The following is a 51,182-nucleotide window of genomic DNA, read 5'->3' on the forward strand; positions in this document are numbered from 1 at the left end:
CGCTGGAACAGGCCCCAGGTGAACTCGGCGACGTGACTGGCGCCGGTCGCCGGGTCGGTGAAGGCCAGCGCCCAGCGGGTCGGCGCGCTGCCCTCCATCGGGCGGACCGGTGCGAAGGCCCGCGCCACCTCGTCCACGGTGCAGGACCACGGGGTGAGGTCGGCGGCGGTCCGCAGCTCGGGACCCGGGGTCCCGGGCGCGCGGACCAGCCAGGCGTTCCACACGGCTCCGCCCGGCGCCGCCATCACCTCGAACCGCAGGCCGGGCCAGAGCGGCAGCGCCCACGTCAGCGCGTCGCACTCCAGATCGCCGACCTTCCGCCGGACGGACCGCTCGGGCTCGCCGAGCACCGAGCGGTACCGGCGGAGGACTCCCCGCCCGCCCGGTCCGCGCACCATGGCCTGCCAGCGGCGGTTCGCCTCGCGCGCCTCGGCGAGGGTGGCGCTCAGCTCGTGCCGGGCGTCCTCGGCCAGGTCCGGCTGGTGGTCGGCCATCCGGCGGAGCAGGACGAGCTGGAACTGGAGCGGTCCGAAGGGGGTGGCGGCGGTCATGCCGTCCATCCTGCCCCGCGCCCCGTCGGGGCCGCTCGGCTCTCGTCGCTCAGCCGCCGGTGGCCCCGGCGACGAGGTTCTCCAGGGCGGTGCGGTCCCCCTGGGGCCCGGCGCCGAGCATCCGGCGCAGCAGGTCCCGCAGCACCGTGCGCTCCGCCTCCGACAAGCCGGCCAGCGGCTCACGGGCGAAGTCCAGCGCCTCGCGCAGCCGCAGCGCGGTCACGCGCCCCTTCTCGGTCGGGGCGGCGAGCTTCACCCGCCGGTCGTGCGGGTCCGGACGGCGTTCGACCAGGTCACGAGCCTCCAGCCGGTCCACGATGCCGGTCACGTTCGACGGCTCGCACTTCAGCTTCTGCGCGATCCGGCGCATGGGCATCGGCTCCAGGGACAGCAGACCCAGCACCCGTGCCTGGGCGCCGGTGAGTGAGAAGGAGGCGGCGGCCCGGTCGTACTCCTCGTAGTAGCGCGCCACGACAGTGCCGATCAGCTCGACGACTTCGAGGGTCAGAGGATCTGTACGCGGGGTGGTCATGACACACAGGATACCCAGTTGCTTGACAAGATGAAATATTCAGGAGCATGGTTGTTTCATGTGGTGAAGCTTTACATGATGAAGCTTCTCGCCGCGCCGTGCGCCCCACCGCGTACGCATCCCCTGCCCCCGCACCCCGCACCGAGGAGAACCCGAGCCCATGTCTGCTGCACTTCCCGCGTCCAGCCGCGAATGGCACCTCGTCGCCCGCCCGCACGGCTGGCCGAAGCCCGAGGACTTCGCGCTGCGTGAGGCGCCGGTGTCGGCTCCCGCCGAGGGCCACGTCCTCGTCCGCAACCTCCACTTCTCCGTCGACCCGTACATGCGCGGCCGGATGAACGACGTGAAGTCGTACACCCCGCCCTTCCGGCTCGACGAGCCGATGGACGGCGGCGCGGTCGGCGAGGTCGTCGCCTCGAACGCCGAGGGCATCGCGGTCGGCGACCACGTCCTGCACGGCCTCGGCTGGCGCGAGTACGCCGAGGTCCCGGCGAACCGCGTGGCCAAGGTGGACCCGGACGTCGCCCCGCTCTCCGCCTACCTCGGCGTGCTCGGCATGACCGGTCTCACCGCCTACGCCGGCCTCTTCGAGGTCGCCTCCTTCAAGGAGGGCGACGCGGTCTTCGTCTCCGGCGCCGCCGGAGCCGTGGGCAGCCAGGTCGGCCAGATGGCCAGGCTCAAGGGCGCCTCCCGTGTCATCGGATCGGCCGGATCCGACGAGAAGGTCAAGCTCCTGGTCGAGGAGTACGGCTTCGACGCCGCGTTCAACTACAAGAACGGCCCGGTCCGCGACCAGCTCCGCGAGGCCGCCCCGGACGGCATCGACGTCTACTTCGACAACGTCGGCGGTGAACACCTGGAGGCCGCGATCTCGTCGTTCAACGTCCACGGCCGCGCCGCCATCTGCGGCATGATCGCGCAGTACAACAGCACCGAGCCGACGCCGGCTCCGCGCAACCTCGCGCTGGTCATCGGCAAGCGGCTCCGCCTGGAGGGCCTGCTCGTCGGCGACCACACCGCGCTCCGGCCGAAGTTCGTCGAAGACGCGGCCGGCTGGTTGGCCTCGGGCGAGCTGAAGTACCGCGAGACCACCGTCGAGGGCATCGAGAACGGCTTCAGCGCCTTCGACGGCCTGATGCGCGGCGAGAACACCGGCAAGATGATCGTTTCGCTCGTCTGACCGCAGGCTCGTCCGTCAAGGACAGCTCCGTCACGGACAACGTCCGTACCCACAGGAGGAGTACCCCGCATGAGCATCCCGAACATAACCGTCGCCTACACCGCCGTCGCCACCGCCGAGAACGGCCGTGACGGCCGGGTGTACTCCGACGACGGAAACCTCGACGTCGTCGTCAACCCGCCGAAGGCGATGGGCGGCAGCGGCAACGGCACCAACCCCGAGCAGCTCTTCGCGGCCGGCTACAGCGCCTGCTTCCAGAGCGCCCTCGGCGTCGTGGCCCGGCAGAAGAAGATCAGCATCGCCGGGTCCACCGTGACCGCGTCGGTCGGTATCGGCCAGGCGGACACCGGTGGCTTCGGCCTGGAGGTCGCGCTCACCGTCTCCATCCCGGACGTCGGCACGGAGACCGCGCGTGAACTCGTGGAGCAGGCCCACCAGGTCTGCCCGTACTCCAACGCCACCCGCGGCAACATCAAGGTCGACCTCGTCGTCGCCTGACCCCGCGCACCACGGCAGGCCGCACCCCCCGGACACCCACTGGCGGCGTCCAGGGGGTGCGCACGTACCCTGGCGCCATGAGCGATCTCGCGGCCGGATTCGGCTACTTGCTGAAGGGACAGCGCTGGGTCGTCCGGCACGGCCGCTGGTTCGGGTTCGGACTGCTGCCGGGGCTGATCACCCTCGTCCTGTACCTCGGTGCACTCGTCGGACTCGCCTACGGCGCCGACGACTTGGCCGACTGGTCCACCCCGTTCGCCGACGACTGGTCGCAGCCCTGGCTCGGCCTGCTCCGCAACACGCTGACCGTACTGGTCTTCGTCTTCGGGCTGTTCCTCGCCGTCATCACCTTCACCGCCGTCACCCTCCTGGTCGGCCAGCCGTTCTACGAGTCGCTCTCCGAGGAGGTCGACCGCAGCGAAGGCGGCGAGGTCCCCGAGTCCGGGCTCCCGCTCTGGCGCGAACTCTGGGTGTCCGCCCGGGACTCCGTCCGCATCCTGGTGCGGGTCTCCCTCTACGGCATCCTCCTCTTCGCCCTGGGATTCATCCCGGTGGCCGGACAGACCGTCGTGCCCGCCCTCGGCTTCTGCGTCTCCGGCTACTTCCTCGCCGAGGAACTCACCTCCGTCGCCCTCCAGCGCCGGGGACGCGACCTGCGCGCCCGTCTGGCGCTGCTGCGCGGCCGGCGGGCGCTGGTGCTGGGCTTCGGCGTCCCTCTGACGCTCGCCTTCCTGATCCCGGTCGTCGCGGTGTTCCTGATGCCGGGCGCCGTGGCCGGGGCGACCCTGCTGGTGCGCGACCTCGTCGGCGCGCAGGACGCGCAGGGTCCGCAGGGCGCGGAGGCCAACCCTGGCGCACCGGTCACCTCGCTCCTGAAGCCCGAGGGCGACTGAGGGGCTGACGGGGCCTCTGGTGCCCGGCCCCGGGCAGCAGCCCACGCTCCGCGCGTGGCCCGGTCCGCGCTCGTTGCGCGACTGAATGCGCTGATGTGGGACGTAGTTGGCGCGGTGGTCGCCTCGGCGCCTCCTGGCGGACGGAGAGTACGAAGCCGCCCCGTCCCACCGCACGCGTTCCGGGGCCGGGCGGTCGCGCCAGTCGGCACAGGCTCCGCCAGGAGCCGCCCCATGACCAGCGCGACCCCCGTCGGTATGCGTTCCCGTCCCGTGGGCGGCACCGCGATACCCGCGTCTCCGCCCTCCTCGACACCCCGTGGCCCAAGGGCGACCCGGTGGACTGCCCCGCGGACAACTCACCGGCTGCGGGCCTGCGGTACCACCCTCTCCGCCGCGATCCACGACCCGGTGCGCTCCCAGGCCGTGCGCGCCGCCGCCGCGGCGGCCGGCGCCACCCTCGTCGACCTGCGGGCCTGGATCTGCGACACCCGCGCAGCCCGCTGCCCCGTCGCCGTCGGCAACGTCTCCGTCCACCGCGACACCAGCCACCTCTCGGACGGGCTGCACGACCGCGCCGGCCCCGGTGCTGGAGCCGGTGATCGAGGGCCTGAGGGGAACAGCACAGGCCCTGAAACCCCCGCCCCGGCCCGGCATCCCCTCAGGCTCCGACGTACGCCGCCAGATGCTCGCCCGTGAGGGTGGAGCGGGCGGCGACCAGATCGGCCGGGGTGCCCTCGAAGACGATCCGCCCGCCGTCGTGGCCCGCCCCGGGGCCGAGGTCGACGATCCAGTCGGCATGCGCCATGACCGCCTGGTGGTGCTCCACCACGATCACCGACTTGCCGGAGTCCACGAGCCGGTCGAGCAGCCCGAGCAACTGCTCGACATCGGCGAGGTGCAGACCCGTGGTCGGCTCGTCGAGCAGATAGATCCCGCCCTTCTCGCCCATGTGCGTGGCCAGCTTGAGGCGTTGGCGCTCACCGCCGGAGAGCGTGGTCAACGGCTGCCCCAGGGTGAGGTATCCGAGCCCGACGTCCACCAGCCGGCCGAGGATCCGCTCCGCGGCCGGGGTCGCGGCCTCACCCTCGGCGAAGAACTCCCGCGCCTCGGCCGCCGACATGGCGAGCACCTCGCTGATGTCCCGCCCGCCGAGCCGGTATTCCAGCACCGAATCCTGGTACCGCCGGCCCTCGCATTCCTCGCAGACGGAGGCGACCCCCGCCATCATCGCCAGATCGGTGTAGACGACGCCGATGCCGTTGCAACCGGGGCACGCACCTTCGGAGTTGGCGCTGAAGAGCGCCGGCTTCACCCCGTTGGCCTTCGCGAACGCCTTGCGGACCGGGTCCAGCAGTCCGGTGTACGTCGCCGGATTGCTGCGCCGCGAACCCCGGATCGGGCTCTGGTCCACCGACACCACCTCCCCGCCCCCCGCCTGCCGGGGCAGCGCACCGTGCACCAGCGAGCTCTTGCCGGAACCGGCGACCCCGGTGACGACCGTGAGCACCCCGAGCGGGAGGTCCACGTCCACGTCGCGCAGGTTGTGCGTGGAGGCGCCCCGGATCTCCAGGGCCCCGGTGGGCTTGCGCACCTCGTCCTTCAGCTTCGCCCGGTCGTCGAAGTGGCGGCCGGTGACCGTGTCGCTCTTCCGCAGTCCCTCCACGGTCCCCTCGAAGCAGACCGTGCCGCCGGCCGCACCGGCGCCGGGACCCAGGTCCACCACATGGTCGGCGATGGAGATCGTCTCCGGCTTGTGCTCCACCACGAGCACGGTGTTGCCCTTGTCCCGCAGCCGCAGCAGCAGGTCGTTCATCCGCTGGATGTCGTGCGGGTGCAGCCCGACGGTCGGCTCGTCGAAGACGTACGTGACGTCGGTGAGCGAGGAGCCGAGGTGGCGGACCATCTTCACGCGCTGCGCCTCGCCGCCCGAGAGCGTGCCGGCCGGGCGGTCGAGCGAGAGGTAGCCGAGGCCGATCTCCACGAACGAGTCGAGCGTCCGCCCCAGCGCGGTGAGCAGCGGCGCCACCGAGGGCTCGTCCAGAGCGGCCAGCCACGCGGCGAGATCGCTGATCTGCATCGTGCAGGCGTCGGCGATGGAGACGCGCGCGATCTTCGAGGACCGCGCACCCTCGCTGAGCCTGGTGCCCTCGCACTCGGGGCAGGTGGTGAAGGCGACCGCGCGCTCCACGAAGGCCCGGATGTGCGGCTGGAGCGTCTCCTTGTCCTTGGAGAGGAAGGACTTCTGGATCTTGGGGATCAGCCCCTCGTAGGTGAGGTTGACGCCCTCGACCTTCACCTTGGTGGGCTCCCGGTGCAGGAAGTCCTGCATCTCCCTCTCGGTGAAGTCGCGGATCGGCTTGTCCGGGTCGAGGAAGCCGGACTCCGCGTAGACCCGCACGGTCCAGAAGCTGTCGGACTTCCAGCCGGGGATGGTGAACGCGCCCTCGGCCAGCGACTTGGAGTCGTCGTAGAGCTGGGCGAGGTCGATGTCGGAGACGGTGCCCCGGCCCTCGCAGTTCGGGCACATCCCGCCGGTCCGGTTGAACGTGGCCTTCACGGCCTTCTTGTTGCCGCGTTCGACGGTGATGGCGCCGCTCGCCCGTACCGAGGGGACGTTGAACGCGTAGGCGCCCGGCGGGCCGATGTGCGGCTCGCCGAGGCGGCTGAAGAGGATGCGCAGCATGGCGTTGGCGTCGGTGGCGGTCCCGACGGTGGAGCGGGTGTCGCCGCCGAGGCGCTGCTGGTCGACGAGGATCGCGGTGGTCAGGCCGTCGAGCACGTCCACCTCGGGCCGTGCCAGCGTGGGCATGAAGCCCTGCACGAAGGCGCTGTACGTCTCGTTGATCAGCCGTTGCGACTCGGCGGCGACGGTGCCGAACACCAGAGAGCTCTTGCCCGAGCCGGAGACGCCGGTGAACACCGTCAGCCGGCGCTTCGGGAGCTCGACATGGACGTCCCTGAGGTTGTTCACCCGCGCGCCGTGCACCCGGATCAGATCGTGGCCGTCCGCACCGCGCTCCGCCGCCGTCCGGCGATCCGTCCCCTGGGCCCTGCTCATGCTGTCTCCTCCTGCGGTGGCGTCCTGGCGCGTACGGGTGTGCCGGCGGTGCGGCGGTCTACGGTGCCACGTTCCGCGGCGTGGCGGGTGTGCGCGTCACTTCTTGTTCTGGGTGAAGCGCAGCATGTTGCCGGACGGGTCGCGGAAGGCGCAGTCGCGGACGCCGTAGGGCTGGTCGAGCGGCTCCTGGATCACTTCGCCGCCTCCTTCGCGGATGCGCTCGAAGGTGGCGTCGACGTCGTCGGTCGAGAAGATGACCCCGCGCAGCAGGCCCTTCGCGAGGAGCTCCGCCACGGCCTGCCGGTCGGCGGCCGAGGCGCCCGGGTCCGCCAGCGGCGGCTCCAGGACGATGTTCACGTCGGGCTGCGAGGGGGAGCCGACGGTCACCCATCGCATCCCCTCGAACCCCACGTCGTTGCGGACTTCGAGTCCGAGCACGTCACGGTAGAAGGGGAGCGCCTTGTCGTGGTCGTCGACGGCGATGAAGGTCTGGGAAAGGTTGATGTCCATGCGTTTCACGCTACGGGCGGGGTCATCGTTTCGCTTCTCCATTCCTGACCGGTCGCGTGTGGATCTTCGCGACGCAGGCGGGGACGGCCGCGCCCGCCTCGTGGGAGCGCGCCCGGTAGGCGCTCGGGCTCTCGCCGACCAGTTCGGTGAAGCGCGAGCTGAAGGACCCCAGCGAGGTACAGCCGACCTCGAAGCAGACCTCGGTGACCGACAGGTCGCCCCGCCGCAGCAGCGCTTTCGCCCGCTCGATCCGGCGGGTCATGAGGTAGTTGTACGGGGTCTCCCCGTAAGCCGTCTTGAAGCTGCGGGAGAAGTGGCCCGCCGACATCAGGGCGGTACGGGCCAGCGCGGGGACGTCGAGCGGCTCGGCGTACTCGCGGTCCATCCGGTCGCGGGCCCGGCGCAGTCTGCGGAGGTCTTCCAACGACGTCATCCGGCCACCTTCGCACGGGCCCACCGGCCGCGCCCGGCACTTCGGGGGATCAGGGGCAGTCGTCATGTGCATGGTCGCGCTGTTCCCGGGTACGTACCGGGTCCGGGACGGTCCACGCGACCGAGGAGCCCCGCAGCGGACCTGACACCGCTGCGGGGCTCCTCCCCGTCCCCGCCCCGCCTCCGCCCCGGCGGGGGTCAGCGCACGGAGAAGCCGTACTCCGTCGTCGAGACGTACTCCTCGCCCGGCCTCAGTACCGTGCTCGGGAAGTGGGGCCGGTTCGGCGAGTCCGGGAAGTGCTGGGTCTCCAGCGCGATCCCGGCCGACGGCACGAAGGGGCCGCCGCCGAGGTGGTCGGCGGTGTAGAGCTGGATGCCCGGCTCGGTCGTACGCACCGTCAGCGCCCGCCCGGAGCCCGCGTCGTACAGCTCGGCGGAGACCTCCGCGAGCTCGCCCGGAGCGTCCAGGACGTAGTTGTGGTCGTAGCCCGGGCCCACCGGCTTCGGCCGGCGGAAGTCGAACCGGGTGCCGTCCACCGGGGCGAGTTCGCCGGTCGGCAGGGAGGCGGCGTCCACCGGGGTGATCCGCCCGGCCGCGATCCGCAGCTCGTGCCCGAGCGCGCTGCCGGTGCCCGCGCCGGCCAGGTTCCAGTACGTGTGGTTGGTGAGGTTCACGACGGTCGGCGCGTCGGTCGTCGCCCGGTAGCCGATCCGCAGCGACCCGCCCGGCTCCAGCGTGTACGTCACCGAGACCGCGAGCCGCCCGGGGAAACCCTCCTCGCCGTCCTCGGCGACGAGGTGCAGCTCCACCCCGCCGTCCACCTCGCGGGCCGCCCAGACCCGCTTGTCGAAGCCTCGCGCCCCGCCGTGCAGCTGGTTGGGGCCCTCGTTGGCGGTGAGCCGGTGGGTGCGGCCGTCGAGCTCGAAGGAGGCGCCGCCGATGCGGTTCGCGTACCGCCCGCAGACCGCGCCGAAGAAGGGCGAGGCGTGGGTGAGGTACCCGGCGAGGTCCGGCAGTCCGAGGACGATCTCCCCGGCCGTCCCGTCCCGGTCCGGCACCTCGACGGACTGCTGAATCGCGCCGTACGTCAGCAGACGTACCCGGGTCCCGTCGCGCTCCAGGGTCCAGCGCTCCACGGACGTACCGTCCGGGAGAGTGCCGAACGGGTCGCTGCTGATCGTCGTCACCGTACTCATGATCGGACTTTACGCTGGTGGGGCGGCTGCCGTGACATTGCGGTAGGCGATCTCCGCCAGCCGGGCCTGCCCGTCGCGCCCCGGGTGGAACCAGTCCCACGGGCTGAGTTGGGCGCCGGTGAACGGATAGTCGTAGACCGCGTCGCCGTCGTACCGGCAGAGCTCGTCCCCTGCGCACACCTCCCGCAGCACCTCGTTGTACTCCACCACCCGCTCGCGCACGGCGGCACGCCGGGCGGTGGCGGCGGCCCCCATGTTGTCGGCGTCGGCCAGCATCGACTTGCAGATCCCGAGCTTCCAGACCTGCTTGCCCAGCGGGTTGCGGCGCCCGGTCGACCAGAGCCGCCACAGGTCCGGCACGCTCGACACGTACACCTGCGCCTTCGGGACGGCGGCCCGCAACTGCCGCAGCGACAGATCGAAGGAGAACCGGAAGTCCTCCACGGGTGTCATGGATGCCACCGAGCCCCGGCAGGCGTCGTTGGCCCCGATCATCACCGTCACCAGCTCCGGCCGCTCCCGCGCCGCCTCGGCCATCTGCTCCGGCAACTGGGCGATCCTCGCGCCCGACACGGCGTGGTTCCAGCTGTGCGACGCCACCTCGGACGGGCCGAGGAGCCGGGCGGCGAGACTGTGCACCGCACTGTCCGTCCCGGTGGCCCAGGAGACCTCGGGGCAGTCGGCCAGTACCGAGCAGGCGTCGAACCCCCGGGTCATCGAATCGCCGACCGCCGCGACCGAGCCCGGACGGCGGTTCCACACCGGACCGGCGGGCGCCGCGGCCGTGGCGCGACCGGCGCCCTTCGGTGCGCTCTTCGCGCCCCCGTCCGCCCCGCCGGAACACCCCGTCAGCACGAGTGCGCCGGCGCACGCCCATGCCGCCATACCGGTGACGGCGGTCCGCGGGCGGTGACCCTGCCGTGTGTGCTCCGGCATCTTCAACCTCCGGTCGTTCCTGGCCTATGCCGCTGGTCATGGCCCCCGGCACACCTCGTACGCGCAGGCGTGCGCCGGGCGTGCTCCGCCGGGTGAAAGCGGGCGAATGAGGGGCTCGGGACCGACCGTACGTCACACGTCCGGCCCCGGCGCACGGTAGCTTTTTCCCGGAGAGCCAGTGAGGCCCGCCCGCCCGTGCCCCGCACGGGAGGTCCGGTAAGTTACCTCACGTCACATACTGTCCGTTTTCTGGAGATTATCTCCCGATGCTGTTTACTGATGACAACCTCGGGAGCCGGCCGGGAACAGGCGGTACGGGCGCGAGGCCGCTGGGTAAGGCGTACCTCGTCCCACACGGGAGGTTCCGGTGACGACACGTGGAGTCCTGTACGTACACTCCGCACCGCGCGCGCTCTGTCCGCACATCGAATGGGCGGTGGCAGGCGTACTCGGGGTGCGGGTCCAGTTGGACTGGATCAGACAGCCGGCCGCGCCCGGCACCTGGCGGTCCGAGTTCTCCTGGCGGGGCCGCGCCGGCACCGCCTCGGAACTGGCCTCCGCCCTGCGCGGCTGGGACCTCCTGCGCTTCGAGGTGACCGCCGAACCGTGTGCCACGGCCGAGGGCGAGCGCTACAGCTCCACCCCCACGCTCGGCATCTTCCATGCCGTCACCGGCATGAACGGCGACATCCTCGTCCCCGAGGACCGGCTGCGGGCCGCCCTGACGCGCTCCGTGCGCGGGGAGTCGGACCTGGAGTCGGAGGTCGCCGGGCTCATCGGCAAACCCTGGGACGACGAGCTGGAGTCCTTCCGGCACGCCGGCGAGGGCGCCCCGGTCCGCTGGCTGCACCAGGTGGTCTGAAGCCCGCGCGCGCCGCCGGGACCACGGGCCACCGGAAGATCGCGGGGTGTCAGGAGCCGCGTTCCGCATGGTGAATCACCGGCGACCGAGGAGCGCGGCCTCACTACGCTGCGCACGCATGACCTTCCACGAGGTGCGCGGCACCACCCTCCGCCACGACGACACCGGCCCCCGCGACGGAACACCCGTCGTCCTGATCCACGGCCACCCCTTCGACCGCACGCTCTGGGCTCCGCAGGTCCGGGCGCTGGCGGCGGCCGGATACCGGGTGATCACCCCGGACCTGCGCGGTTACGGCGCGAGCGGGGTGACGGAGGGGACGGTGTACCTCTCCGACTTCGCCGACGACCTCGCCGCCCTCCTCGACCACCTCGGCCTCGCGGACGCGGTCGTCGGAGGTGTCTCGATGGGCGGTCAGATCGCCCTGGAATTCCGGCGGCTCCACCCCGGGCGGGTACGCGCGCTGGTCCTCTCCGACACCTCGGCGCCGCCGGAGACGGAGGACGGCAAGGCGTACCGCAACGAGCTCGCCGACCGGCTGCTCGCCGAGGGCATGGGCGGGTACGCCGCCGAGGTCATCGACAAGATGCTCGCCGCCTACAACGTGACCGCCCTGCCCGAGGTGGCCGACCGGGTGCTCGCGATGATGCGGTCCACCGACCCGCGCGGTGCCGCCGCCGCGCTCCGGGGCCGCGCCGAACGCCCCGACCTGCGGCCCGTGCTGGCCGCCGCCGACATCCCCGTACTCGTCGTCGTCGGCGCCGACGACGTGTACACCCCGCTCGCCGACGCCGAGGAGATACGCCGCCACGCCCCGCACGCACGGCTCGAAGTGATCGAAGGCGCCGGCCACCTGCCGGGCGCGGAGCAGCCCGAGCGGTTCAACGCGGTCCTGCTCGACTTCCTCACCCGGCAGGTGACGGGAGCCCGATGACCGGACCGCACCCGCTGCTCGCGCTCTTCCTCGACGCCGCCGAGGGACGCTTCCCGCCCGTCGACGGCTCGGTGACGCTGCTACCGCCCCTGCCCGGCGGGCTGGAGTGCTCCGTCGCGTTCACCGGCCACGCCGTCGTCGCCACCGCACTCCCCGCCGAGGAGGTCCTCGGGGCCGGCCCGGACGGCTTCGGAGCCTCGCTCGCACCGGACTTCCTGCGCCTGCTGTGCGGCCCGCACGGCACGGTCGGCGTCACCGACGCGACCCTCACCGCACGGGGCACCGGCGGCCCGCCCCGCCTCGGCCCGCTGGACGGCCACGACGAGCACCCGCGCGTCCGGCACGCCCGCCGCCTGCGCCGGAACGTCCGGGTGTACGGCGACGAGCGAGGCATGATCACCCTCGCCGAAGGGCTCGCGGGGCGCCCGGAGCTCAGCATCGAACTCCACGATCCCGGGGCCCGCGCTCCCGGGCGGGGGCGCGGGCTGCTCGCCGACGCCCTCACCCTCGTACCGTCCGCCAGCCCCGTCTTCGCGGCCGTCTCCCCGGGCAACGCCCGCTCCCTGCGCGGCTTCCTCGCCGCCGGGTTCGTACCGGTCGGCAGTGAGGTGATCGTCGAACCCGGCCGGGCGTGAGGCTCCCGGGAACGACGATGCCCGCCTCTCCGGAGAACCGGGGGGCGGGCATCGTCGTGGCGAACCGAGCAGAAACGATCAGACGCTGCGGAAGGCCAGGACCACGTTGTGGCCGCCGAAGCCGAACGAGTTGTTGATCGCGGCGATCGAACCCTCGGGCAGCGGCTGCGGCTTGTCGCGGACGATGTTCGCCGTCACGTCGTCGTCGAGGTTCTCGATGTTGGTGGTCGGCGGGGCCATCCGGTGGTGCAGCGCGAGGACCGTGGCCACGGTCTCGATGCCGCCCGCACCACCCAGCAGGTGGCCCGTCATCGACTTGGTCGCGGAGATCGCGACGTGGTCGAGGTCGTCGCCCAGGACCGAGCTGAGCGCCTTCAGCTCGGCCACGTCGCCCTGCGGCGTGGACGTGGCGTGCGCGTTGAGGTGGACGATCTCGGACGGCTTGAGGTCCGTGGTGTCCAGCAGGTTGCGCATGGCCGCGGCGATGCCCCGGCCGGTCGGCTCGGGCTGCGCGATGTGGTGGGCGTCGGCGGACAGGCCCTGGCCCAGCACCTCGCAGTAGACCTTGGCGCCGCGCGCGGCGGCGTGCTCGGCCGACTCCAGGATCACGACGCCCGCGCCCTCGCCGAGGACGAAGCCGTCACGGCCCGTGTCGTACGGCCGCGAGGCCTTCTGGGGCTCGTCGTTGTTCTTGGACATCGCCATCATGTTGGCGAAGGCAGCGATCGGCAGCGGGTGGATGGCCGCCTCGGTACCACCGGCGACGACCACGTCGGCACGGCCGGTACGGATCATCTCGACGGCGTACCCGATGGCCTCGGCCCCCGACGCACAGGCGGAGACCGGGGTGTGGACACCGGCCTGGGCGTTGACCTCCAGGCCGACGTTGGCCGCCGGGCCGTTCGGCATGAGCATGGGGACGGTGTGCGGGGAGACGCGGCGTACGCCCTTCTCCTTCAGCACGTCGTACTGGTCGAGCAGTGTGATCACGCCACCGATGCCGGAGGCGATGACCGTGCCCAGCCGCTCGGGCTCGATCGTGTCGTCCTCACCGGCCTTGCCGGTGAAGCCGGCGTCCGCCCACGCCTCGCGAGCCGCGATCAGCGCGAACTGCGCTGAGCGGTCCAGCTTGCGGGCGAGCGGGCGGGGCAGAACGTCGCCCGGGTCAACCGCCGCCAACGCGGCGATCCGGACGGGCAGTTCGGCGAAACGCTCGCCTTCGAGGGGCTTGATGCCGGAACGGCCGGCCATCAACCCCTCCCAGGTCGATGCGGAGTCGCCACCCAGCGGAGTGGTTGCGCCGATACCGGTGACGACCACGGTGCGATTGGTCGAGTTCACTGGAAAATCTTCTCCACGTGTAGAGGGTCGTGAATCAGCGGCGCCACCGCCGGGTGGCGACACACGAACAGGCCTGGGATCAGGCCTGGTTCTTCAGGATGTAGTCGGCAGCGTCGCCGACCGTCTTGAGGTTCTTGACGGACTCGTCGGGGATCTTGACGTCGAAGCGCTCCTCGGCGGCGACGACGACCTCGACCATGGACAGCGAGTCGACGTCCAGGTCGTCGGTGAAGGACTTGTCCAGCTGGACGTCCTCGACCGGGATACCGGCGATCTCGTTGACGATCTCGGCGAGACCGGTGACGATCTCTTCCTGGGTGGCGGCCATGTTGGCGCTCCTTCGATAAGTGTCTACTGGGTTCTGACGTCCGGACCGAGAACCCCGATGGTGCTGGATCTTCTCGTTCGGACCGGCGAAAAGCCTTAGGGGAGAGTAACGACCGTCGCGGCGAAGACGAGACCCGCCCCGAAGCCGATGACGAGGGCGGTATCGCCGCTCTTCGCCTGCCCGGTCGCCAGGAGCCGCTCCATAGCGAGCGGGATCGAGGCGGCGGAGGTGTTGCCGGTCGTCTCCACGTCGCGGGCGACGATGACGTTCTCCGGCAGTTTGAGGGTCTTCACCATCGAGTCGATGATCCGCATGTTGGCCTGGTGCGGAATGAAGACGTCCAGGTCTTCCGGAGCGACCCCGGCGGCTTCCAGCGCCTGCTGGGCCACCTTCGCCATCTCGTAGACGGCCCAGCGGAAGACCGCCTGGCCCTCCTGCGTGATGGCCGGGAACTTCTCCGGGCGCTCGGCGTGGAACTGGTCCCACGACACGGTCTGCTTGATGGTGTCCGACTTGTCGCCCTCGGAGCCCCAGACGGTCGGGCCCATGGCCGGTACCTTCGACGGGCCGACGACGACCGCGCCCGCTCCGTCACCGAAGAGGAAGGCCGTGGCACGGTCGGACAGGTCGGTGAGGTCGCTGAGCCGCTCCACACCGATGACGAGGACGTACTTCGCGGAACCGTCGACGACCATGCCCTTGGCGAGCGTCAGGCCGTAACCGAAGCCCGCGCAGCCGGCCGAGATGTCGAAGGCCGCGGGCTTGCCCGCGCCGATCTTGTGCGCGATCTCGGTGGCGACGGCCGGGGTCTGCTTGAAGTGCGAGACGGTGGAGACGATCACACCGCCGATCTGCTCCGGGGTGATCCCCGCGTCGGCGATGGCCTTGCCGGCGGCCTCCACGGACATCGCGGACACGGTCTCCTCGTCGGAGGCCCAGTGCCGGGTGGCGATGCCGGAGCGTGAGCGGATCCACTCGTCGGACGAGTCGATCGTTTCGAGGATCACCTCGTTCGGCACCACGCGGGTCGGGCGGTAACCGCCGACACCCATGATGCGTGCGTACGGGGCGCCCTGGCTGGGCTTGATCTTCGACATGCTCGTGCTCCTTAGGCGGACGCGTGCTCGGAGATGAGCGCGCGGGCCGCGTCGAGGTCGTCGGGGGTCTTGAGCGCGAGGGTCTGGACGCCGGGCAGCGCACGCTTGGCGAGCCCGGTGAGGGTGCCCCCGGGGCACACCTCGATGAGCGCGGTCACACCGAGCTGCTTGAACGTCTCCATGCACAGGTCCCAGCGGACCGGGTTCGCGACCTGCCCGACCAGGCGCTCGACGACCTCGGCGCCCGTCGCGACCGTCTTGCCGTCCGCGTTCGACACGTACGTCACGGTGGGATCGGCGATCTCCAGCCCCCGGGCCGCTTCGCGCAGCCGCTCGACAGCCGGCGCCATGTGGTGCGTGTGGAACGCCCCGGCGACCTTGAGCGGCACCACGCGGCGCACACCCTCCGGCTTGTTCTCGGTCAGCGCGGCGATCTGGGCGGCCGTGCCCGCGGCGACGATCTGACCGCCACCGTTCACGTTGGCCGGCGTCAGCCCGAGGCTCTCCAGGTGCGGGACCGTGACGTCCGGGTCGCCGCCGAGCAGCGCGGCCATGCCGGTCTCGGTGACCGCGGCGGCGTCGGCCATCGCGAGCCCGCGGGCCCGGACCAGACGGAGCGCGGCCTCGTCGCCGAGCACACCGGCGTACGCGGCGGCGGTGATCTCGCCGACGCTGTGCCCGGCGACGACGGCGGGCGACGCGTTCAGCGCGGACGCGGAGAGGAGACCCGCGGCCACCAGCAGGGGCTGAGCCACCGCCGTGTCACGGATCTCGTCGGCGTCGGCCTTCGTGCCGTAGTGGGCGAGGTCGAGCCCGATGGCGTCGGACCAGGCCGCGATGCGGTCGGTGGCACCGGGAAGGTCGAGCCAGGGAGTCAGGAAGCCGGGCGTCTGAGCGCCTTGGCCGGGAGCGACGAGTACGAGCACCCTCACACTCTCTCTTGCGGACGGTCCCGTACGCCCGTGGGGACAGGGACGAAGAACCGTCAGGGGAATTGTTGAAGTCCGACAAAAGTCTAGGACTGGCCGTCTCTCGCGGCCAAGCGCCCCAGGATCAGCGCGATCCGGAGCGTGAACGCGGACCGTACGTCGGACGGCGACCAGCCGGTGACGTCCGTCACACGTCGTAGCCGGTAGCGCACGGTGTTGGGGTGCACGAACAGCATTCGGGCGGCACCTTCCAGGCTGCTCGCCTGTTCCAGGTAGACACTCAGAGTCTCCAGGAGCGCGGACCCGGCCTCCTCCAGAGGGCTGTAGATCTCCTCCACCAACTGATCCCGCGCGGCAGGGTCTCCGGCCATCGCGCGCTCCGGCAGGAGGTCGTCGGCCAGGACCGGACGCGGGGCGTCCTGCCAGGCGATGCACGCCTTCAGCCCGGCAGCCGCCGCCTGCGCGGACCGGGTCGCCGCCAGCAGGTCGGGCACCACCGGTCCGGCGACGACCGGACCGGCCGCGTACGGGCCGATCAGGCCCCGCGCGACCTGGAGCGGGTTGTCGCTGCCGCCCGCGATGACCACCAGCCGATTGCCCAGCACCCCGGTCAGTACCTGCACCTTGGAGCCGCGCGCCGCACGCCGGATGGCCTCGACCGTCAGTTCGCTGTCCCCGTCCGGGGCGGTACCGAGGATCACGCAGACGTGCTCGGGGGAGTTCCAGCCGAGCGCGGCGGCCCGGGAGATCGCCCCCTCGTCCGCCTCGCCGGACAGGACCGCGTTGACCACGAGCGATTCGAGCCGGGCGTCCCACGCGCCGCGCGCCTCGGCCGCCTGCGCGTAGACCTGGGCGGTCGCGAAGGCGATCTCCCGGGCGTAGACGAGCAGGGCCTCACGCAGTACCGACTCGTCGCCCGGTGCGGCGACCTCCTCGATCGCCGCTTCCATGACCTCGATCGTCGTACGGACCATCTCGACCGTCTGCCGCAGGGTGATCGCCCTGGTCAGCTCGCGCGGGGCCGTACCGAAAACATCGGTGGAGATCGCCTGCGGGGTCTCCGGATGCCGGAACCACTCGGTGAACGCGGCGATGCCCGCCTGCGCCACCAGGCCGATCCAGGACCGGTTCTCCGGGGGCATCGCCCGGTACCACGGCAGCGTCTCGTCCATGCGGGCGATGGCGTTCGCCGACAGCCGGCCGGAGGACTGCTCCAGCCGTTTCAGGGTCGCGGCATGCAGATGGGCGTCATGGGCGGCGCGCTGCGCGGGATCGGGTCGGGGCACGGAGACAAGACTGCCTTATCCGGGCAGAGGGACGGAGGGGCGGGGCGGGTGAGGGGCGCGGAGACGTCGTCGTACGGGCCGGGCCGGCTCCGGCCGTTCCGGGGCGGGGCGGCTGCCCCGGCGCCCGGCTACGGTGGGGGCGTGATGTCCGTACACCGCGCGCAGAGCCGGTACGAGGGCGGGGACCGGGCGGCGGGGATCGAATCCCGGCACGCCTTCTCCTTCGGTTCCTTCTACGACCCCGACAACCTCCGCTTCGGCGCGATCCTCGCCTGCAACGAGGAGCGGCTCGCCCCCGGCGCGGGCTTCGACGAGCATCCGCACAGCCACACCGAGATCGTCACGTGGGTGGTGGAGGGCGAGCTCACCCACCGCGATTCGGCCGGTCACACCCGGGTGGTGCGCGCCGGTGACGTACAGCACCTCAGTGCGGCGGCCGGGGTCCGGCACGTCGAACGCAACGACGGCGACGCGCCTTTGGTGTTCCTCCAGATGTGGCTGGCGCCGCTGGAGGCCGGGGGCGAGCCCGCCTACGCCGTCGTCCCCGGCATCGCCGACTCCACCCCGTACGCCCTGCCCGCCGCCGGGGCGATGCTGCACGTGCGACGGCTCGCACCGGGCGAGCGCGCGGCGGTCCCGGACGCGGTGCGGGCGTACGTGCACGTGGTGGTCGGCGAGGTGGACCTCGGCGGCGAACGCCTCGGGCCGGGGGACTCCGCCCGGATCACCGGGGCCGAGGGACTGGAACTGCGGGCGCGGGGCCCGGCCCAGGTGCTGGTCTGGGAGCTGGCGGGCTGAACGCGGGCCCAGCCGGGCAGCCCGGGAGGATCAGGCGGTCGGGGCGGCGAAATAGTGCCCCTTGTCGAGGTCGTCGAGGAGGCCCGGCCGGGTCGGCCGCCACCCCAGCAGTGCGCGGGTGCGCACGCCCGAGGTCGGGCCGTCCAGGGCGAGGAGCGCCGCGAGCCAGTCGAAGTGCGCGGCCGCGTCGGCGGGGTCCACGGACCCCACGGGCAGGCCGAGGTGCCGGCCGATCACCTCCGCGACCGCATGGATGGGTACCCCCTCGTCCGCGACCGCGTGCAGGACCGAGCCCGCCGGAGCGCCCTCCAGGGCGAGGCGGAAAAGGTGCGCGGCGTCGTCGCGGTGCACGGCGGGCCAGCGGTTGGCGCCGTCGCCGATGTAGCCGGAGACCCCCTTCGCGCGGGCGGTCGCCACGATCGCGGCGAGGAAGCCGTGGTCGCCGTCCCCGTGCACGGTCGGGGGGAGCCGTACGACCGAGGCGCGGACGCCACGGTCGGCGAGGGCGAGGGCCGCCCGCGCGTTGTCCATCCGCTTCGACGGGCCCGAGTCCAGGGCGCTCGCGTCGGACGGGGCCGACGCCCGGCCGTCCTCCTCGGTCGCGAGCCGGCCGGGCGCGATCCCGAAGGTCCCCGAGGCGATGAGCAGGGGGCGGCCCGAGCCGGCGAGCGCGTCGCCGAGGGTGTCGATCGCACGGCGGTCCGCGTCGGCGGCGGCGTCGAACTCGCCCGTGAACGCGAGCTCGTGCTTGAAGGCGAGGTGGATCACGCCGTCCGACTCGGCCGCCGCGTCCCGCAGGACGTCGAGGTCGTCGAGCGAGCCGTGGCGCGTCTCGGCGCCCGCCTCGGCGAGCGCGAGGGCGGAATGCTCCGAGCGGGCGAGGCCGACCACTTGGTGACCTGCGGCGATGAGCTCCGGAACAACGGCCGAGCCGATCCAGCCGGACGCGCCGGTGACGAATACACGCATGGGGAGGAACCTCCACGAGGGGTGGGGTGGCCGTCCTGGTCGCGGGCGCCGTGGCTCGGGGAATCCGGCCTCGGAGCGCGACGGGCGAACCGATGTCAGTGACTGTCGTCGTGTTCACCAACGTACACCTGATGTCAGTGACTGTCATCGCGTAGGATCGAGGCCATGGGTCGATGGGAGCCGAACGCGCGCGGACGTCTGGAACAGGCGGCCATGGAGCTCTACGGCGAGCACGGCTACGAACAGACCACCGCCGCCCAGATCGCCGCTCGCGCCGGAGTCACCGAGCGCACCTTCTTCCGGCACTGCGCCGACAAGCGCGAGGTGCTGTTCGGCGGTGCGCGGCAGCTGGAGCAGGCCTTCGTGGACGCCCTCGGAGCCGCCCCGGCCACAGCGGTCCCGATCGACGCCATGGCTTCCGCCCTGGAGAGCGTCGCCGTGTTCTTCGACGACCGCCACGCCTTCGCCCGGCAACGCCAGGCCGTCATCGTCGCGAGCTGCGAGTTGCGCGAACGCGAGCTGATCAAGCTCGCGTCACTGGTCGCCGCCCTGACGGCGACGCTCCGCGGACGCGGCGTCCCGGAACCTGCCGCGAGCCTCACCGCGGAAGCGGGCATCGCCGTCTTCAAGGTCGGCTTCGAACGCTGGGTGGCCGAGGACGGGACCCGCTCCCTGGCGGACTTCCTGCGGGAGTCGCTGGACGGGCTGAAGGCGGTCATGGCGGTTACGGCCGAGTAGCGGGTCACCGCTGGGCCGTGTGGTGAAAGCCCCGCCCGTCAGCCGGCGCCCGGCACGCACGCTCGCCGCTTCGGTGAGGTCACATCGCTACGCCCGGGCAGAGAACGGGATCTCCCCACCGGGCCGGATCGTCATGTGACCCGCCGTGCCGGGCCACCGGGCAGGGGGTGTCCGAAACCAGCAGACGCCGAGGGGAGTTGATGGTCAGTGACGCGATGGGCGCCCCAGGCCGGGCGGTCGGGCGCAGGTGGGGGAAGAAGGTGAACAGTCCGGCGAGGGCGGTCCGCAGCTGGAGGCGGGCGAGCGGGGCGCCGAGACAGTAGTGGGGGCCACGCCCGAAGGCGAGATGGCGTGGCGGCGCGCTCGCGGTGAACCGGTCCCCGGCGGTACGGCGGGGGTCCAGGTTGGCGGCCGTGTAACAGAGCAGAAGGGCGTCGCCCTCGCGGACCCGCTGCCCGCCCAGCGTCACGTCCCGGCGGGGGAAGGCGAAGGGCAGGGCGAAGACGCTGGAGTCGTACCGCAGGGCCTCCTCCACCACGTCCTCCCAGGACACCTCGCCGACCAGGACGCCCCGCAACCGGTCGGGATGGCCCAGCAGGGCGCGGACGGCGTTGACGAGCGCGGCGACCGTCGTGTCGAATCCGGCGGCGAGGAAGAGCCAGAGGGTGTCCTGCGCCTCCTGCCGGGTCAAGGCGTCGGCCTCCACGGACCGGGCGAGATCCGCCACCAGGCCGCCCGGCCCGTCCGGACGTTCCAGGAGGTCTCCGAGAAACCCACGGATCTCGGCACTCAGCCTGCGGGACTCGTCCGGGGTGAGAGCCGCCCGGGAGAGGGCGCGGTGCACCAGGGAACTTGCCGCCGCACGTTCCGCCGCCGGGACACCGAGGAGCGAGCAGAGCACGTCCAACGCCAACGGGAGCGCGAAATCCGCCCGCAGGTCGAAGGGGCGCCCTGCCGCGAGCAGCCCGTCGAGCAGCCGGCCGACGGCGCTCTCCACCTCCGGCCGCAGCCGACGGATGTTCCCGGGAGTGAAGGCCGATGCCGCCGTACGCCGGAGCCGGGTGTGGTCCGCACCGTCGGCGGTGAGCATCCACTGCCGGTTAAGGTGGTCGGTCATGGGCCAGTCCGGCGGGATCTCCCCGTCCCGCAGCGCCCGGAAGTGCAGCGGGGACCGCGAGAACAACGGGTCGCTCAGCACCGTTTCCAGTTCGTCGTAGCCGACCACGGCCCAGCAGTCGACGCCTCCCGGCCACTGGGCGGGGACGACGCTGCCGTACGCGTGGAGCGCTGTGGCCTGCTCACGCAGGTCCGCGCGGGGGTCGAGGAGGACGCGGGACACGGGGTGCCTTCCGGTGGAGGAGTCGAGCGGGCAGGAGGACGGCGACGAATCGATCGCGTGCGGTCGCCCTGTGACCGTGTCGCGCCGAGGTGCCCGGCGGCAAGTGCGCAGAGCGCGCGCCGTGGCCGAATCGGGAGCGGCCACGGCGCGGCACGGGTCGCGCGTATCCGGGACCGGGACTCGCCAGGACTCCTCGGGTACCTCCGGCGTCCCGCTCGGTCTTCACACGGGGCCGGCCGGGAAACCGGTGGGAGCGTGGGTGACCGCCTCCCAAGTCGGCCCGGTGCCGGGTGACTTCATGGGCGAGCTGAGGCCGGTCCTTCGCTATGCTCCGCGCCCATGAAGCGAAGACGGTCCAAGAGACTGTCCAGGGATCTGGTCGGAGCGGCCCTGACCGGTGACGCGGCGGGAGTCCGCACCCTTCTGCGCGCCGGAGCCGACCCGGAGGGGACCGACTCGGAGGGGACCGACTCGGACGGCACCACACCGCTCTACGCGGCGGCGGTCCAGGGCGACGCGGAGGCGGTCGGCATCCTCCTGCGGGCCGGTGCCGATCCGGACACCGAGAGCGGTGGCCCCGGCAGCGAGGGAACACCCCTGTGCGCAGCGGCCTGTTGGGGACACACGGACGTCGTACGCGCACTCCTGGCCGCAGGCGCGGTGCCGGATCTCCGCGAGGATGACGGCACCGGGCGGACGCCCCTCGAATGGGCGATGGCCGGGCCCTGGCCGGAGACGGTCGCGGTGCTGGAGGGCGCGGGGGCGCTGCTTCGGACAAGTGGGTCGTGACGGGCACGAGGGTGTGGGCGCCATGGCGTCACCCCCGTAAGGGATCGTCGTTCTCCCGCCGTGCGGTGGAGTTTCCCGGCGTCGCTCGGCGGAGGAGATCGGCGCCCATTGCGTCGGTGCGGTCCGCCCGGCCGCCGAGGCGGTGGACCAGCACCCATCTGCCGTCCTGCGTGGCCCCGGCGAAGACGGAGGCGTCGCCGGTAGCGCCGTTGTGCCAGACCACGGTTCCGGCTCGCTGCCAACTCAGTGCGGGCTCACCGAATTTACGTTCGATCAGGAGTGCGGTCACCAACTGGGCGGCGGCCCTCGGGGTGGCCCAGAGGCCGCCGGCGGGCAGGATGGCGCCGCTCATGGTCCAAGGGCGTCGTGGGCGACCCAGCAACCCACGACTGTGGAGACGCTTGTCCGACGGGGGATCGCCGGATATCTCGGCGATGTCCAGGGGTGCGAGTACGTAGTGGTGCAGGAGTTCTTCGTAGGTCATGCCCGAAGCGGACGCCAACGCCGAGCCGAGGATGGCGTATCCGAGGTTGGAGTACGCCTCGGTGCGACCGGGGGCATCGGCGGTGAGGGTGTCGAGTCCCTGGAGCACGGTGTGCAGGGCGGCGGTGTCGAAGTCCGCGTACGGGTCGCACCGCTTCACGTGCGGGGGGAGCCGGGGCAGACCGGAGGTGTGCTGCGCCAGATGCCTCAGGGTGATGCCGGTGCCGGCCGGGACAGGCAGTAACTGCTCCAGAGGCGTGTCCAGTTGGAGCGCGCCCTCCGCCACCATCCGGTCAAGGGCCGTTCCGGTGAGTGTCTTGCTCAGTGACCCGATCTGTACGTATGCGTCCAGGGCGTGTCCGTGGAGGGCCTGAGGGCCTTCGCTGCTGCTGAGGACACAGGTGGGTACGGGGTCCATGAGGAAAGCCCTTCATGAGTGGAACGCGGTGCCCCGGCAGCTTTCCCGCACCCCTGGGACGTGCGAGGGAAAGCGGGCCGGAGTGTGGGGGGTGGTGATGGGCAAGATGTTTCCAGACCCGAGCCGGAGCCGGGGCCTGTGCAACCCACCCCCCATGGCCGCGAGTCCCTCGCGATCTCCGTCCGGCCTCAACCGCACAGCACCGTATACCGGGGTACTGACATCGACGGCGGGAGGGAACTCCGCGGATGTGCCGCCACCTCTACCGGCAAGCTGCCGGGCGGTGTTGTCGCGGCCCGCCGGTCAGGGACCGGTAGTGCGCTCCCCGGGCTTCCACCCCCATGCCGTGAGCATCCCGGCCGACAGCGCGGCGCACTCGTCGGAGACCAGGTACCGGATCGCCGCGTCGATGCCCGCCTCGTCCACCAGGCCGGTGGCGAGCATCGCGGGGCGGCTGCGTTCCCAGGTGTCCGCCCAGAAGCGGCTGATGGGGCTGTCCGGCTGGAGCGGCGGTACGTGGATCTCGGCGGCGACGGGTTCGAGCCCCGCCCCGCGCAGCAGCCGCGGGTAGGACGGCACCCAGGAGACGTCGGTGCCGATCGTGGACCGCAGCCCCTGCCACATCGCCCGCATAGCCGCTGTGTACGGGGTCGCGGGCGTCACGTCGCTCGTCAGGTCCACCGCGTCGCTGAGCACCAGCACCCCGCCCGGAGCCACGAGTCCGGCCAGAGACGTGATCAGGCTCTCGTGCTCGGCCAGGTGCATCAGGACGAAGCGTGCGTGGACGAGGTCGTACCGGCCGGAGAGGGACCCCGGTGCGGTGATGTCGGCCTCCAGCAGGTCGAGCCCGGGTACCGGCCGCTCGCCGAGGAACCGTACGTCGCGGTCGACGGCGAGCACGCTCTCCACCCCGGCCTCGCCCAGCAGCCGGCGGGAGACCGTGCCCGTGCCCGCCCCCACGTCGAGGCAGTGCCACCCGGGTCCGGCACCGAGCGCCCGCAGCCGCGCGAGGCTGATGTCGTCGTAGGCGAGGGCCCCGAAGTCGATGCGCTCGCCTTCGCCCGCCTGCTCGGGGCGGAAGTACGCCTCTCCGTAGCGTCCGCCCTCGAAGGCGCCCTGGCCCGGTGCCGCGCTCACGCCGCCACCCGCGCGGAGCCCGGAGCGGAAGCCGCCCAAGGCGCGTCCGGCGCCCGGTTCTGACCTGGGGGCGGGAACAACGGGAACGGGTCGTCGTGCAGGTGCATGACCGGGCCTCTCCACGCGGTGAGCGGTACCGGGCGGGCCGCCCCCTGAGAGGACCGCCGCCCCACCGAATCCTGCACGGAGGCCCGCCCCCGCGGCCGAGGCGCGCCGAGTCCGTGCCGATCGGCCCCGGACGGGCCGTCAGTCTCCCGTCGTGCTGACCGGGAAGCTCTCGATGCCCAACACGCGCAGCAGTTCCAGCCGTTCGCGGGTCCCGGTGTCGGCGGGGGTGAGTACGAGCAGCATCTGCCGCTGGTCGAGCGTCACCAGGGTCTCGCAGTCCAGGACCAGCCGGCCCACCCGCGGATGGAGCATCTCCTTGCGGTCGGCCCGCCGGACGGCCACCTCGTGCTCGGCCCACAGGCGGCGGAACTCGCCGCTCGCCTCGCTGAGCCGGGCGACGAGGTCGGTGACGGCGGGGTCGTCGCCCCGTCGGCCGGCGACCGCCCGCAGGTCCGCGACGAACTGACGTGACTGGTGCTCGTGCTTCTCCGAGGGGTGGACCGCGCGGGTGGCGGGCTCGGTGAACCAGCGGTGGACGAGGTAGCGCCGGGGCCCGGAGAGGTCGGTGTGGTCGCCGTACAGCAGGAGCGCCATCCGGTTCTGGGCCAGCGCCTCGCCCAGGTCGGACAGGACCAGGGCGGGGGTGTCCCCGAGCAGGTCGAGCATGCGGATCAGCCCGGCCCGCGCCAGCCGGGCCGTGCCGTCCGCCGGAGGCGGCTGGTGTCCCGCCAGGTGGAACAGGTGGGCGCGTTCGTCGTCGCTCAGCCGCAGCGCCCGGGCGAGCGCGGTGAGCAGTTGGAGGCTGGGGCGGCTGCCGCGCCCCTGTTCGAGGCGTACGACGTAGTCCACCGACACCCCCGTGAGCATGGCCACCTCCTCGCGGCGCAGGCCGGGGGTGCGGCGCCGCGAGCCGTCGGGTAGGCCGACCTCGGCCGGCCGGAGGGCCTCGCGGCGGCGGCGCAGGAAGTCCGCGAGGTCGTCCCGTCTCATGGCTTCGCTCATGGATTCTTTTGTAACCGACGCGGGACGCGCTCATCCAGGGAGGGCCGCTCCCTGGATGAGGACTCCTCTCCCGCATCGCGGTGAGCGGGCGCAGGCTGGACGTGTCGAGTGGATCTAGCGAGCGATCGAGGAGAGTGTCATGGAACGACGTCATCTGGGGACCGACGGTCCGGAGGTCTCCGCCCTGGGGCTGGGCGCGATGGCCATGTCCGGCGCCTACGGGAAGTCCGACCGCGACGAGAGCATCGCCACCGTGCACGCGGCGCTGGACGCGGGTGTCACGCTGATCGACACCGGCGACTTCTACGGCACCGGGCACAACGAAATGCTTCTCGCCGAGGCCCTGCGCGGCCGGAAGCGGGAGGACTACCGGCTCAGCGTCAAGTTCGGCATGCTCATGAAGCCCGGCAACGGGTTCGGCAAGCCGGACGGCCGTCCCGAGGCGGTGCGCAACTTCCTCGCCCACTCGCTGACCCGTCTGGGCACCGACCACATCGACGTCTACCGCCCCGCCAGGCTGGACCCCGAGGTGCCGATCGAAGAGACGGTGGGTGCCGTCAAGGAGATGATCGACGCCGGGTACGTACGCCATCTGGGCCTCTCGGAGGTCGATGCGGCCACCGTGCGCCGGGCCCACGCCGTGCACCCGGTGGCCGATCTCCAGATCGAGTACTCCCTCCTCTCGCGGGCGGTCGAGGACGAGGTCCTGCCCGTACTGCGCGAGCTGGGGATCGGGCTGACCGCCTACGGCGTTCTCAGCCGCGGCCTCCTCTCCGGGCACTGGACCGCCGGCCACAGCGCCGGACCCGGCGACAGCCGCGTTCACGGCCCGCGCTACGGGGCCGGGAACGTGGAACACAACCTCGCCCTCGTGGAGGCTCTGCGCGAGGTGGCCGAGGCGAAGGGCTGCACCGTCGCGCAACTGGCCATCGCCTGGGTCGCCGCGCAGGGGGACGACATCGTGCCGCTCGTCGGCCCCCGCAGCCGCGAGCGGCTCGCCGAGGCGCTGCCCGCGCTCGCGCTGGAACTCACCCCGGACGATCTCGCCCGGATCGAGAAGGCGGTCCCCCGGGGATCGGCGCGGGGCGAGCGCTACCCGGCCGCTTTCATGGGTTCGGTCGGCGTGGGGAGCTGAGGCGGGAGCCGGTCCGCGCGTGCCGGGTGTGCCGTCGGCCGGGGCCGGGCCCGGTCTCCTACGGACCACGGCCGCGCCCCGGCCGACGGGATCACACGGGGATCACGTGCAGCACCAGTGTCCCGGGATCGTCACGCGTCAGCGCGAACAGCCGGGAGCCGTCCGGAGACCAGATCAGACCGTGCGGACGGAGCTCCGATCCGGTGCCCGGCTCCAGGTCGATGACCCGGGACGGGGCGTCGGCGCCGGGCCGGAAGAGGTAGATGTCCTGACCGTAGGCGTTGTCGACGCCCGCGGCGATCTCGCCGGTGACCGAGACCGAAGCCGCGGTCGGGTAGGTCGTCGTGGGGTACGTGTGCACGAGGGCGAGGTCGCGCAGCCGGAAGGCCAGGTGGTTGTACGGGGCGCCTCCGACGACGAAGAGCGTGCCGGCGTCCGGGCTCAGCGCGAGGTCCCAGATGCTGCCGATCGTGCCCGGGTTGTCCTGGGACGTCGTCACGACGGGCTTGCCCGAGGTGACGTCGTACACCGTCACCGTGGACGTCGACAGATACTGCTCGGCGGCGACGAGCACGCCGGGCGCGGCCGGCGAGGAGAGCAGCATGGGCGGGCCTCCCCAGGTGCCCTCCGGTACCTGCGCGAGACGCACCTTCGGTGTGGCGCCGCTCAGGGTGAGGGAGCCGATGTTGGTCTCCCAGTCGGTTCCGTAGCTGAACCACAGAGTGGAGCCGACGAGAGCCACGCGATTCGGGGCGGTCCCGGTGCCCGTGGCGTAGCGGGCCTTCTCCCGGTAGGTGCCGGTGTCGACGGCGGCTATCGCGTCGCCTTCGCTCAGCGCGACGTACAGCGTGCGGGAGTCGGGCGAGAGGGCGAGGTCCGCCGCGCCCGGCTTGCCGTTGAGGGTCCTGAGGAGCGTGCCGTCGAAGTCGGTCACCAGCACGGAACCGGTGACGATGTCGGCGATGTAGAGCCTGCGGTGCACGGAGTCCACGGCCATGTCCGCGTGCCAGGTGATCGGCAGCACGGTGGACGTCGGGCCCGCCGGGCTCGTCCGCGCTGCCGCGGACGCGGGGGAGGCCACGCCGGCCAGCGGTAACAGGAGCAGGGTCAGCGCGCCGAGCACGGATCTGAAGCGGGGTCGTCTCATCAGGACAGCCGTCCTCGTCGATCGGGGGCGCCGCTGAGCGGGGCGCGTGTGCGGGAAGGGGACACGTGCGTCGGGTGCCCCCGGGTGGGGCGTCCACACGTTTCCCGGGAGGCGGCCTCGCGATGCCCGTAGGCGTGCGCGTGGCCGGTCCGGCAGAGGCGGCGACAGCGGTTCCGCCGCGCGCAGAGGGCTCATGGATTCAGGCCCACCAGGTACGGCTGCCCGCTCCCCGCCCGGTCCGGCACCGGTTCCCCTCACCTCCGACGGCGGCACCGCGGCCCTGTCACGTGGGGCCGGAGCGCATGGCTCAGCGGCCGGCCTCCGCCAGCACGGCGTCCGTGAACGGCGGCCACACCTCGGCCGCCCAGGGGCCGAAGGCGCGGTCGGTCAGGGCGACACAGGCGAGGCCCGCGGCCGGGTCGATCCAGAGGAACGTGCCGGACTGGCCGAAGTGGCCGAAGGTCGCGGGGGAGGAGTCCGTGCCGGTCCAGTGCGGGGACTTGGAGTCCCGGATCTCGAAGCCGAGGCCCCAGTCGTTGGGGTTCTGGTGGCCGTACCCCGGCAGTACGCCCTTCAGCCCCGGGTGTACGACGGTCTGCGCCTCCAGGACCGTGCGCGGGTCCAGCAGCCGGGGCGCCTGGACCTCGGCGACGAAACGGACCAGGTCGGCCACGGTCGAGACGCCGTCCTTGGCGGGCGAGCCGGCCAGCGTGGTCGAGGCCATCCCCAGCGGTTCGAACACTGCCTCGCGGGCGTAGTCGGCGAAGGGGATGCCGGACGCCTTCGCGAGGTGCTCGCCGAGGACCTCGAAGCCCGCGTTGGAGTAGAGCCGCCGTGTACCGGCCGGGGCGGTCGCCCGGTGCTCGTCGAAGGCGAGGCCGCTGGTGTGGGCGAGCAGGTGGCGGACGGTCGAGCCCTCCGGGCCGGCCGGTTCGTCCAGCTCCACGGCCCCCTCCTCGTACGCCACGAGCGCCGCGTACGCCGCCAGCGGCTTCGACACCGAGGCCAGGGGGAAGCGGTGCGCGGTGTCACCGTGCGTGCCGAGGACGGTGCCGTCCGCGCGTACGACGGCGGCCGCCGCGGTGGGGACGGGCCAGTTCTCGATCATCGCCAGACTCTGCATGATGACGAGGGTAGAGGCAGCGGGCACCCGCTCCGCAGGGGGTCCCGCGCGGCGGGAGGGGGCCTTCGCGGGTCTCCCGCCCGGTTCATTTGCTTCGAGTGCACTCCAACGTTCTAACGTGGAGGGCATGACGGTGACGCAGAGCACGTCCGTACGACCCGTACCGCAGCAGGTCTCCCCACCGGGCCGCACGGTCCGGTACACGATCAGCGAGGTGGCCGCCCGCACCGGGCTCACCGCGCACACCCTGCGCTGGTACGAGCGGATCGGCCTGATGCCGCACGTGGACCGCTCGCAGACCGGACAGCGCAGGTTCACCGACAAGGACCTCGACTGGCTGGCCTTCGTCGGCAAGCTCCGGCTGACCGGGATGCCGGTGGCCGACATGGTCCGGTACGCGGAACTGCTGCGTGAGGGCGAGCACACGCTCGACCAGCGGCAGGAGCTGCTGGAGGCGACCCGCCGCGACGTGCGGACCCGGATCGCGGAGCTCCACGAGACGCTCACCGTCCTCGACTACAAGATCGACTTCTATGCGAGCGCCCGACGGGCGCCGGAAAGGCCGTGTGGCTGATGACGGAGAACATCCTTCCCACCGTGCAGCTCGGGGCGGACGGACCGCAGGTCGGCGTGCAGGGACTCGGCTGCATGGGCATGAGCGAGTTCTACGGCGAGACCGACGAGATGGCCGCCCACGACACCCTCCACACGGCGCTGGACGCGGGGGTCACCCTCTTCGACACCGCCGACATCTACGGACGCGGCGCCAACGAGGAGTTCCTCGCCTCGTTCGTCGGGACCAACCGCGACCGGATCACGCTGGCCACCAAGTTCGCCGTCGAGCGGACCGACGACCCGGAGTACCGGGCCGTACGCAACGACGCGGCCTACATCAAGCAGGCGGTGGAGGCGAGCCTGCGCCGCCTCGGCACCGACGTGATCGACCTCTACTACATGCACCGCTACGACCCGCGGGTCCCGTTCACCGAGTCCGTCGGCGCGATGGCCGAGCTGATCAAGGAGGGCAAGGTCAAGCAGCTCGGGCTGAGCGAGGTGACCGGGCCGGAGCTGCGCGAGGCGCACGCGGTGCACCCGATCGCCGCCCTCCAGTCGGAGTGGTCGCTCTTCAGCCGGGACCTGGAGCGCAGCGCGGTGCCGGCCGCGGCCGAGCTGGGCATCACGCTGGTGCCGTACTCGCCGCTCGGCCGGGGCTTCCTGACCGGGGCGTTCGCGGACGCCGGCAAGGAGCTGGGGAAGGACGACTTCCGGCAGTACCAGCCCCGCTTCACCGGCGACAACGCGAAGAACAACGCGGCCCTGCTGGAGCCGGTCCGCCGGATCGCCGAGGCGCACGGCGCGACCCCCGCACAGGTGGCGCTCGCCTGGGTGCACCAGCGTGCCCAGGTGCACGGGCTCACCGTCGTACCGATCCCCGGCACCCGTAAGCCTGCCCGGCTGCTGGAGAACGTCGGCGCGGCCCGGATCGTCCTCACCGCCGAGGAGCTGGCCGAGCTGGAGCCGATCGCCGGCAAGGTCGCGGGCGACCGCTACCCGGACATGAGCAGCACGGCGGCGGCCCGGGAGAAGTAGGGCCCGCAGCGGGGCGCGTACACCGTGGGCGCCCGTACCCGACCGGAGGTACGGGCGCCCGTGACGTGCTGGACGAGGTACGGGCGCCCGTCTCACGCCATCCCCAGTGCGAACACCGCGAACCCCGCAGCCAGCACCCCCACCACGGCGTTACGGGCCCGGGTGGTGCGGGTGCCCCGGCGCCACGGGGCCTCGAAGCGGCGTGTGAAGCGGGCGATCAGCACCAGCAGCCCGGCACAGACGGGCAGCCAGAGCACCCGCGCCACGATCCAGCCGAGGCTGTCCGGGGCCGTGGTCAGGCCCGGTACGGCACCGGCTCCCACGAGGGATGCCGGCACGGCGGCGGCCAGCAGCGCCGTCTGATGCCAGCACAGGATCGTCATCGCCGACAGGTTGACGACCACCACCGGCGCCCAGAGCGCGGGCCGCCGCAGCAGCCGGCCGATCCGGGCGCGCAGCAGGATCGCCGCACCGCTCTGCGCGGCGGCCAGCGCCAGCACCAGCAGCGACGGCGGATGCGAGTTGGTGCGCGCCACGCCCGGCACGCCGACCATCGACGCCGGGTAGTGCCAGACCAGCAGCAGTGCCGCGAACAGCGCCGTGCCGCCCACCAGCAGGAACCACGCACCGCGGCGCCCCATCCGGCCCGCACCCCAGCTCACGCCGAGCTGGTACGCGAAGAGCCAGCCCGGCAGGATGTTCAGCAGGCTCAGCCAGGACGGCACGGTGTCCGCGTACGGCCCGTACCGCAGGAAGTCCACCACCGCGACCGCCCCCAGCAGCGGCGCGGCGGCCCACCCGCCGAGCCGCTCCGCCAGCCGCACACAGACCGGTGTCAGCGCGGTGACCACCAGGTAGACCCCGACGAACCAGAGCGGCTGGATCACCAGCGTCGCCCCGGTCCGCAGCGTGTCCCCGTCCACCCCGAGCAGGTACAGCACCGGAGCGAGCACCGCCCACACGGCGGTCACCCCGAGAACGGGACGGCCCAGCCGGGCGAGCCGCCCGCCCAGCCAGGCGCGGGCGGTGGACTCGCGGCGGCGGTAGGAGAGGGCGGAGACGTACCCGCCGACCAGGAAGAACACCCCGAGCATCTGGAGCACCCAGCTCACCGGGGCGAGCGCCCCGAAGGTGGAGAGTGGGCTCGCGTTGTGCAGGGCGCCGTCGCCGTCCCGGGTGAACCCGCCCAGCAGCCAGTGCCCGGTCGGTACGGCGAGCAGCGCGAGGGCGCGCATCCCGTCGATCGCGCGATCGCGGTGGGCCGGGGTGCGGGACTCGATCCGGGCGGCGAGCGCGGCGGGAGTCATCGGGTCACCGCCTCGGTGGCGAAGTCGCCCGTGGCGATGGCGGCGAAGGCGCGGAGCGAGTCGGTGCCGGGGGCGAAGTAGCCGGTGTGGCCCACGGCTTCGCGGGCCGGGACCCGGCGGGCGCCGAAGCCGGGGTCCGTCGGATCGGGGCCGTGGCCGAGCCCGGCGAACTCGACGTGCGGCACGTCGTCGATCCAGTCGGTGGGGTCCTTCGCCGCCCACACCCGGGCGGTGGTGGAGAGCGCGCCGACACTGCCGGCGCGCATCCCGGGAGAGCCGAGCACCACCAGATCGGCGACGCGCAGCCGGTGCGCGGCGAGCCCGCAGACCACCGAGCCGTAGCTGTGGCAGAACACGGCGGGCGCCGCAAGACCGTCCGCCGCCAGCCCGTCCGTGAACCGGGCCAGCCGGTCCGCGCCGACCCCCGCCAGCTTCCCCGTGGCCGCGTCCCACCCGACCCCGACCGGCGTGGTGTACCCGGCCCAGGCGATCACGGCGGTGTCCGGACCCGTCGCGTTCCGGAGCGAGAGCGCCATCCCGGCCGGAGTCCCGTACGGATCGCCGTCCCGGTCGAACGTCCCCGCGTCGATGTCCGACCCGGGCACCACGACCCCCACGTGCCGGGCCGTCCGCAGGTCGCCGAAGACCTCGGCCACCAGCCCGCGACCGCGCGGGTCGAACGCGAGTATCCGGCGCCCCGGTTCGGCGAGCGACCGATAGCGGGGATCGGTGTTCGCCTTCAGGGCGAGGGCGTTGGCCCGGTAGCGCAGTTCCAGCGGTACGCCGTCGAGGTTGCCGGTCACCGAAGGGTGCCGCACCACGAGCGCCTGCTGCTGTGCGGGGTTCAACGCGGCGAAGAAAGCCGCCACTTGGGCGGGCGAGGCGTTCGCGGGGTCGGGCAGCACCTGCCCTTGCACCTCGTCGGCGCGCCAGGACGCGCTGCCCGGCGGCGGCCCGCTCACGGCCACCTGTCCACTCCCCGACGCCCAGCCGGCGGTCCCCGCCGCCACGGTGGCCGCCAGCGCGACCGCCACCAGAGTCCTCGCGTACCGGCGCATTTGCCCCTCCTTCTGCTCCGCCACACCGGACGGCGCGACGGGGCAGAAGGTAGGAAGAGAACGCCCCGGCGGGCGTCACACCGGGGAGCCAACTGTGGGGTACTACCGGGGTAGGGGGTGTGCCGGGTCCGGCGCCGTCCGGTCAGAAGCCCGCCGTCAGGTCAGGGTCCCGCCGTCCGGTCAGGAACCGTTCACGCGGCGCGGGCGGCGATGGTCCGGGCGCACTCCAGCGACTCGGCGCGCGTGGTGTCCACCTCCAGGTCGTAGACCACCCCTTGGTGCACCGTCTCCGCCTGCGCGGCGGCCATGCCCGGCGTACGGTCGCCGCGCGCGATCTCCCGCCCCGAGGCGACCTCGCTCGCGCACCGGACCCCGACCCACAGCACCTCCAGCCCCACGAGGGCCTTCTGCCAGTGGGCCTGGGACTGCGCGCCGCCGAGGAAGACGTCGTCGACGATCACCCGGGCGCCCGCACGGGCCATCGCCGCGACGCCCTCCATCCAGGCCGCCTCCAGCCTCCGGAACTCCGCGCCGACGTTCACCCCGCCGTCCGCGGCGAACTCGATTCCGTCGTCGGACGCCTGCATCGACGCGGGCATCGAGTCCACCAGGGTGTCGATCGCGGCGGCGAGCCACGGCTCCGGCAACACCGCCTGGAGACACCGGACGATCCCGGACTTGCCGGAACTGGAACCGCCGTTCAACACGATCACCTGAGTCGTCATCAGGTCACCGTAGAGGCGATCGGCGCGGCGGACACCGCGTTTTCCGGCAGGGCTTCGGCGGGGCGGACGCCCTTGCGCCGCGCCCAGCGGACGGCGGGCGGGGCGGCCAGGCCCGTCAGCGCGAACATCGCTCCCACGACGTACCAGCCGGGGCGTCCCCAGGTGATGCAGAGCGAGATGAGCAGGGCCGGCCCGAAAGCCTCGGCGAGGCCGCCGCCCAGGCCGAACACACCCAGGTACTGGCCGGTGGCGTGCTGCGGGGCGAGGGCATAGGACACCTCGAAACCCGCCGCCGCGTGCCAGAGTTCGCCGATCGTGTGGATCGCCATCGCGACGACGAGAAGGGTGACGGCGGCCCACGCGGGTGTCCCGGCCGACAGCGAGATCAGGGAGCAGGAGGCGAGGAAAGCCACCCCCGCCCGGCGGTAGGCGGCTCCGCCGGCCGCCGGGGAGGCGACGCCGCGGCCCGCCCGGACCTGGAACAGGACGATGGTGACCGTGTTGAGCAGGACCAGGACCGAGATCAGGGAGTGCGGCGCGGTGGTGGCGCTGACCAGCCAGAGTGGGACGGCCACCGTGAGCACCCTGAACTGGACGGTCATGACCCCGTCGAGTGCGGTGAGCACGAGGTACGGTCCGTCCCGCAGCGCGGCCCAGCGCGGGCCGTCGCTCGCGGGCACGGGCTTCACCGCAGGCAACCTGAGCAGAGGCACCGCGGACGCCGCGAAGGCGACCGCGTTGCCGATCACCAGGAGCCGGTACGCCGGTACCGTGCCCACCTGGACCGCCCAGCCGGCCGCCAAGGCGCCCAGCGAGATGCCCACATTGGTCACCGCGCGCAGGTAGGCGCGGAAGGCCTGCGGCCGGGCTCCTCCGTAGTGCCGGATCAGCGGGCCGCGCGAAGACTGACCGGCCGCCTTGCCGCCACTGGCCACGCCCACGGCGAGGACGAACAGCCAGAAGCTGTCCGCCCACAGGAAGCCCGCCGTGGCCAGCGCCTGTACGACCAGGGTGCTCGCGTAGACACCGCGCGCTCCACGCCGGTCCGCGAGGTGGCCGGCGGCGATGCCCACGGCCAGCGCGACGATTCCCGCAGCCCCGAGTCCGAGGCCCACCCGCGCTGCCGGGAGGTGGACCGCCTGGGTGAAGTAGAGGACTCCGGCGGTCAGATAGAGGCCGCTGCCGAGGGTGTACACGAAGTTCGAGGCGGCGAGCACGCGTTGAGGCGCGGTATCCGGCAGCAGTGCGGGCATGGGCAGGCCCTCTTGGTCGATGGCAGAGTCGATCAAGCTTCGGGTTTCTTGTTTCCCGACGCAACGGAGTTTCCCGTAAGGGGCCTGGTGGCCGGGCGAGTACCCCGGCCCGTCGGCTCTCAGGGCGCCAGCGCGGCCGATACTCGTGCCATCCGGTCGGGCGGCAGGGCGAAGGGGTTGGCGGGGTTCCGGAACGAATAGGAGCCCTCGTCGACCCGGACGCCGTCGCGGGTGGTCCGCCAGGCCACCGCGCCGCACGGGCCCTGGTCGTCCAGGAGCGCGACCGCGAGTGCCTCGGGATCGTCGACGCCGGTGCGGGCGCGCAGCGCCGCCGCCAGCCGTCCGGCGGCGCCCTCGGGCATGTCCTCGTCGCCGAACGCGGGGAACAGGAGCAGCAGTCGGGCGTCCGGGTCGGTGGTGCTGCCGCCGGGAAGCCCGCTGTCGGCCGCCGCCACCAGCTCGGGCCAGGACAGGCCCGGCCCCATGAAGTGCCCCTCGTCGGAGGCGAGATGCTCGGCGTGCTCCCAGTCCGGGTGATGGAGGAGGTAGTCGACCCCGGGGTCGTCCTCGAAGGTGCGGTAGACGACGTGGAAGCGGTGGCCGTCGGCGAGCGGGACGGTGAACGTCGGCCACTCCGCGTGCTTCCACAGTCGATCGCCGTAGGCACTCGCCGCGTCGTGGTCCGCACCGAACAGAAGTTCCGCCGTCTCCTCGCTCTGAGAACAGGAGTTGAGGTGCCCCAGCCAGAAGAGGGTGTCGTCGAGGAGGTCGGTGGGGTGGGTGAGCGGGTCGCTCTCGTACCCGGGTATCCGGGTGGGACGCAGGTCCTCGGCGTTCGTCACGCGAGGCATTCTGCCGTGGTGCGGGGCGGGCCGTCGGGCGGGCGACCGGGTCCCTGCCCACCCTCGGCTCCCGGCGTCAGCTCCCCGGCGTCACCAGCCCCGACTCGTACGCGAAGATCACGGCCTGTGCGCGGTCCCGCAGGTCCAGCTTGGCGAGCACCCGCCCGATGTGGGTCTTCACCGTCTGCTCGGCCAGCACCAGCCGGGCCGCGATCTCCTGGTTGGAGAGCCCGCGCGCGATCAGCTCCAGCACCTCGGTCTCCCGGGGAGTCAGCCCGTTCAGCCGGAGCGCCTGCCCGCCGCGCGAGGCGCCGGACGGCCGCTGGGCGGCGAAGTCCGCGATCAGCCGCCGCGTCACGGAGGGCGCGAGCAGCGCGTCGCCCGCCGCCACCACCCGTACCGCCGCGATCAGATCGGCCGGCGGCGCATCCTTCAGGAGGAACCCGGACGCCCCGGCGCGCAGCGCCTCGTACACGTAGTCGTCCACGTCGAACGTCGTGAGCATCAGTACCTTCGGGCGGTGCACCACCCCGACCGGCGGGTCCAACAGGGCGCGGGCGGCGGCGAGTCCGTCCATCTCGGGCATCCGGACGTCCATCAGCACCACGTCGGGACGCTGATCGCGGCTGACCTCGATGCCCCGGCGGCCGTCCGGCGCCTCGCCTACCACGTCGATGTCGCTCTGCGCCGACAGCAGGGCGGCGAATCCGGCCCGCACCATGGCCTGGTCGTCGACGATGATCACGCGGATGGTCACGGGGAGTCCTCCGGGGCGGTGGTCGGATCGGACGGCGGCCGAGGCGGAGCGGCCGGCGGCGGGGGCGGTGGTGTTGGCGGCCCGGTCGGTGGCGGCGGCGGTTGCGGCGGGGGCCCGGCCGGCTCGGGCGGAACGCCACCGGCGGCAGGCGGCCCCAGCGGGAGCCGGGCCGCCACCCGGAAGCCGCCGTCCGGCAGCGGGCCGGTGTCCAGGGTGCCGCCCGTCAGTCGCACCCGCTCCCGCATCCCGACCAGACCGTGTCCCGTACCGGACGTCTCCAGCGGAGAACCGGGGCGTGGCGGAGCCGAGTTGACCACCAGTACGGTCACGTGGCCGCCGTCCGCCCGGACGGACACCCGGGTCGGGGCGCCCGGCGCGTGCCGCACCACGTTGGCCAGCGCCTCCTGCACGATCCGGTACGCCGACAGGTCCACCGCCGGCGGCACTGCGCCGAGGTCCGCCGCGAGCGCCAACTCCACCGGCAGCCCCGTGCGTACGGTCGCCTCCACCAGCTGCTGCAACCGGTCCAGGCCGGGCTGCGGGGCCCGTTCGCCCGACGTGCCGTCGCCGCGCAGCACCGTGAGCAGCCGCCGCATCTCCGCCAGCGACTCCCGGGCGCTCGCCGCGATCGAGGCGAACTCCTCGCGGGTCTCCTCGGAGAGCCCGGCCACCCGGTAGGGCGCGGAGTCCGCCTGCACGGTGATCACGGACATGTGGTGCGCGACCACGTCGTGCAACTCCCTCGCGATCCGGGCGCGTTCCTCCAGCAGCGTGCGCCGGGCCCGCTCTTCCGCGCTGATGGTCTCCTGTTCGACGAGCCGCCGCTGCGCCACGCCCCGCTCCCGTACGGCGGCGCCCGTCATCAGCACCACCGCGCCGAGGACGAAGAGCAGCAGCGCGCTCGCATCCGCCCGGTCCGACGCCACCGAGGAGAGCACGAGCCCCGCCGCGCCCGTGGCCAGCCACACGGCCACCAGGGTCCGACGGCTCTCGCGCAGCCCCAGCGCGAGGAGGACGAAGAGCTGACCGACGATGACGGTCGGCGGCCAGGGCCAGACCGCGTACGGTCCCGAGGGCTCGGCGAGCAGCACCAGCGCCCCGGCGACCGAGGCGAGGAAGGTGATCCACCACACCTGCAGGGGCCGGTGGGCCAGCAGGAGCAGGGGCAGCGTCTGGGCCACCGCGAGGGTCGCCGCCAGCGCGCCCGGCACGCCCCGGTCGTGGGCCAGCACATTGACGGTCACAGGCAGGAGCGCGGCGGTCAGGGCGACCACCACGACGTACGGGATCATCCGCTGCCACCGCTTAGGAGCTCCGGCGAGCAGCGCGGTGGCCGGGTGCGAGGGCCGCGACAGCCGGTCGGCGAGGGCGCGCGGACCGCTCCGCCGGGCGGACGCCGGGGTTTCGTCGGACTCGGGGGATTCAGGGGTCTCGGACATGGCCCGGCCAGCGTAGGCAGCCGGCCGTCCCGCAGGCGTCATACCGGAGTGTCGGAGTGCGGCCCGCCGTGTCATACCGCGGTACGGGGTGGCTCCGGCGGCCGGACGGCTGCCCCCGCCGCGGGCGCCGACCGGTGGGGCGGGGACCCGTCACGGACGACGGGACAGGACGCGGTGACCGCCCGCCGGACCCGCCCGGACCCCGCCTTCCGTGACCGCCCTCACAACTCCGCGAGCAGCTCGGCCTTCTTGGCGCTGAACTCCACGTCCGTCACCAGCCCCGCCCGGTGCAGTTCGCCGAGGTGGCGGATCCGCTCCGCGATGTCCGCGGGATCGCGCCGCGCCGCGCCGACCGGCACCAGCGAGGTCGGTACGGGTACGGACGGCTTGCGGCGGGCCGACTCCAGGACCGCCGCCGCGAACGGCAGGGACTCGTGGACCGGGCCGTAGCCAAGGCCGAAGAGCACGGCCGCCGGGTCCTGGTCGGCCTGGGCGGGACGCTCCGCGGCACCGCCCCCGGGGAGTTCGCCGGGGGAGGTGACGCACGGCTGGGCGGGGACGGCCGCCGCCGGGTCGGCCGGATGCGTCAGCAGCCGCAGATACCCCTCGAAGGCCTCCGGGGAACGCCACTCCACCCCGGCCACCCGTTCCACCGGGAACGACTGATCGCCCGCCCGCCACTTGGCGCTGGACGCGCCCGTCCACGACCAGCGGAAGGAGACCCGCTCCCCGTCGAAACTGGCCCGCCCGTCGTACGCCTTGAACTGCAGCGGGCCTTCCGGCGCCGCGACGAGGAAGCGGTCCGCCGGCTCCCCGGACTCCGGGGCCAGCCGGTCCCGCAACTCGTCCCGGTAGTACTCCGCGAGTGTCTCCCGGTCCGCGGGCAGGACCAGCCGGTAGGGGTCGGAACCCTCCTTCAACTGCCCGGCGGCCACCTCCATCAGCGGGTCGGCACCGGGTCTCGGCGAGGCGTGCAGAACCACCGTGCCCCGCTTGCCCGGAGTCATACCGACCGCCGACAGCGCCGCATACGGAATGCGTCGCTCCCGCAGGCTCTGGAAGAGCCTCGGCGTACGGATGCCCCGTTCGAAGCGGATGAGCACGGAGTCGGTGTCGAACTCCCAGGTGGCATGGATTCCAGCCAGCACATCACCCATGTGCCTCATCGTATGCGGCACTCGCCCGTACGTCGCCCCCCTCGTGTCAGCCCTGATTCACCGAGCTTCCGCATGATCTACGCGCGTCAGACATCTGTTCCACCGGAAATACCGCTGCGGCACTCGCGATCCGCACGTGCGCAGCCGACCGTCGTATATGAGCCGACACCGATCGCCGCGAAGTTGCGCAGACTCTCCGTACCGGGCTCGAAGTAGCCGCTGTGGCCCTGCGCGTCGCCCGCCGAGACGATCCGCGCCCCGAACTCCGGGTCCACCGGATCGGCGCCGTGCCCCAGCCCGCCGACCTCCAGGTTGGGCACGTCCGCGATCCAGTCGTCCTGGTCGCGCATCGCCCACACCCGGGCGTCCGTGCCCAGCGCGGCGGCACTCGTGGACCGCATACCGGGACTGCCGGCGACCGCGATGTCGGTGACCCGGGACGGCAGGCGGCGCGCCGCCATCCCGCACACCACGGAGCCGTAACTGTGGCAGACCAGTGAGACGGTGGACTTCCCCGGCAGGGCGCCCACCAGCGCGTTCAGTCGCAGCGCACCCTGGCCGGCGAGCCCGCCGAGGACCGCGTCCATGCCGATCCCGGCCGGCGCGGTGTAGTCCGCCCAGGCGATGACCGCGCTACGGACGGCGGGCCTGGCGTCCCGCTCGGCGGCGTACAGGGACCTCGCCATGCCGACCGGCGCGCTGTACGGATGGTTCTCCCGCTCCAGCGTGAGCAGTTGGGTGTCCACGCCCGGGACCACCACGGAGACCCGCTCGGCCCGGTCCAGATCGCCGAACACCTCGGCCGCGCGGCCCCGGCCCGACGGATCGAACGACAGGATCTGACGGTCGCCGGCGAGCATGCCGCGGAAGCGTTCCAGCCGCATGCGCGCCTCGGTACGGCCGTCGGGGGAGAGCCCGGGGTCATGGGTCCGGAGTTGTTCCACCGCCTCCGCGTCCCGCAGCGCGCGCCGGTTCGCACGGTAACGCAGAGCGACCGGCGCGCCGTTGAGGTTGCCGACCACCAGGGGATGGTGATCGGCCAGCGAGAGCGCTTGCACGGCGGACAGCGAGGCGAAGAACCGGGCGATCGCCGAGGACGGCGCGTCCAGGGCCGGAACGGGCCTGCCGCCCGCCCGGGCATGCGCCCAGGCGGCCAGCGCCCGGACGCGTGGCTCGTCGGAGGGCTGATGGCGAACGGCGGTCCACCCGGTGGTCGCCAGCATCACGAACACGACGGCTATGGCGAGCAGGGCGCGCCATGCGGTCAGAGTGGGGGAGGTGTCGAAGGAGGGATTCACTGCGGCACACCCTAGGAGACGGGTGACGGGGCGTGGTGCGCGGGTGACGTACCTCACTCGACGGAGGGGTTTGTGGACCGTTTTTCTTACGTTCCGTAGCCGCTAGAGCTATGTGGCGTGGATGGTCCGCCGTACGCAGTGGCGTGGGTCTCGCGCTCCGGCTCGCGGTCGGCGACCGCGCCCCTGTTCGCTCCCCCCCCCTTCCTCCCCTCGCACCTCCCCGCTTCGCGTCCCCGCACCCTGCCGGGGGTGCCGGGGGCGTCACCGTCCGCCCGCGCGCCCCGAAGAGGCCGGGCCGACGATCACGAGCGGCCCCGGTGTCGCCGCCCCCGGCGTCACGAGCGGCACCACCGGCGGTCCGGGCACCCGCGGCGCGGCCTCGGGTGCCCCGGTGCCCGGCACCGGGGCACGCCAGTCGGTGGCGAGCGCCGGGCCGAGCATGTCCAGATGGCTCTGGGCCAGGGCGCGCAGCGAGGCCAGGCTTCCGTCGCCGGACCGTCCCCACAACTGCCCGGTGACCCGCATCGTCCCGGAGAAGGCGGCGACCGCCACCCGGGGGCGGGGGTCGGTGTCCAGGTCCAGCCCTTCCCGAGCGGCGATCACGGAGACGATCTCCTCCTCCACGGCGATGCAGCGGCGCATGTGCGCGGCCAGCAGCGTGGGCTCGGACTCGATCATCCGGAACGTCCGGACGTGCAATTCCACCGTGGCCGAGGACGGATCGGAGAGCTCCAGGGCGTCCCAGGAGGCGAACGCGGCCTGCCTCAGAGCCTCCAGTGGCGACTCGTCCGCCGGCCGCCGCAGCAACTCCGCGAGGAATCGTGCCTCCACCATGTCCTGGGTGGCGAAGAGGACGTCCTCCTTGCTCGCGAAGTACCGGAAGAACGTGCGCTGGGAGACGTCGACCGCCTCCACGATCCCGTCCACCGTGGTCCGTTCGTACCCCTGGGTGGTGAAGAGTTCGAGAGCGGCGTGCAACAGCGCGTCACGGGTGCGCTGCTTCTTTCGCTCGCGCAACCCGACCGCGCACTCCGGGCGCCGGAACAAACCTGGTGCCCGCACACGCTGTTCGCGCCCCGCCACCGCGGGCTTCGCATCCTCACGGGTGCCGCTCCGCCGCCGTGCCGCCGGACCCTCCGTCACGTGCCGCTCCTCTCCTGTCGTATCGCCGCAGCCGGCGTGGGTGTGAGCCACCCGACAGTTACCGGTCGGTGAATTGGTTGGTCAACTGTCAGTCGCTGTCACTATTCTCCCGGACATGACTAGTCAGACCACTGTCGACAAGGCTTCCCGGGAGCCCGAAGACATCGCAGCTCCCGTGCAGGGAAAGGGACTTCGCGGCCACCCATGGCTGACGCTGTTCGCCGTGGCCATCGGGGTGATGATGGTCGCGCTCGACGGCACGATCGTCGCCATCGCCAACCCCGCCATCCAGAAGGACCTCGACGCATCCCTCGCGGACGTCCAGTGGATCACGAACGGCTACATGCTGGCGCTCGCGGTCTCACTGATCACCGCGGGCAAACTCGGTGACCGGTTCGGCCACCGCCAGACGTTCCTGATAGGCGTCGTCGGCTTCGCCGCCGCGTCCGGGGCCATCGGCCTCTCCTCCAGCGTCACCCTGGTGATCGTCTTCCGCGTGCTCCAGGGCCTGTTCGGCGCCCTGCTGATGCCCGCCGCACTCGGCCTGCTGCGCGCCACCTTCCCGGCCGAGAAGCTCAACATGGCCATCGGTATCTGGGGCATGGTCATCGGCGCCTCCACCGCGGGCGGCCCGATCCTCGGCGGGGTGCTCGTCGAGCACGTCAGCTGGCAGTCCGTCTTCTTCATCAACGTGCCGGTCGGTGTGATCGCGCTGGTGCTCGGTGTGATGATCCTCAGGGACCACCGCGCGGAGAACGCGCCGCGCTCCTTCGACATCGGCGGCATCGTCCTGCTCTCGCTGGCGATGTTCAGCCTCATCTGGGCGCTCATCAAGGGCGCCGAGTGGGGCTGGGGCGACACCAAGACGATCGGCTTCCTCGTCGCGGCGGTCGTCCTCTTCGTGGTCTTCGCGCTCGTCCAGCAGCGCGTCCGCGAGCCGCTGATCCCGCTGGCGATGTTCAGGTCGATCCCGCTGTCGGCGGGCGCGATCCTGATGGTGCTGATGGCCTTCGCCTTCATGGGCGGCCTGTTCTTCGTGACGTTCTACCTCCAGAACGTGCACGGCATGAGCCCGGTCGACAGCGGTCTGCACCTGCTTCCGCTGACCGCCATGATGATCGTCGCCTCGCCGCTGGCGGGCGTCCTCATCACCAAGTTCGGTCCCCGGGTGCCGCTGGTCGGCGGCATGGTGTGCACCGCCGTCGCCTGCTTCGGCATGTCGCAGCTGACCATCGGTACGGGCACGCTGACCATGTCGATCTGGTTCGCGCTGCTCGGCCTCGGGCTCGCCCCCGTCATGGTCGGCGCCACCGAGGTCATCGTCGGCAACGCCCCCATGGAGCTGTCCGGCGTCGCCGGTGGACTCCAGCAGGCGGGCATGCAGGTCGGCGGCAGCCTCGGTACGGCCGTCCTGGGCGCGGTCATGGCGGCCCGGGTCGACTCCCTGCTGCCGGGCAACTGGTCGGGCGCGGGCCTTCCGAAGAGCTCCGAGGAGCAGCTCTCCCAGGCGTCCTCGGCCATCGAGGTCGGCATGCCGCCCATCGCCCCGAACACCCCGCCGGAGATCGCCGCGAAGATCACCGCGGTCGCGCACGACACGTTCGTGTCCGGGATGAGTACCGCGTTCGTGGTGGCCGGCTGCGTCGCCGTGGTCGCCGCCGTGGTCGCTCTCTTCACCAAGCGGGGCGACAACGCCGAGGCCGGCGCCGGGGTCGGTCACATCTGACCCCTCCGGTCCCCGTCGCATCCGCGTCAACACCACGCCCACACAGCCCCGTCGGTCCAAACCGGCGGGGCTGTCGCCTATCCGGGTGGTCCCGCTCCGAACCCCTTCCCCGGGCACATTGCGGCAGGTCAGGGTTTGGCCAAGAGAAACCGCACGACCACGGGGATTGATCCACCATGCGCAAGACCGTCATCGCGGCCGTCCTGGCCGCCACCGCTCTCGTTCCTGCGGCCTCGGCCGTCGCTCCCGCAGCCACACCCCTGGCGCCCGGGGGCACGTACACCACCGTGACGACCACCGACGTGAAGTCCACCGCCACCGCCCGGTCCGCCACCGAGGCCGCCAACCCCCCGTCCGCCGCGGCCCCGTCCGCCGCGGGTGTGCGGCTCGGGGAGTGCGCGGCCGGCCGGCTCTGCCTCTGGAAGAAGCCGGACTTCACCGGCGGCCGGCTGAGCCGGGATCTGTCCGCCGTCGACATCGAGAGCTGCGTCCCCCTGCCGGCCGGAAGCGACGCGCAGTCCTTCGCCAACCGCACCGGCCGCAACGTCACCCTGTACCAGTCGGCCGAGTGCGGTGAGACGGGCGAGTTCGAGACCTACCCGGGCGGCGGCACCTGGGTCCCGCGCTCCCCGTACCAGGTGCGGGCCTTCAAGATCTGGGAGAACTGACCGCGCCGGGGCATGTGTCGAAAGTGGCGCCGTCCGCCCGGAGGGCGGGTCCGGGGGCGTCGGGTGCGCGCGATCGCACGGCGGAGGTCACCCCGATACGGATGTATCGGGGTGATCCCGACAACGCGAGGAGCGTGCGTGCCGGGCGTCGCCGGACAGGCGGGACTTTCGACACCCGCCCAAGGGGTGCGACCGCCCAAGGGCGGCGGCGAGTCGACCGCCGCCGCCCAACGGGGAGCGCAAGTGACGTACGGTCACCACAGGCCGCGGACTTCGCGGGAGGACCCTTCGCCCGCACGGGCGTCCGCCCGCCTGTCCGGTCGCTCTGCGAAGTTGTCCTGTCCGATGCGTTGACGAAATCTTCGCGGTACATCTAGCTTCATCGCGTCGTACTTCGTACGTCATATATGAGACGCGATACGCGAGATGCGAGAGCCCTTCATGACTTTTGCGCCCACCCCGATCCCGTCCAGGACGCAGTTCGTGCTGGAAGCGATCAAACACGCGATCCTGACAGCCAAGTTGCAGCCCGGCCAAGCACTGGTCGAGACCGAACTCGCCGCGCGGTTCGGGGTGTCGAAGACACCGGTGCGCGAGGCGCTGAAGACGCTCGCCGGCACCGGTCTGGTGGTCATGAGCCAGTACAAGGGCGCCACCGTCCGGCTCGTCGACGCGGAGATGGCACGCGAGGTCTACGACGTGCGCCTGCTGCTGGAGCCGGAGGCGCTGCGCCGCACGATCACCTGCGGGGCGTCCCTGGACGATGCCCAGGAGGCGCTGGAGCGCGCCGACTCGGCACCCGACAAGGCCGACCGGTCGCTCGCCAACCGGGACTTTCACCGGGCCCTCTACCTCTCCTGCGGCAATCCGCTGCTGGGCCGGATGCTCGACGAGGTCCGCGACCAGGCCGCGCTCGTCTCCACCGTCGCCTGGGCGGCCGACCCGTCCTGGGAGCGCGAGGCCGCCGAACACCGGGAGATCCTGCGGCTCGCGCTGGCCGCCGACGCGGCCGGTGCCGCCGCCGCACTCCACGACCACATCGCGTCCTTCCTCCGCCGGGCCTTCCCGGGCGACGAACCCGCGGACCCTGCCGCAGGCAAGGACCGGGGTGCGGCGGGCCCGGACGCACGGAACGCCCCGAGACCGGTGACCGCGAGCTGACACCCACCCACCGACACCCCCGAAGCACACGCCACACCGCTATTGAAGTACCGAGAGAGTGGAGCCGACGATGAAGATCTCGAAGACGCACCGGGCACGCGCGGCGGCGGCGATGTCCCTCACGGCGGTTCTCGCCCTGACCGTCACCGGCTGCGGCGACGACGGCAGCGGGTTCGCCGCAGGCGCGGGAGCCGAGGGCGACGGCACGGGGAAGATCGTCTTCTGGGACAACAACGGCGGCGTGCGCACCGATACATGGAAGGAGATCATCGCCGGCTTCGAGAAGGAGAACCCGGGCATCGAGGTCCAGTACGTCGGGGTGGCGGCCACCGAGATCCAGACCAAGTACGACAACGCCATCCAGGGCGGCGGACTGCCGGACGTCGGCGGGGTCGGCGCCGCGATGCTCGCCGGGCTCGCCGCCCAGGGGGCGTTGGAGCCCCTGGAGGACCGGAGCGCGGATTCCTCGCTCGACGGCGCGCTCGACCCGGGCATGGTCGAGGCGATGAAGGCGGCGGGCGGCTCCGAGAAGCACACCTACAACGTTCCGATCTCGGCCAACAACGGAGTGCTGTACTACCGCACCGACCTCTTCAAGAAGGCCGGCCTCGCCGCGCCGGCCACCTGGGACGATTTCTACCAGGCCGCCGAGAAGCTGAGCGACCCCAAGAAGAATCGTTTCGGCTACACCATCCGCGGCGGTGCCGGTTCCATCGCACAGGCCATGGACGCCATGTACGGGCAGTCCGGCATCACCTCCTTCTGGGACGCGAAGGGTGAGAAGACCACCCTCAACGCCCCCGGCAACGTCGCCGCCCTGGAGAAGTACGCGGCCCTCTACAAGAAGGTCACGCCCTCCGCCGACCTCAACAACGACTTCATCAAGATGGTCGCCCAGTACGACTCCGGCACCATCGGCATGGTCAACCACAACCTCGGCTCGTACCAGGACCATGTGACCGCCCTCGGCACGGCCAGGTTCCGGGGCATCCCGCAGCCGATCGGCGCGGGCGGCAAGCGGGTCCAGGTCTCCAACCCCGTCGACGGACTCGGCCTCTTCAAGAGCTCCGAACACAAGGCCGCCGCCTGGAAGTTCATCGAGTACGCCGCCTCCCACGAGGCCAACTCGAAGTTCAACGAGCAAGCGGGGCTGATTCCGGCCAACACCGAGGCCGCCAAGGACCCCTGGGTCTCCCGCGCCGAGCCGACCGCACTCGCGGCAGGGGCCCTCACCGACGGCTCGACCGTCACCGTGCAGCTGCCGTACTACCTGCCGGAGTGGAACGGCATCAGCAAGGCCGACAACGAGCCCGAGCTGCAGAAGGTCCTTCTCGGCCGGACCTCCGCCAAGGCGTTCCTCGACAACATGGCCGGCGAGCTCAACGACGCCCAGGCGGAGTGGAAGGAGCAGCGGCCCACCGACTGAGCCGCCCGCCCGCGCGGTACGGACGGGCGGGCACCGCCGGCCGGCCCCGGGCGTACCCGGGACCGGCCGGCGTGTCGTGTCTTCCGCGAGGCGGGGCAGGCCCCTTCGCGTCAGGCGTCGCCGCCCGCCGCGCCCGGGTCGGCCGCCGCCACGTCCAGCAGCTCGTACCGGTCGACCGCCGTCTTCAGCGCCGAACGGTCGATCCGCCCCTCCTTCGCCAGCTCCGTGAGGACCGCCAGCACGATCGACTGCGCGTCGATGTGGAAGAACCGGCGGGCGGCGCCACGGGTGTCCGCGAAACCGAAGCCGTCCGCGCCCAGCGACTGGTACGCCCCCGGGATCCAGCGCGCGATCTGGTCAGGAACCGATCGCATCCAGTCCGAGACAGCCACGAACGGTCCCTCGGAGCCGGAAAGCTTCCGGGTCACGTACGGGACGCGCTGCTCCTCCTCCGGGTGGAGCAGGTTGTACCGCTCGGTGTCCACCGCCTCGCGGCGCAGCTCGTTCCAGCTGGTCGCCGACCAGACGTCCGCCCGGACGTCCCACTCCTCGGCGAGGATGCGCTGTGCCTCCACCGCCCACGGGACCGCCACGCCGGACGCCAGGATCTGCGCCGGGATCTGGCCCTGCTCGCCCCTCCGGAAGCGGTGGACACCGGCGAGGATGCCCTCCACGTCCACGTCGGCGGGCTCGGCGGGGTGCTGGATCGGCTCGTTGTAGACGGTGAGGTAGTAGAAGACGTCCTCACTGTTCTCGCCGTACATCCGGCGCAGGCCGTCCTTGACGATGTGCGCGATCTCGAACCCGTACGCCGGGTCGTAGGCCACGCACGCTGGGTTGGTCGAGGCGAGCAGCTGCGAGTGGCCGTCCGCGTGCTGGAGCCCCTCGCCGGTCAGGGTCGTACGGCCGGCGGTCGCACCCAGCACGAAACCGCGCGCGAGCTGGTCTGCCATCTGCCAGAACTGGTCACCGGTGCGCTGGAACCCGAACATCGAATAGAAGACGTAGACCGGGATCAGCGGCTCGCCGTGCGTGGCGTAGGCCGAGCCCGCCGCGATCAGCGAAGCCGTGCAGCCCGCCTCGGAAATGCCGTCGTGCAGCATCTGCCCGGTCGGCGACTCCTTGTAGGCCAGCAGGAGTTCACGGTCCACGGCCTCGTACTGCTGCCCCAGCGGGTTGTAGATCTTCGCGCTCGGGAAGAACGCGTCCATGCCGAAGGTGCGGTACTCGTCGGGGGCGATCAGCACGAAGCGTTTGCCGATCTCCTTGTCCCGCATGAGGTCCTTCAGGATGCGGACGAACGCCATCGTGGTGGCGATCGACTGCTGCCCCGAACCCTTTTTCGCGGCCGCGTAGGTCTTCTCCTCCGGCAGCGCCAGCGGCTTCGCGCGGACCACCCGGGTCGGCACGTAACCGCCCAGGCTCTGCCGCCGGTCGTGCATGTACTGGATCTCCTCGGAGTCCCGGCCCGGGTGGTAGTAGGGCGGGTACCCCTCGTCCAGCTGCTTGTCCGTGACCGGGATGTGCAGCCGGTCACGGAACCGCTTCAAGTCCTCGGTGGTGAGTTTCTTCATCTGGTGGGTCGCGTTGCGGCCCTCGAAGTTCGGTCCCAGCGTCCAGCCCTTGACCGTCTGCGCCAGGATCACCGTCGGCTGGCCCTTGTGCGCCTTGGCCGCCGCGTATGCCGCGTAGACCTTCTTGTGGTCGTGCCCGCCGCGCCCCAGGTGCAGGATCTCGTCGTCGGACATGTCCTTGACCATGTCCCGCAGCCGCTGGTCCTCGCCGAAGAAGTGCTCACGGATGTACGCGCCCGTCTCGGTGGCGTACGTCTGGAACTGGCCGTCCGGTGTGGTGTTCAGCTTGTTGACCAGGATGCCGGTGCGGTCCTGCGCCAGCAGCGGGTCCCAGGTGCGGTCCCAGACCAGCTTGATCACGTTCCAGCCGGCACCCCGGAACTGCGACTCAAGCTCCTGGATGATCTTGCCGTTGCCGCGCACCGGGCCGTCGAGCCGCTGGAGGTTGCAGTTGACGACGAAGGTGAGGTTGTCCAAGCCCTCGCGGGCGGCGATGGACAGCTGGCCGAGCGACTCCGGCTCGTCCATCTCGCCGTCGCCGAGATACGCCCAGACGTGCGACCTGGAGGTGTCGGCGATACCGCGCGCCTCCATGTAGCGGTTCATCCGCGCCTGGTAGATCGCACCCAGCGGGCCGAGGCCCATCGACACCGTCGGGAACTCCCAGAAGTCCGGCATCAGCCGGGGGTGGGGATAGCTGGAGAGAGCGTCGGGCGCCTTCGACTTCTCCTGGCGGAACGCGTCGAGCTGCGCCTCGCTCAGCCGGTCCAGCAGGAACGCGCGGGCGTAGATGCCCGGCGAGGCGTGCCCCTGGAAGAAGATCTGGTCGCCGCCGTCGCCCTCGTCCTTGCCTCGGAAGAAGTGGTTGAAGCCCACGTCGTAGAGAGAGGCGGAGGAGGCGAACGTGGCGATGTGGCCGCCGACGCCGATCCCGGGGCGCTGGGCCCGCGAGACCATGACGGCAGCGTTCCAGCGGGTCGCGTTGAGGACCTTGCGCTCGATCTCCTCGTCGCCGGGGAAGAAGGGCTCGTCCTTCGTGGCGATCGTGTTGACGTAATCGGTGCTGCGCATCTCCGGCACGGCGACACGCTTCTCGCGCGCCCGCTCGATGAGGCGGAGCATCAGATAGCGGGCCCGCTCACGGCCGCGCTCGTCCACGGCGGCGTCGAGTGAGTCCAGCCATTCCTGGGTCTCCTCGGGATCGAAATCCGGGACCTGGCTGGGAAGGCCGCCAATGATGATCGGGTTGCGATCGGATCCGGAAGCCACACTGTTCCTTCGCTGTCGGTGCTGCTACGGAGTCTGCCGGCGAGGCTGATCCACCGGGGCGCGAAACCCCGCGACGCCCACGACGCCTGCGGATTCGCCACCTTCCATCGTGTACCGCCAGGGGCCGTTCGTCACCTCTACCGCACGGTAACCAACGGGTTACCGGGCACCCGTCCGGGGCAGTAGCCGTAAGGCGGGAACAGGGCGCCGGACCAAATCGCAACCATACGCCCAAGCCGTCCAAGCGTTCCCAAACGCTGTACGGCGGCGAATGCCGGAGCGAAACGGCATAAGCTGAGGAAGGACGTATACGGGCCGGGTGCTTTCCGCACCCCGGTGCGGACCGGCCGGAGGTTGCGGCGACGTGGCAGGGAACGTCACCGTTTAGGCGGTCTGTGGCGCCGGGTACTTGCGCGATTCGCCGAGCCCGTGTGGACTACGGCCAGCGCCGCGCGTACGCGCGTGGCTGAAGCATTTTCCGAACATGATCAGGAGGCAACCCGTGAGCGCGACCGCGGACCACGCGGAGGAGCGGACCAATCTGGCCGAACGGCTGGGGTTCGAACCCAATCAGGTGGTCCAGGAGATCGGCTACGACGACGACGTCGAGCTGGAGCTCCGCGAAGGTATTGAAGCCACCATCGGTGGGGAACTCGTCGACGAGGAGTACGACGACGTCGCCGACGCCGTCGTGTTGTGGTTCCGCGACGAGGACGGCGACCTTACGGACGCGCTGGTGGATGCCATCGGCCTGATCGAGGACGGCGGTACGGTCTGGCTGATGACGCCGAAGACCGGCCGTGACGGATACGTCGAACCCAGCGACGTCAGCGACGCCGCCCAGACCGCCGGTCTCTCCCAGACCAAGAGCATCAGCGTGGGCAAGGACTGGACGGGCACCCGTCTGGTCACTCCCAAGGCAGCCAAGGCCAAGCGCTGAGCTCGTCCGGCAGCACCCCGTAGTACCCCGTAGGGCCCCCGGCGGCATCGCGTCGCCGGGGGCCTTCGTACGTCCTGCCGACGCCGCTGCGTAGGCTGGGCCACGCTCCAGGCGGACCGGCCCGGGGCGGTGACGCAAGCGAAGGGACACACCCCATGGCGATCGAGGTCGGCTCCCAGGCCCCCGCGTTCGAGCTCAAGGACAACCACGGCCGGACGGTCACGCTGTCCGAGTTCCGCGGCGAGAAGAATGTCGTACTGCTCTTCTACCCCTTCGCCTTCACCGGCGTCTGCACCGGTGAGCTCTGCGCGCTCCGCGACGAACTGCCGCGCTTCGAGAACGCCGACACCCAGCTCCTCGCCGTCTCCAACGACTCCATCCACACCCTGCGGGTCTTCGCCGAGCAGGAGGGCTTGGAGTACCCGCTGCTCTCCGACTTCTGGCCGCACGGCGAGGTCTCGCGCGCGTACGGCGTCTTCGACGAGGACAAGGGCTGCGCGGTGCGCGGCACCTTCATCATCGACAAGGAGGGCGTGGTGCGCTGGAGCGTCGTCAACGGCCTGCCGGACGCGCGGGACCTCAAGGAGTACGTCGCGGCGCTCGAAGCCCTCTGAGTGGCCGTACGGCCGGGCTCCCGCCCGTGTCCCGCCGCACGCAGGCCGGGCACCCGGCCGTTTTCCGCTCGCGGAGAACTCCGGCCCCGCCCGCCCAAAAGCCTGCTTTGACCGGGAACCGGTCACTAGGATCCATTCGTTGATCCGGTATCACGCACGACGGGGAAGCTGGTGTCTGCCGGCCCCTACATACCTATGGGAGGACTCGTGGGAGTCAGCCTCAGCAAGGGCGGCAACGTCTCGCTGACCAAGGCCGCGCCCAACCTGACCGCTGTCATCGTCGGCCTGGGCTGGGACGCCCGGACGACCACCGGCGGCGACTTCGACCTCGACGCGAGCGCACTGCTCGCGAACACCGAGGGCAAGGTCGGCAGCGACGGCAATTTCGTCTTCTTCAACAACCTCAAGAGCCCGGACGGTTCCGTCGAGCACACCGGTGACAACCTCACCGGTGAGGGCGAGGGCGACGACGAGGTCATCAAGGTCAACCTCGCCGCCGTTCCGGCCGACGTCGACAAGATCGTCTTCCCGGTCTCGATCTACGAAGCCGAGAGCCGGCAGCAGAGCTTCGGCCAGGTCCGCAACGCGTACATCCGCGTGGTCAACCAGGCCGACAACTCCGAGCTGGCCCGCTACGACCTCAGCGAGGACGCCTCCACCGAGACCGCCATGGTCTTCGGCGAGCTCTACCGCAACGCGGGCGAGTGGAAGTTCCGCGCCATCGGCCAGGGGTACGCCTCCGGCCTGCGGGGCATCGCGCAGGACTTCGGCGTCAACGTCTGACCGGCGGTCCCGGCCTCCGGCCCTAGGGCGGAGACCAGCAGCAGAGCGCCCGGCGCCGCACCTCTCG

Annotated in this window: 49 protein-coding genes (1 of these 49 only partly in view); 19 read left to right on the forward strand and 30 right to left on the reverse strand. The window is 71.9% G+C overall.

Features of this window, described 5'->3' with window-relative positions; translation table 11 throughout:
* A protein-coding gene (locus tag ACFWEP_RS00205) for a hypothetical protein (RefSeq protein ID WP_387363046.1) crosses the window boundary here: on the reverse strand, nt 1–551 show its 5' portion. Its footprint begins 16 nt before the window's first position; only the first 551 of its 567 coding nucleotides appear in the window; its start codon is at nt 549–551; its stop codon lies beyond the left edge, outside the window.
* A gap of 49 nt (nt 552–600) precedes the next feature.
* Nucleotides 601–1,083 (reverse strand): MarR family winged helix-turn-helix transcriptional regulator, encoded by a 483-nt coding sequence (locus ACFWEP_RS00210; protein ID WP_387363049.1) that lies wholly within the window; start codon nt 1,081–1,083, stop codon nt 601–603.
* Between the two features lie 160 nt (nt 1,084–1,243).
* Here ACFWEP_RS00210 and ACFWEP_RS00215 point away from each other — a divergent pair, with 160 nt between their 5' ends.
* The 3 genes from ACFWEP_RS00215 to ACFWEP_RS00225 all read left to right on the forward strand — a co-directional run bounded on the left by ACFWEP_RS00215 (nt 1,244) and on the right by ACFWEP_RS00225 (nt 3,654).
* Nucleotides 1,244–2,263 carry an NADP-dependent oxidoreductase gene (locus tag ACFWEP_RS00215; protein WP_387363052.1) on the forward strand — a complete coding sequence of 340 codons (1,020 nt, stop codon included), beginning with the start codon at nt 1,244–1,246 and terminating at the stop codon, nt 2,261–2,263.
* Nucleotides 2,264–2,332: 69 nt separating this feature from the next.
* Entirely contained in the window at nt 2,333–2,761 is a 429-nt protein-coding gene (locus ACFWEP_RS00220) for an organic hydroperoxide resistance protein (RefSeq protein WP_387363055.1), read from the forward strand.
* 77 nt (nt 2,762–2,838) lie between these two features.
* Nucleotides 2,839–3,654, forward strand: coding sequence for an EI24 domain-containing protein (locus ACFWEP_RS00225; RefSeq protein ID WP_387363058.1), 816 nt, complete (start codon nt 2,839–2,841; stop codon nt 3,652–3,654).
* A 658-nt stretch (nt 3,655–4,312) separates the two neighbouring features.
* Here the strand turns inward: ACFWEP_RS00225 and ACFWEP_RS00230 are convergent.
* The 5 genes from ACFWEP_RS00230 to ACFWEP_RS00250 form a co-directional block, all read right to left on the reverse strand.
* A complete protein-coding gene (locus tag ACFWEP_RS00230; protein ID WP_387363061.1) occupies nt 4,313–6,712 on the reverse strand; it encodes an ATP-binding cassette domain-containing protein in 2,400 nt (799 codons plus the stop codon).
* A 96-nt stretch (nt 6,713–6,808) separates the two neighbouring features.
* Entirely contained in the window at nt 6,809–7,222 is a 414-nt protein-coding gene (locus ACFWEP_RS00235) for a VOC family protein (protein ID WP_328721928.1), read from the reverse strand.
* A gap of 22 nt (nt 7,223–7,244) precedes the next feature.
* Nucleotides 7,245–7,655, reverse strand: a complete 411-nt coding sequence (locus ACFWEP_RS00240; RefSeq protein ID WP_387363064.1) for a helix-turn-helix transcriptional regulator — start codon at nt 7,653–7,655, stop codon at nt 7,245–7,247.
* A gap of 197 nt (nt 7,656–7,852) precedes the next feature.
* Nucleotides 7,853–8,851, reverse strand: a complete 999-nt coding sequence (locus ACFWEP_RS00245; RefSeq protein WP_387363067.1) for an aldose epimerase family protein — start codon at nt 8,849–8,851, stop codon at nt 7,853–7,855.
* Nucleotides 8,852–8,860: 9 nt separating this feature from the next.
* The gene (locus ACFWEP_RS00250; protein WP_387363176.1) at nt 8,861–9,736 is read right to left on the reverse strand and encodes a GDSL-type esterase/lipase family protein; all 876 of its coding nucleotides are present in this window, start codon (nt 9,734–9,736) and stop codon (nt 8,861–8,863) included.
* Nucleotides 9,737–10,154: 418 nt separating this feature from the next.
* On the opposite strand from ACFWEP_RS00250, the gene ACFWEP_RS00255 reads away from it, so the two are divergent.
* From ACFWEP_RS00255 to ACFWEP_RS00265, 3 genes are all read left to right on the forward strand, one after another.
* Nucleotides 10,155–10,649 (forward strand): DUF3145 domain-containing protein, encoded by a 495-nt coding sequence (locus ACFWEP_RS00255; RefSeq protein ID WP_387363070.1) that lies wholly within the window; start codon nt 10,155–10,157, stop codon nt 10,647–10,649.
* A gap of 118 nt (nt 10,650–10,767) precedes the next feature.
* Nucleotides 10,768–11,583, forward strand: a complete 816-nt coding sequence (locus ACFWEP_RS00260; RefSeq protein ID WP_387363073.1) for an alpha/beta fold hydrolase — start codon at nt 10,768–10,770, stop codon at nt 11,581–11,583.
* Nucleotides 11,580–12,218 (forward strand): hypothetical protein, encoded by a 639-nt coding sequence (locus tag ACFWEP_RS00265; protein WP_387363076.1) that lies wholly within the window; start codon nt 11,580–11,582, stop codon nt 12,216–12,218. Before ACFWEP_RS00260 ends, ACFWEP_RS00265 begins: the two co-directional genes overlap by 4 nt.
* A 78-nt stretch (nt 12,219–12,296) precedes the next feature.
* On the opposite strand, the gene fabF is transcribed toward ACFWEP_RS00265, so the two are convergent.
* The 5 genes from fabF to ACFWEP_RS00290 form a co-directional block, all read right to left on the reverse strand.
* Nucleotides 12,297–13,559 carry a beta-ketoacyl-ACP synthase II gene (gene fabF / locus ACFWEP_RS00270; protein WP_387363079.1) on the reverse strand — a complete coding sequence of 421 codons (1,263 nt, stop codon included), beginning with the start codon at nt 13,557–13,559 and terminating at the stop codon, nt 12,297–12,299.
* A gap of 79 nt (nt 13,560–13,638) precedes the next feature.
* A complete protein-coding gene (locus ACFWEP_RS00275; protein WP_328721935.1) occupies nt 13,639–13,887 on the reverse strand; it encodes an acyl carrier protein in 249 nt (82 codons plus the stop codon).
* 95 nt (nt 13,888–13,982) lie between these two features.
* The gene (locus tag ACFWEP_RS00280; RefSeq protein WP_387363084.1) at nt 13,983–14,984 is read right to left on the reverse strand and encodes a ketoacyl-ACP synthase III; all 1,002 of its coding nucleotides are present in this window, start codon (nt 14,982–14,984) and stop codon (nt 13,983–13,985) included.
* Nucleotides 14,985–14,995: 11 nt separating this feature from the next.
* A complete protein-coding gene (locus ACFWEP_RS00285) occupies nt 14,996–15,910 on the reverse strand; it encodes an ACP S-malonyltransferase (RefSeq protein WP_387363087.1) in 915 nt (304 codons plus the stop codon).
* A gap of 89 nt (nt 15,911–15,999) precedes the next feature.
* Nucleotides 16,000–17,199, reverse strand: coding sequence for a PucR family transcriptional regulator (locus ACFWEP_RS00290; RefSeq protein WP_387363090.1), 1,200 nt, complete (start codon nt 17,197–17,199; stop codon nt 16,000–16,002).
* 141 nt (nt 17,200–17,340) lie between these two features.
* Between ACFWEP_RS00290 and ACFWEP_RS00295 the strand changes: the two genes are divergently transcribed.
* Nucleotides 17,341–17,997 (forward strand): pirin family protein, encoded by a 657-nt coding sequence (locus ACFWEP_RS00295; protein ID WP_387363093.1) that lies wholly within the window; start codon nt 17,341–17,343, stop codon nt 17,995–17,997.
* A gap of 30 nt (nt 17,998–18,027) precedes the next feature.
* Here ACFWEP_RS00295 and ACFWEP_RS00300 read toward each other — a convergent pair whose 3' ends face one another.
* Nucleotides 18,028–18,966, reverse strand: coding sequence for an SDR family oxidoreductase (locus tag ACFWEP_RS00300; protein WP_387363096.1), 939 nt, complete (start codon nt 18,964–18,966; stop codon nt 18,028–18,030).
* A 165-nt stretch (nt 18,967–19,131) separates the two neighbouring features.
* Here ACFWEP_RS00300 and ACFWEP_RS00305 point away from each other — a divergent pair, with 165 nt between their 5' ends.
* Nucleotides 19,132–19,704, forward strand: coding sequence for a TetR/AcrR family transcriptional regulator (locus tag ACFWEP_RS00305; RefSeq protein WP_387363099.1), 573 nt, complete (start codon nt 19,132–19,134; stop codon nt 19,702–19,704).
* Nucleotides 19,705–19,783: 79 nt separating this feature from the next.
* On the opposite strand, the gene ACFWEP_RS00310 is transcribed toward ACFWEP_RS00305, so the two are convergent.
* Nucleotides 19,784–21,043 carry a cytochrome P450 gene (locus tag ACFWEP_RS00310; RefSeq protein WP_387363102.1) on the reverse strand — a complete coding sequence of 420 codons (1,260 nt, stop codon included), beginning with the start codon at nt 21,041–21,043 and terminating at the stop codon, nt 19,784–19,786.
* A 339-nt stretch (nt 21,044–21,382) separates the two neighbouring features.
* Here ACFWEP_RS00310 and ACFWEP_RS00315 point away from each other — a divergent pair, with 339 nt between their 5' ends.
* A complete protein-coding gene (locus ACFWEP_RS00315) occupies nt 21,383–21,832 on the forward strand; it encodes an ankyrin repeat domain-containing protein (RefSeq protein WP_387363105.1) in 450 nt (149 codons plus the stop codon).
* A 28-nt stretch (nt 21,833–21,860) separates the two neighbouring features.
* On the opposite strand, the gene ACFWEP_RS00320 is transcribed toward ACFWEP_RS00315, so the two are convergent.
* The 3 genes from ACFWEP_RS00320 to ACFWEP_RS00330 all read right to left on the reverse strand — a co-directional run bounded on the left by ACFWEP_RS00320 (nt 21,861) and on the right by ACFWEP_RS00330 (nt 24,968).
* Nucleotides 21,861–22,733 carry a serine hydrolase domain-containing protein gene (locus ACFWEP_RS00320; protein WP_387363107.1) on the reverse strand — a complete coding sequence of 291 codons (873 nt, stop codon included), beginning with the start codon at nt 22,731–22,733 and terminating at the stop codon, nt 21,861–21,863.
* Nucleotides 22,734–23,036: 303 nt separating this feature from the next.
* The gene (locus ACFWEP_RS00325) at nt 23,037–23,870 is read right to left on the reverse strand and encodes a class I SAM-dependent methyltransferase (protein ID WP_387363110.1); all 834 of its coding nucleotides are present in this window, start codon (nt 23,868–23,870) and stop codon (nt 23,037–23,039) included.
* Between the two features lie 246 nt (nt 23,871–24,116).
* Entirely contained in the window at nt 24,117–24,968 is an 852-nt protein-coding gene (locus tag ACFWEP_RS00330) for a helix-turn-helix transcriptional regulator (RefSeq protein ID WP_387363179.1), read from the reverse strand.
* Between the two features lie 151 nt (nt 24,969–25,119).
* Here ACFWEP_RS00330 and ACFWEP_RS00335 point away from each other — a divergent pair, with 151 nt between their 5' ends.
* The gene (locus tag ACFWEP_RS00335; RefSeq protein WP_387363113.1) at nt 25,120–26,115 is read left to right on the forward strand and encodes an aldo/keto reductase; all 996 of its coding nucleotides are present in this window, start codon (nt 25,120–25,122) and stop codon (nt 26,113–26,115) included.
* Nucleotides 26,116–26,206: 91 nt separating this feature from the next.
* Here the strand turns inward: ACFWEP_RS00335 and ACFWEP_RS00340 are convergent, their stop codons facing one another.
* On the reverse strand, nt 26,207–27,262 hold the full coding sequence (locus ACFWEP_RS00340) for a YncE family protein (protein ID WP_387363116.1): 1,056 nt from the start codon (nt 27,260–27,262) through the stop codon (nt 26,207–26,209).
* 307 nt (nt 27,263–27,569) lie between these two features.
* Entirely contained in the window at nt 27,570–28,385 is an 816-nt protein-coding gene (locus ACFWEP_RS00345; RefSeq protein ID WP_387363119.1) for a serine hydrolase domain-containing protein, read from the reverse strand.
* Nucleotides 28,386–28,512: 127 nt separating this feature from the next.
* Here ACFWEP_RS00345 and ACFWEP_RS00350 point away from each other — a divergent pair, with 127 nt between their 5' ends.
* Together ACFWEP_RS00350 and ACFWEP_RS00355 are read left to right on the forward strand one after the other, a co-directional pair.
* The gene (locus tag ACFWEP_RS00350; protein ID WP_387363122.1) at nt 28,513–28,959 is read left to right on the forward strand and encodes a MerR family transcriptional regulator; all 447 of its coding nucleotides are present in this window, start codon (nt 28,513–28,515) and stop codon (nt 28,957–28,959) included.
* On the forward strand, nt 28,959–29,975 hold the full coding sequence (locus ACFWEP_RS00355; RefSeq protein ID WP_387363125.1) for an aldo/keto reductase: 1,017 nt from the start codon (nt 28,959–28,961) through the stop codon (nt 29,973–29,975). The genes ACFWEP_RS00350 and ACFWEP_RS00355 overlap by 1 nt, the downstream gene beginning before the upstream one ends.
* Before the next feature lie 92 nt (nt 29,976–30,067).
* On the opposite strand, the gene ACFWEP_RS00360 is transcribed toward ACFWEP_RS00355, so the two are convergent.
* The 10 genes from ACFWEP_RS00360 to ACFWEP_RS00405 form a co-directional block, all read right to left on the reverse strand.
* Complete coding sequence (locus tag ACFWEP_RS00360; RefSeq protein WP_387363128.1) at nt 30,068–31,282, reverse strand: acyltransferase; 1,215 nt, start codon at nt 31,280–31,282, stop codon at nt 30,068–30,070.
* Complete coding sequence (locus ACFWEP_RS00365; RefSeq protein WP_387363131.1) at nt 31,279–32,340, reverse strand: alpha/beta hydrolase; 1,062 nt, start codon at nt 32,338–32,340, stop codon at nt 31,279–31,281. Before ACFWEP_RS00365 ends, ACFWEP_RS00360 begins: the two co-directional genes overlap by 4 nt.
* Before the next feature lie 191 nt (nt 32,341–32,531).
* A complete protein-coding gene (gene cpt, locus ACFWEP_RS00370) occupies nt 32,532–33,065 on the reverse strand; it encodes a chloramphenicol phosphotransferase CPT (protein ID WP_387363134.1) in 534 nt (177 codons plus the stop codon).
* Nucleotides 33,065–34,354: an MFS transporter gene (locus tag ACFWEP_RS00375; protein WP_387363137.1), complete on the reverse strand. Its 1,290-nt coding sequence runs from the start codon at nt 34,352–34,354 to the stop codon at nt 33,065–33,067. Before ACFWEP_RS00375 ends, cpt begins: the two co-directional genes overlap by 1 nt.
* Nucleotides 34,355–34,437: 83 nt before the next feature.
* On the reverse strand, nt 34,438–35,160 hold the full coding sequence (locus tag ACFWEP_RS00380) for a hypothetical protein (RefSeq protein ID WP_387363140.1): 723 nt from the start codon (nt 35,158–35,160) through the stop codon (nt 34,438–34,440).
* A 76-nt stretch (nt 35,161–35,236) separates the two neighbouring features.
* A complete protein-coding gene (locus ACFWEP_RS00385; RefSeq protein ID WP_387363143.1) occupies nt 35,237–35,917 on the reverse strand; it encodes a response regulator in 681 nt (226 codons plus the stop codon).
* Entirely contained in the window at nt 35,914–37,356 is a 1,443-nt protein-coding gene (locus ACFWEP_RS00390) for a histidine kinase (RefSeq protein ID WP_387363146.1), read from the reverse strand. Before ACFWEP_RS00390 ends, ACFWEP_RS00385 begins: the two co-directional genes overlap by 4 nt.
* 221 nt (nt 37,357–37,577) lie before the next feature.
* Nucleotides 37,578–38,513: a DUF4429 domain-containing protein gene (locus ACFWEP_RS00395; RefSeq protein ID WP_387363149.1), complete on the reverse strand. Its 936-nt coding sequence runs from the start codon at nt 38,511–38,513 to the stop codon at nt 37,578–37,580.
* Nucleotides 38,514–38,599: 86 nt separating this feature from the next.
* Nucleotides 38,600–39,811 (reverse strand): alpha/beta hydrolase, encoded by a 1,212-nt coding sequence (locus ACFWEP_RS00400; RefSeq protein WP_387363152.1) that lies wholly within the window; start codon nt 39,809–39,811, stop codon nt 38,600–38,602.
* Between the two features lie 261 nt (nt 39,812–40,072).
* Nucleotides 40,073–40,858: a TetR family transcriptional regulator gene (locus tag ACFWEP_RS00405; RefSeq protein WP_387363182.1), complete on the reverse strand. Its 786-nt coding sequence runs from the start codon at nt 40,856–40,858 to the stop codon at nt 40,073–40,075.
* A gap of 211 nt (nt 40,859–41,069) precedes the next feature.
* Between ACFWEP_RS00405 and ACFWEP_RS00410 the strand changes: the two genes are divergently transcribed.
* From ACFWEP_RS00410 to ACFWEP_RS00425, 4 genes are all read left to right on the forward strand, one after another.
* Nucleotides 41,070–42,680 carry an MFS transporter gene (locus tag ACFWEP_RS00410; RefSeq protein ID WP_387363155.1) on the forward strand — a complete coding sequence of 537 codons (1,611 nt, stop codon included), beginning with the start codon at nt 41,070–41,072 and terminating at the stop codon, nt 42,678–42,680.
* Between the two features lie 176 nt (nt 42,681–42,856).
* Nucleotides 42,857–43,348 (forward strand): peptidase inhibitor family I36 protein, encoded by a 492-nt coding sequence (locus tag ACFWEP_RS00415; protein WP_387363158.1) that lies wholly within the window; start codon nt 42,857–42,859, stop codon nt 43,346–43,348.
* A gap of 441 nt (nt 43,349–43,789) precedes the next feature.
* The gene (locus ACFWEP_RS00420; RefSeq protein ID WP_387363161.1) at nt 43,790–44,509 is read left to right on the forward strand and encodes a GntR family transcriptional regulator; all 720 of its coding nucleotides are present in this window, start codon (nt 43,790–43,792) and stop codon (nt 44,507–44,509) included.
* A gap of 70 nt (nt 44,510–44,579) precedes the next feature.
* Nucleotides 44,580–45,935, forward strand: coding sequence for an ABC transporter substrate-binding protein (locus tag ACFWEP_RS00425; RefSeq protein ID WP_387363164.1), 1,356 nt, complete (start codon nt 44,580–44,582; stop codon nt 45,933–45,935).
* A gap of 110 nt (nt 45,936–46,045) precedes the next feature.
* Here the strand turns inward: ACFWEP_RS00425 and aceE are convergent, their stop codons facing one another.
* Nucleotides 46,046–48,778, reverse strand: coding sequence for a pyruvate dehydrogenase (acetyl-transferring), homodimeric type (aceE, locus tag ACFWEP_RS00430; RefSeq protein ID WP_387363167.1), 2,733 nt, complete (start codon nt 48,776–48,778; stop codon nt 46,046–46,048).
* A 502-nt stretch (nt 48,779–49,280) separates the two neighbouring features.
* On the opposite strand from aceE, the gene ACFWEP_RS00435 reads away from it, so the two are divergent.
* The 3 genes from ACFWEP_RS00435 to ACFWEP_RS00445 all read left to right on the forward strand — a co-directional run bounded on the left by ACFWEP_RS00435 (nt 49,281) and on the right by ACFWEP_RS00445 (nt 51,115).
* On the forward strand, nt 49,281–49,718 hold the full coding sequence (locus ACFWEP_RS00435; RefSeq protein WP_387363170.1) for a DUF3052 domain-containing protein: 438 nt from the start codon (nt 49,281–49,283) through the stop codon (nt 49,716–49,718).
* A gap of 155 nt (nt 49,719–49,873) precedes the next feature.
* The gene (locus ACFWEP_RS00440; RefSeq protein ID WP_266703844.1) at nt 49,874–50,332 is read left to right on the forward strand and encodes a peroxiredoxin; all 459 of its coding nucleotides are present in this window, start codon (nt 49,874–49,876) and stop codon (nt 50,330–50,332) included.
* 207 nt (nt 50,333–50,539) lie between these two features.
* Nucleotides 50,540–51,115: a TerD family protein gene (locus ACFWEP_RS00445; protein WP_266703842.1), complete on the forward strand. Its 576-nt coding sequence runs from the start codon at nt 50,540–50,542 to the stop codon at nt 51,113–51,115.
* Nucleotides 51,116–51,182: the final 67 nt, after the last annotated feature.

Source organism: Streptomyces sp. NPDC060198, from assembly GCF_042728415.1.
In the GTDB taxonomy this organism is placed as follows: Bacteria; Actinomycetota; Actinomycetes; order Streptomycetales; family Streptomycetaceae; genus Streptomyces.

Excerpts from the sequence above, each read along its gene's own strand:
- ACFWEP_RS00315 (WP_387363105.1), top strand. The coding sequence starts at position 21,383 with ATGAAGCGAAGACGGTCCAAGAGACTGTCCAGGGATCTGGTCGGAGCG.
- ACFWEP_RS00230 (WP_387363061.1), bottom strand. The coding sequence starts at position 6,712 with ATGAGCAGGGCCCAGGGGACGGATCGCCGGACGGCGGCGGAGCGCGGT.
- ACFWEP_RS00210 (WP_387363049.1), bottom strand. The coding sequence starts at position 1,083 with ATGACCACCCCGCGTACAGATCCTCTGACCCTCGAAGTCGTCGAGCTG.
- ACFWEP_RS00245 (WP_387363067.1), bottom strand. The coding sequence starts at position 8,851 with ATGAGTACGGTGACGACGATCAGCAGCGACCCGTTCGGCACTCTCCCG.
- ACFWEP_RS00305 (WP_387363099.1), top strand. The coding sequence starts at position 19,132 with ATGGGTCGATGGGAGCCGAACGCGCGCGGACGTCTGGAACAGGCGGCC.
- ACFWEP_RS00340 (WP_387363116.1), bottom strand. The coding sequence starts at position 27,262 with ATGAGACGACCCCGCTTCAGATCCGTGCTCGGCGCGCTGACCCTGCTC.
- ACFWEP_RS00440 (WP_266703844.1), top strand. The coding sequence starts at position 49,874 with ATGGCGATCGAGGTCGGCTCCCAGGCCCCCGCGTTCGAGCTCAAGGAC.
- ACFWEP_RS00240 (WP_387363064.1), bottom strand. The coding sequence starts at position 7,655 with ATGACGTCGTTGGAAGACCTCCGCAGACTGCGCCGGGCCCGCGACCGG.
- ACFWEP_RS00300 (WP_387363096.1), bottom strand. The coding sequence starts at position 18,966 with ATGCGTGTATTCGTCACCGGCGCGTCCGGCTGGATCGGCTCGGCCGTT.
- ACFWEP_RS00265 (WP_387363076.1), top strand. The coding sequence starts at position 11,580 with ATGACCGGACCGCACCCGCTGCTCGCGCTCTTCCTCGACGCCGCCGAG.
- ACFWEP_RS00410 (WP_387363155.1), top strand. The coding sequence starts at position 41,070 with ATGACTAGTCAGACCACTGTCGACAAGGCTTCCCGGGAGCCCGAAGAC.
- ACFWEP_RS00390 (WP_387363146.1), bottom strand. The coding sequence starts at position 37,356 with ATGTCCGAGACCCCTGAATCCCCCGAGTCCGACGAAACCCCGGCGTCC.
- ACFWEP_RS00395 (WP_387363149.1), bottom strand. The coding sequence starts at position 38,513 with ATGGGTGATGTGCTGGCTGGAATCCATGCCACCTGGGAGTTCGACACC.
- ACFWEP_RS00275 (WP_328721935.1), bottom strand. The coding sequence starts at position 13,887 with ATGGCCGCCACCCAGGAAGAGATCGTCACCGGTCTCGCCGAGATCGTC.
- ACFWEP_RS00260 (WP_387363073.1), top strand. The coding sequence starts at position 10,768 with ATGACCTTCCACGAGGTGCGCGGCACCACCCTCCGCCACGACGACACC.
- ACFWEP_RS00420 (WP_387363161.1), top strand. The coding sequence starts at position 43,790 with ATGACTTTTGCGCCCACCCCGATCCCGTCCAGGACGCAGTTCGTGCTG.
- ACFWEP_RS00365 (WP_387363131.1), bottom strand. The coding sequence starts at position 32,340 with ATGCGCCGGTACGCGAGGACTCTGGTGGCGGTCGCGCTGGCGGCCACC.
- ACFWEP_RS00235 (WP_328721928.1), bottom strand. The coding sequence starts at position 7,222 with ATGGACATCAACCTTTCCCAGACCTTCATCGCCGTCGACGACCACGAC.
- ACFWEP_RS00345 (WP_387363119.1), bottom strand. The coding sequence starts at position 28,385 with ATGCAGAGTCTGGCGATGATCGAGAACTGGCCCGTCCCCACCGCGGCG.
- ACFWEP_RS00215 (WP_387363052.1), top strand. The coding sequence starts at position 1,244 with ATGTCTGCTGCACTTCCCGCGTCCAGCCGCGAATGGCACCTCGTCGCC.
- ACFWEP_RS00280 (WP_387363084.1), bottom strand. The coding sequence starts at position 14,984 with ATGTCGAAGATCAAGCCCAGCCAGGGCGCCCCGTACGCACGCATCATG.
- ACFWEP_RS00360 (WP_387363128.1), bottom strand. The coding sequence starts at position 31,282 with ATGACTCCCGCCGCGCTCGCCGCCCGGATCGAGTCCCGCACCCCGGCC.
- ACFWEP_RS00415 (WP_387363158.1), top strand. The coding sequence starts at position 42,857 with ATGCGCAAGACCGTCATCGCGGCCGTCCTGGCCGCCACCGCTCTCGTT.
- ACFWEP_RS00350 (WP_387363122.1), top strand. The coding sequence starts at position 28,513 with ATGACGGTGACGCAGAGCACGTCCGTACGACCCGTACCGCAGCAGGTC.
- ACFWEP_RS00355 (WP_387363125.1), top strand. The coding sequence starts at position 28,959 with ATGACGGAGAACATCCTTCCCACCGTGCAGCTCGGGGCGGACGGACCG.
- ACFWEP_RS00225 (WP_387363058.1), top strand. The coding sequence starts at position 2,839 with ATGAGCGATCTCGCGGCCGGATTCGGCTACTTGCTGAAGGGACAGCGC.
- ACFWEP_RS00425 (WP_387363164.1), top strand. The coding sequence starts at position 44,580 with ATGAAGATCTCGAAGACGCACCGGGCACGCGCGGCGGCGGCGATGTCC.
- ACFWEP_RS00330 (WP_387363179.1), bottom strand. The coding sequence starts at position 24,968 with ATGAGACGGGACGACCTCGCGGACTTCCTGCGCCGCCGCCGCGAGGCC.
- ACFWEP_RS00220 (WP_387363055.1), top strand. The coding sequence starts at position 2,333 with ATGAGCATCCCGAACATAACCGTCGCCTACACCGCCGTCGCCACCGCC.
- ACFWEP_RS00320 (WP_387363107.1), bottom strand. The coding sequence starts at position 22,733 with ATGGACCCCGTACCCACCTGTGTCCTCAGCAGCAGCGAAGGCCCTCAG.
- ACFWEP_RS00250 (WP_387363176.1), bottom strand. The coding sequence starts at position 9,736 with ATGGCGGCATGGGCGTGCGCCGGCGCACTCGTGCTGACGGGGTGTTCC.
- ACFWEP_RS00335 (WP_387363113.1), top strand. The coding sequence starts at position 25,120 with ATGGAACGACGTCATCTGGGGACCGACGGTCCGGAGGTCTCCGCCCTG.
- cpt (WP_387363134.1), bottom strand. The coding sequence starts at position 33,065 with ATGACGACTCAGGTGATCGTGTTGAACGGCGGTTCCAGTTCCGGCAAG.